Genomic DNA, 55431 nt, shown 5'->3' on the forward strand with positions numbered 1-55431 from the left:
ACCCAAATTTGCAGCAGCAGCAGCGGCTTCAGAACCAGCATGTCCAGCACCAACAACAATTACATCGTACTCGTTTAAAAACATAATAGTAAAATTAAAATCTAAAAATGTTCCACGTGAAACGAAAACAAAAGGTTTCACGTGGAACACTTAAAAAATATATTTAAATTTTGTTTCAAATAAAACAAAACAAACTCAACCGGCTACTGTTCCACGTGAAACAGTTTAATTTTTTCATCTTCTTTTTGACGCATTACTAATTCATCTTCTTCTGACTTGTCTTTATAACCACAATAATGAAGAATACCATGAACCATCACACGTTTTAATTCTTCTCCAAAAGGAACGTTAAAATCTAAAGCGTTATCTCGAACACGTTCAATAGAAATAAATATGTCTCCATTCAATTCATTTCCTAGACTATAATCAAAACTTATAATGTCTGTCAAAGTATCATGATCTAAATACTCAACATTGATATTATGCAAGTACTCATCATCACAAAAAATATAAGTAATCTCACCTTCTTTTTTGTTTTCGGAGACAATCACTCTTGACAACCATTTAGAATAAGCTGACTCATTATCTAAAATAAAATCCGTTTCAAAATTAAAATCAATCATTCTTATTAAAATATTCTTGAACCTTTTGGTTAAAATTGGAACGCAAAGGTAGTGATTGTCTGTTTAATATTTCTATACTATTTATATATTGAAGTAAGTTAGCCGGCAACTGTTTAGTTGGATTTGAAAAAGACTTAAGATTAGTCTCAGATTGACGTTTTGAATCTTGTCCTTGCTGTTGTAATGCAGTTTCAAGTTTTAATAATTCATGGTTTAAATTGAGGACTCTTTGCAGTACTTCATTCTTAAAACCTTTATTTAAGAGTTGTTTTTCAACTTGTTTCATTTGTTCTAAAGCAGCATTTCCTTTGCTATTCATCCCTACTCTATTCAACTCATTCTGCAATGCATCTCGTAATTGTTGCTGCTCTTTATAAATCTCCATAATGGCTTTAGCATCTCCTTCACCATTAGTACCATCGTCATCTTGACTTTCATTCTTACTACTTTTTTGACCAGAAGAACCATCACTAGAACTCTTTCCTTCACCCTTCATTTGTTGTCTCATTTTTTCACCTATGCCTTTTTGTTTTGAAATAATATCTGGTAATTGCATGCCTTTACCCTGCCCAGGTTTTGGGTTACCACCACTCTTACCCGATAAATCCATCTGCATATTATGTAAAGCCTCGCTTAAAAAATCAGCCAATTTGTTAGCAGAAGCCACACTGAATTGCTGATGAGAAACACCTCTTGAAACAATACCATTACCTAATTTATCAATGGCATTATCAACATTGTACTGAACATTACCTAACTCTTTAGTAACTTCTTCAGCAATTTTAGGATTGCGGAGAGACATAGCAAACAAAGAATCATCAATATGTTTAAATTGTAGTTTTAAATTTTGTTGTATTTTTAAATTCTTGTTGTATGACGAGGAACCTACTTTTGTGGATGTAAAAGATTTCATAAGGTCTTCTTGTGAATTGGAAAAAGACAATAAATTATCAAGTACTTGACGTAACATTTTAATGTCTTCTTGTAATTGTTCTTGTTCACCAGTAGCCATTGCATCTTTCAATTGAGTACTCATTTTCTTCATATTTTGAGCTGCATTCTTTTGAGAGTTTTGCGCTTTAGAAGTACTATTTTTATTCAATTGTTCTTTAGCAATCTCTAAATCTTGTTTGATGTTTTGTTCTAATTCTTTAGTGTTTGGAATATCCATAGGAGATTTGAGACTCCTATTTTCATTTAAAACATCTTTTAATTGTTGTTCTAAAGCATTAAAATCTTTATTGATTTTATCTTGACGATCAGCATTATTATCTTTATCTGTAGCTAATTTATTCTGTTCGTTAGATAACTTATCAAGTTTGTCAGCAATTTGGTTCGCCTTTTTATCAACATAATAACGCTTCGTAAGTTCAACCAATTGCTCTAATGTCTTGACTTGATTTTTGTTGAATTGTTTAAATTGTTGCAACTTTTCCTGAAGTTCCTCATTATTCAATTTGTCATTTAACTCCTTAAGATCCTCCAACAATTGCTTGTTTTTATCAATAGATTCGGTAACTTTATCTAATCTTTTTTCTAATGTTTCACTAATTTTATCTTTATCATTAGCATTTTCTTTGTTTAAATTTTCTTTGATTTTTTCTGAAAAAGATTTCATTAATTGATCTTGTTGCTCTTGTTTTTTAATAAAATCAGTTACCATTTGTTGGTCCTTAAACTCGAGATCTTTCTTCTCTTTAGAAACTTTATTTAACTTTTCTAGTTCAGAAAACTGTTTAGCTTGTTTTTGCAAAGCCTTTTCTAAACTATTTAAATTGGAATTTTGTTGTTCGATAATAGCATCCTCCTTCTCTGATTGAGTACTAACGCGATTACTAAAAATTATGGAACGGGATCTTTTAAATTGATGAATAGCATCATTATCAAAGACCTCAAAGTAGAAATCGTAAGGAATACCTTCTTTAACAGCTAAATTACCAGGGAAAGAAAATACAAATTGATCGAAAACACCAGCATTCGTATTTAATGTTCCACGTTTGGCAGTAGTAGGTTTTCCTTTTTCATAGTAAACTATTTGGAGTTTTGAAAAACCATAATCATCCGCAATTTTTCCTAAAAAGAAACTTTTATCAACCTTAAGACTATCAGGAGCTTGTACAACATCTATAGAAGGATATTGATCCTTAATAATAGCTAATTGGTACTGTAGTTTTTCGAAATTTTTAAGATTTTTATTAGATGTAATAACTTGATAATCTGTATTTTGATTAATTTTTTTTGATAAAACAAAAGCATTATCAACAGTAAGAAACTGTGTAGTAACTTGACCTGAATTATAAAGTATAGATTCTGTTGAAGAACCAACAATTTTCCAACGAACAACAGTCCCTTCAGGAATAACAGCATTTCCAGTACCCTTAATTACTTCGGTTTTCCTTTTTAAATAACTTGGAAAACTAAGTTGCATTTGAAAACTAGAAATTGATGGAACATTAATTACATTCAACTCATAATCTTGTGAAACGACAGAATTGGCCTCTAGATGAAAGACAACAGATTCAGATGGTGATGCAATTTTATATTGAAATACACCAGAACCAATATTTTCCATAAAATAACTTTCATCACCAATGAAAACAAGTATGTTTTCAGGTAATACAGTTCCTACAGCTTTAACTTTTAAAACAAAATCTGTATTCTGCTGTACAACTAAGCTAGGGTTTTCTATTACCAAACTAAATGGTGCTGGTTTTACAAAAGATGCCTTATAATGAATAACACGATTTAAACTTTGAGAAATGATGCTACTATTTCCAGAAATAAAAAAAAGTAAAAGAAAAAATAGTGGAATTAATGCAATGGGCAAATACCGCTTATTTTCACCAAAATTAATTGCTCTTCCAAAAGGAATGGGTGCTAAATTTTGAGATTTTTGTTCAATGGATGCGTACAAAAGTTCTGAATTAGCATCTGAATTTTGCGATAATTGAAGAAAATTAAGCAATTTATCACTCACTTCTGGAAAATGACTACCAATAATCTTGGATGCTACAAGGTAAGAAATACCTTCTTTCAACTTAAAAAGTTTAAAGATTGGAAAAGCAATAAAACGGGTCAGTAAATAAAATTCAACAAGAATAAAAGTCCAAAACAAAAAAGTTCTAGCCGCTGGTTGCAACCATAAAAAATACTCAATAAAAAGAGTAAATAAGAAATACAAGAGACCAAAACCAATGAATAATAACGTTCCACGTAATAGCTCATTAGTATAAAATTTCTTTACAAACGCTTCTAATTTCTGATATATGATTGTCGATGTATTCACAATGAATAAAATTGATGATATAACCCATAAAAGTACAATTTTATATGATTTATAAAATTAAAAAAAGAATGAAAAGCTTGGTTAGCAACACCAGTAAAACCATAAAGGAGACTAAAATCGTATATTTGCAAAAAAATATTGAGAAAATGTCAAAACCAGTACGCGTGCGGTTTGCACCAAGTCCAACAGGACCATTACATATAGGTGGGGTAAGAACAGCCCTTTTTAACTACTTATTTGCAAAAAAAAATAAGGGAACTTTCTATTTGAGAATAGAAGATACAGATCAAACACGTTTTGTTGAAGGTGCGGAAGAATATATAATGGAAGCACTTGAATGGTTAGGAATTGCGCCAGAAGAAACCGTTGGAAAAAATGAAAAATTTGGACCCTACAGACAAAGCGAAAGAAAAGAACTATACAAACAATATGCTGATCAATTAATTGCAACAGGTAATGCCTATTATGCATTTGATACTGCAGAAGCATTAGATACGATAAGAAAACAGTACGAAGCTGAAGGTAAAACATTTATATACAATCATACTATTCGTGAAAAACTAGATACCTCTCTAGTACTATCAAAAGAAGAAACAGCAAAAAGAATAGCTAACAAAGAAGATTTCGTTATACGTTTTAAAACGCCTATAAATGAAACATTACATCTAAAAGATAGTATTCGCGGGGATGTAAAATTTGAAACTAGCTTATTAGACGATAAAGTACTTTTTAAAAGTGATGGAATGCCAACGTATCATTTAGCAAACATTGTAGATGATCATTTAATGGAAACGTCACACGTAATTAGAGGTGAAGAATGGTTACCATCAATGCCGTTACACGTAATGCTGTATCGTGCCTTTGGTTGGGATGCTCCAGAATTTGCTCATTTGCCTTTAATCCTAAAACCAATTGGAAATGGTAAATTATCTAAAAGAGATGGTGATAAAATGGGATTTCCAGTGTTTCCATTAGAATGGAAAACGGAAGAAGGTATCTCATCAGGATACAGAGAAAAAGGATTTTTCCCAGAAGCTGTTGTAAACTTTTTGGCTTTGTTAGGATGGAATGATGGAACCGAAAAAGAACTATTTAGTTTAGAGGAATTAGCTCAAACATTTGATTTAAAAAGAGTACATAAAGCTGGTGCAAAATTTGATCCTGAGAAAAACAAATGGTTCAATCACCAATATTTGATACAAAAATCTGATGAAGAATTAGCCAAACAATTCCAACTAATTGTTGCTGAAAATACAGGAAAAATTGAAGCAATAGCAATCGATAAATTGACTAAAATTGTTTCTTTAATCAAAGAAAGAGCTCATTTTGTAAATGAATTTTGGGATTTAAGTGTTTTCTTTTTTGAAGCCCCTACCCAATATGACGAAAAAGCAGCTAAAAATTGGAAAGAAGAAACACCAGGATTAATGCTTGAATTAATAAAAATCTTGGAAAATATTACAGATTTCACATCCAATTCAATCGAAACAATTGTAAAAAGTTGGATGACTGAAAATGAAATTGGAATGGGGAAAATTATGCAACCTTTCCGATTATGTTTAGTTGGTGCATTAAAAGGTCCTCACCTATTTGATATAGTAGAACTCATTGGAAAAGAGGAAACAATAAAAAGAATACAAAAAGCCATAACAACTTTGTAAAAGATAGCTCTCCAAATGGAGAGCTATTTTTTTTGTAACATTAAAAGTATTCTTACGTATAAACAGTAACTAATCTTAAAAAAAGAATTATGAATCCTATTTTAATTGTGTTACTAGTCTTCGGATTATTAATTTTATTGTCTTCCTTCTTTACTGTAAAACAACAAACAGCAGTAGTTATTGAACGTTTTGGAAAATTTACAAGCATTAGAAACTCTGGTTTACAACTCAAAATTCCAATTATAGACAGAGTTGCGGGAAGAGTAAATCTTAGAATTCAACAACTTGATGTACTTATTGAAACCAAAACAAAGGATAACGTTTTTATCAAAATGAAAGTTTCGGTACAGTTCAAAGTAATTCAAGATAAGGTCTATGAAGCATTTTATAAACTAGAATTTCCACACGATCAAATTACAGCTTATGTGTTTGATGTAGTTCGTGCAGAAGTACCAAAATTAATATTAGACGATGTTTTCGTAAGAAAAGATGATATTGCCATAGCAGTAAAAAGAGAATTGAACGAAGCTATGACTACTTACGGATACGATATTATCAACACTTTAGTTACTGATATTGATCCTGATATTCAGGTAAAAAATGCAATGAACAGAATTAATGCTGCCGATAGAGAAAAAACAGCAGCAGAATTTGAATCAGAAGCACAAAGAATACGAATTGTAGCAAAAGCAAAAGCAGAAGCAGAAAGCAAGAAATTGCAAGGACAAGGTATAGCAGATCAAAGAAGAGAAATTGCTCGTGGACTTGTAGAAAGTGTCGAGGTTTTAAACAATGTTGGTATTAATTCTCAAGAAGCATCGGCCTTAATTGTTGTTACACAACACTATGATACCTTACAAGCCATTGGTGCAGATGCTAATTCTAACTTAATATTATTACCAAACTCTCCACAAGCCGGAAGTGATATGTTGAATAATATGATTGCCTCCTTCTCTGCTTCGAGTCAAGTAGGACAAATGATGAAAAAAACGGAACGCGTTAAACCAAAAGAAGTTGCAAAACCGCAAGCACCTGAAGAAAATCAAGAAACAAATTCAGAAGAAGTATAATCAAAAAAAAGAGGCTTAATTGCCTCTTTTTCTATTAATAAACCAACCAATAATGTAAGGAAGGGCTGTTTGTATGATTTGTACGTAATTATTTGAAATAGTTGATTTAAAAGAACCTAAATAACTATTGATAATATTTTGAGGTTCAAAACTTTCTTTAGTCTTTTGAATACTAAGAAGTAATTTTTGATAATGAATTTCTTTTTCCAATTTCAAAATTTCTAAATCACGATCAATCTCTGCATAAGATGCATATTTTTTTGGCTCCATAATTTAATCGTTAAAAAAGATTTCTGAAAACTTCTCTAAAATTGGTCCTTCAACAATTTTATCTTTAATCATAAAGATTCCAAAAGTAAGTAAAAGATAAAAAGAACCTACAGCTAAAAAACCTAAAGCATTACTATCTAAATAAGTACCAATTGCTAAAGCGGCTGCAATAGAACAAAACAGCAAAACCATAGAGAAACAAAGTAGTAATAAAGAAAACTTCAAAATCATGGTAGTAGACTTCATAGTTACTTTGAAACCCCAAAGTTTATAGTAAGCTGCATTGCTTTCTATATAAGCCTGAAATTGTTCCTGAATATCTTCCGTTTTTTCTTTTAGATCGTCTAAAGCCATACTATAAATTATTTTTGAAATTTAGCATTCTTTACTTTTAAAGCCGCCAATTTTTCTTCTAGTAAGGTAATTAAGTCTTCCGTTTTATGACTTGCATTAGAAACAAAATTTTCGAAATTTTCATCGAAATTATCTTTTGTTAAAAAAGCCTTTTCAATCAGTTTTTCAGAAACCTCAGAAAATTTTTCATTTAAATTATCTTTAGCTTCATCAACTCCTTCACGAATTTTTCTTCGTGTATTAATTCCTTTGTCGGGAGCAAATAAAATTCCAATGCCTGCTCCAATAGCAGCTCCTGTTAAAAGTGCTAAAATGGTATTTCCAGTGTTACTTGCCATGATACTTAAAAATTAGCGTTATTAATTATAAAGATACTACTTTATTAACAAAACAAAGTTAACAACACAAAAAACTATTAAAAAAGACCATTAAAACTAATATAAAGCCTTTATTTTGAAGAAAATTTAAAAGATATAAATTGAGTCGGAGAAACAAAAAAATTGTCTTAAAATCAATTTATGAAAGTCATTTTTAATAATTAAAAATAATAAAATTTTAATATATAATAGAAATTAATAATAATAAAAAAGCATCCCGATAAAGGATGCTTTTGATAAGAAAAATTGATGATAGAAAAAATTAAATCAAAGTTTGAAATTGATCCAAATGAATAGCATCATTTTTTATGTTTTCAATGACAAGCTCACGAACTAAAGTCGATTGACTTTTTAAGGACATGGTATATAATTTTTGTAAAGAATCAGAAGCAATATCTTTAGATGAAATTTTATTTGAATATTTGAGAATTAAATTTGAAAACAATAAAGCATTATTATCATTTTTAATATTCTTGCTGACTGTTTGCGTCAATAAACTATAATTGTCGATACTTTCGATATTACCAACAATTGAAGTTAATAAAGTTGAAGCTAGGTTTGCATCTTTTTCTTTAACGTATTTATTGATTTCTTTTTGCGTATTCATTAAAAGATTCGCTTCTTTCTTGTCTTTCTCTTCCCAAGCATCTTTCAAACCAACTGTTTTGTTAAATACTAATTTTGAAGCAGTTGTATCTTTATCCACAGCAAAATAACCTAATCTTTGAAATTGATAATGCGTACCAGAAACCGCTTCCTGTAAACTTGGTTCTACATAACCAGTTACAATTTGCAAGGATGATGGATTTACAAATTCTAAGAAACTTTTCTCTTTATAACTATCAGGTGCTTCATCTGTAAATAAGCGGTCATACAAACGAACTTCTGCTTCAATAGCGTGATTAATAGCAACCCAATGAAGCGTTCCAGCTACTTTACGTTTACTGGCTTCACTCCCACTTCCACTCAAAGAATCGGTGTCATAAGTGACGTGAATTTCTTTAATAGAACCGTCGGAATTCTTTACAACAGACTCACCCTTAATAATATAACCGTTTTTCAAACGTACTTCATTACCAATACTTAATCTAAAAAATTTGGCTGGAGCTACTTCAAGAAAATCTTCTTTTTCAATGTATAATTCGCGTGAGAAAGGCACTTTTCTAAAACCAGCAGTTTCATCTTCTTGATTATTTTCGGCGTCTAACCACTCTACTTTGTCTTCTGGATAATTGGTAATAACCAATTTTACAGGATCCAAAACAGCCATAACTCTAGGTGCTTTTTTATTCAAATCTTCACGTAAGCAGAAGTCTAACAAAGAGATATCAATGATATTTTCTCGCTTAGCAACACCAATAGTTTCACAAAATTTACGAATAGCGGCTGCTGTATACCCTCGTCTACGCAATCCTGAAATAGTAGGCATTCTTGGATCATCCCAACCATTAACAACTTTATCTTGAACCAATTGTAATAATTTTCGTTTGCTCATAACGGTATAATTCAAGTTCAAACGAGCAAATTCATATTGATGCGGTCTAACTTTATTGGTATCATAAATTTGATCCAAAAACCAGTCATACAATTCGCGATGCATTACAAATTCTAAAGTACAAATAGAGTGAGAAATTTGTTCCAAATAATCGCTTTCACCGTGAGCATAATCATACATTGGGTAAATATTCCACTCATTACCTGTACGATGATGATGGCGATGTAAAATTCTGTACATCAATGGATCACGCATCAACATATTTGAAGAAGCCATATCAATTTTGGCTCTCAAAACATGGCTTCCTTCTGGAAAATCACCATTTTTCATGCCTTCAAATAACTGAAGATTTTCTTCAATCGTACGATTTCTATAAGGTCCATCAACACCAGGTTGAGTAGGCGTTCCTTTTTGAGCAGCCATTTCTTCTGAAGTTTGGCTATCTACATAAGCTTTTCCTTTCTTTATCAAAAGAATAGCCCAATCATACAATTGCTGAAAATAATCCGAAGAATACAATTCTTCCGACCAATTAAAACCTAACCATTTTACATCTTCTTTGATAGCATCTACGTATTCTTGCTCTTCTTTTGCAGGATTCGTATCATCAAATCGAAGATTAACTGGGGCATTATATTTTAAACCTAAACCAAAATTTAGACAAATAGATTTGGCATGGCCAATGTGTAAATAACCATTAGGTTCGGGTGGAAAACGGAAGCGTAATTGCTCTTTAGGAAAACCATTAGCAATACTATCTTCAATGATTTGTTCTATAAAATGAAGTGATTTTTCTTCTGCAGCCATTATATTGAAATTTGAACGGCAAAGTTATCAAAATTGTTGAGGAATCTAAGTATAATAGGGTTCTTTATTTATTTATTCCATTAAAAAAACAAAAGAATTTGTACTTTTAACGCAAGAAAAAAATACTTTATTTCATCAAATAATGGGCAAAATTAAACTAAAAAATATACGCACCTTTTCTTATCACGGTTGTCTAATTGAAGAATCAAAAATAGGTTCGGATTACCGAGTTGATTTAGAAATTGAAACCGATTTAACACAATCTGCGCTATCAGACAAATTAAATGATACCGTAGATTATGTATTATTGAACCGAATTGTGGTGGAAGAAATGGCAATTAGAGCGGAATTATTAGAAAATGTAGCTCATAGAATCATTGTTCGCGCTATGAATGAAGCTCCAACTATCACAAAAATTGAGGTTGAAGTTTCAAAAATAAATCCTCCTATTGGTGGTGATGTAGAAGCGGTTACCATTATTATGAGTAAAACACGAGAATAATTAAAGAGTGTAAGAAAAAAGCATTCTCATTTAATTTGGAATTTGAAATTTGCATTTTGGAATTTTTATAGTACATTTGCAATCCGTTTAAATAATGGCGTCGTGGCCGAGCGGCTAGGCTGGGCTCTGCAAAAGCTCCTACTCCGGTTCGAATCCGGACGATGCCTCTGGAACCTTCAAGGAAACTTGGAGGTTTTTTTATGGATAATTTTTAAGAAAAATTAGATAAAGAAAGGTTCGAATCCGGACGATGCCTCTGGAACCTTCAAGGACACGAACAAAGTGAATTGGCGAAGCAAACTTGGAGGTTTTTTTTATGAATAATTTTTAAGAAAAATTAGTTAAAGAAAGGTTCGAATCCGGACGATGCCTCTGGAACCTTCAAGGACACGAACAAAGTGAATTGGCGAAGCAAACTTGGAGGTTTTTTTTATGGATAATTTTTAAGAAAAATTAAATAAAGAAAGGTTCGAATCCGAACGATGACTTTAATCCCTTCAAAGACACGAACAAAGTGAATTGGCGAAGCAAACTTGGAGGTTTTTTTTATGAATAATTTTTAAGAAAAATTAGATAAAGAAAGGTTCGAATCCGAACGATGACTTTAATCCCTTCAAGGACACGAACAAAGTGAATTGGCGAAGCAAACTTGGAGGTTTTTTTATGGATAATTTTTAAGAAAAATTAAATAAAGAAAGGTTCGAATCCGGAGAATCACACAAATCGTTATTTTAAAAAAGGTTAAGTTTAAACAAAAAAGCTTCTGAAATTCAGAAGCTTTTTATCTTTTTTTTGAATAGGAATGGCTCCTATTCTATCTTTTCTAAGGCATTTTTTACCATTTCTTTTTTACCTGGAAAAAGGCCTTGCACAATTAAAACGGTTCCAAAAATCATCAAAACTACAGCAATTCCTTTTTTAATTTTATGAATGTTTGTTGGGGTCATTTTGGATTTTAATTTTTTAGCTAAAACAATTTTAATACAATCGATTAACAGATAAGAAAGGATAACGGATGTAAAAAAAGTGAGCATCCTAGAGGTTTGCATGTCCATTTTGGGACCAACAGAAATGATAACAGCTAACCAAAAACCCAACACACCAATATTGATAATATTCAGAAAAAAACCTTTAATAAATAAACTTCCGTAGTTCTTCTTAACGATTTCATCTTGTAAAATTTCTTCTGGAGATTTCTCGGTATTTCGCAATTTTATAAAAGAAATTACACCATAAGCCAACATGACAATTCCACCAAAAATAAATAAAGAAGGTTCGTCTTTAAGGCTAGTGATTAAACGATAACTACCTAAATAAGCGATTAAAATAAACACTATATCTCCAAAAATAACACCTAAATCAAATACCATAGCAGCTCTAAATCCCTTACTAATACTAGTTTCTAGTAAAATAAAGAATACTGGACCAATCATAAAACTTAAAAAAATCCCCCAAGGAATTCCAGCTATAATATCATTTATCATTTAATAGTGAATAGTAATTAGTGAATAGTGAATTTGTAAAAGCCTAGTTTAAGTTACTTTTCAATTATAGTGCCACCAAGAAGGGTTTCTTGATTGATTTGTTTGGGTTTACCATAAATGTAAATAGAGCCTCCAGCCTTCACTTTGGCATCCACTAGGGTTGTAGCATGTATTTCGGCTTTTCCTCCCGCAGCAACGTTTATTGTAGTTTGAGAGCTGATTAAATCTTTGGCTTCCAAAACACCTCCAGAAGCAATTGTAATGGTTTGAATGTTGGTTTTGCCTGTCAAATCTAAAATTGCTCCTGAAACGGCTCTAATTGTAGCTTTTTCGGTATCAAAAGCTACTTTTATTTGTGCTCCTTCTTTAGCATTTACAGATAAAATTGTTTGCTTAAAAGGAATATCACAAGAAACAAAAGTACCTTCACTAGCATCGATACTTTCAATTTTCTTAAAATACAATTCCACTTTTATGGCATCACCAGCCAACAACTTTGGAAATGGCATGCGTAATTTTATTTCACCATTATTATTGATAACTTCTACTTCGCTAGCTCTATTTCCTGTAATAGTCACTTTGTTTTCTTCGGATGGTATTAGTTTAAGGGAAATTTTATCAAAAACTTTTACCTTATCAAAATCACCTAAATTCTTGGTGACTTGAGCTTGTAAATAACTGGTTAAAAACAAGGTAAGAACAACTACTAACTTCTTCATAATTTACTTTTTTATTTAATTATTTCTTCGGATAAAATTAAAATCCAATTGTTTCTTGACCAAATCTGCGTTCTTAACTTTTACATAAATTTCGTCTCCTAATTGCAATAAATCATGCGAAGTCGCTCCTACCAAAGCATATTGTTTCTCGTCAAAAGTATAATAATCTTCTTTAATGTCGCGAATTCTTACCATTCCTTCGCATTTATTTTCGATGATTTCTACATAAATTCCCCACTCGGTTACTCCTGAAATTACACCCAAAAATTCTTGATCTTCATGATTTTGCATGTATTTCACCTGCATGTATTTGATAGAATCACGTTCTGCATTGGTGGCTAAACCTTCCATAGTCGAAGAATGCAAACATTTGGTTTCATACGTTTCTTCATCTACCGATTTTCCTCCATCGAGGTAATATTGTAATAATCGATGTACCATTACATCTGGATACCTACGAATAGGTGAAGTAAAATGAGAATAATAATCGAAAGCCAATCCGTAATGCCCAATATTCTCTGTTGAATATTTGGCTTTACTCATCGAACGAATGGCTAGGGTATCAATCAAATTTTGTTCTTTTTTACCACTCACCTCCTCCATCAAGGCATTCAATGATTTGGAGATATCGCCTTTGTTTCTAAAATCAATTTTGTATCCAAATTTTGCAATCACATTTTGCATGGCAATGAGCTTATCTTCATTGGGCTCATCGTGAATTCTATAAACAAACGTTTTCTTTTGTTTTCCAATAAATTCCGCTACTTTTCTGTTGGCCAAAAGCATAAATTCTTCAATCAAATGATTGGCATCTTTGGCTATTTTAAAATAAACGCCTTCAGGTTCTCCTTCTTGATCTAAATTGAATTTTACTTCGACTTTATCAAAAGAAATAGCGCCTTCATTCATTCTATTTCTTCTTAAAATTTTGGCTAACTGATCCAATTTAAGCGTAGCTTCAACAATTTCATCGGCCACAACATAGCTACTTCCTGTGATTGAAGTTGCTATTGGAATGGTATTGTCTTTGGTTTCAATGATGTATTGTGCTTCTTCATACGCAAATCGTTGGTCTGAAAAAATAACCGTTCTTCCAAACCATTGATTAATAACTTTGGCTTTGGCATCCAATTCAAAAATAGCCGAAAACGTATATTTCTCTTCCTGAGGTCGTAAAGAACAAGCAAAATTGGATAAAACCTCAGGTAACATAGGTACTACCCTATCTACCAAATACACCGAAGTGGCTCGTTGATACGCTTCGTCATCAAGTATCGTTCCTTCTTCTAAATAATACGAAACATCGGCAATATGCACCCCAATTTCGAAATTACCATTGTCTAATTTTTTGAAAGACAAGGCATCATCAAAATCTTTGGCATCTTTTGGATCGATGGTAAAAGTGAGCGTATCTCGCATATCGCGACGTTTGGCTATTTCACTTTCTTGAATCGTAGTATCTATTTTTTGGGCAAAAGTTTCAACTTCGATAGGAAATTCTGCTGGCAAACCGTACTCGGCCAAAATGGCGTGTATCTCGGTATCATGTTCTCCAGGTTTTCCTAAAACTTTGATTACTTTTCCAAAAGGACTATCGGCTCTTTTGGGCCAATCTTCTATATGAACTAGAACTACATCTCCTTGCTCTGCCTCTCCTATTTTATCCTTTGGAATAAAAATATCGGTATACATTTTTGGATTCGCAGTAGAAACAAAAGCAAAATTCTTTTGAATGTCAATGACACCCACAAAATCAGTTTTGGCTCTTTCGACTACTTCAATGACTTCGCCTTCAGGACGTTTACCTTTTCTTCGATTGTAGACATAGACTTTTACTTTGTCTTTATCTAAAGCTCTATTCAGATTATTGGTTGGAATAAATACGTCTTCTTCAAAATCAGGACAAATAAAATAAGCCGTCTTACGACCTGTCATATCAATGGTTCCTTCGTAATAATCTTGGCTTATGGCTTTAACAAGATACTTTCCTGGTTCAGTTTCAATTATTTTTTTGGCAGCAGCCAAAAGTTTCAAATCTTTGATAATTTGATTTCTACTTTGAGTATCATCTACTTCGAGCTTTGCTCCTATTTGTTTGTAATTAAACCCTTTATTAGGACTTTGAGCCAATATTTTTAAAATCTTATCACTAAAATCTTTCTCTTTCTTGATTGGCTTTCTTAATCTTTTACGCATATATCTTTTCTTATAAAGTCTAAAATTACAAAATAGTTAACGGTAAATCGTAAATGCACTTTAGATTTAAATAAAATATAACTTTGTATTCTATTTTTACCTTTATAAAAACAACCCTCATGGAAGATTTTAAAACTATAGCAGTCTTTACATATCCTCATGAAATAGTGGTTTTAAAACACATTTTAGAGCAAGAAAAAATTCCTTTTTTCTTTGAAAACGAAATCACACTCTCTGTAGCTCCTTTTTACACCAATGCGCTGGGCGGAATCAAACTCAAAGTACATCCCAACGATTTCGAATCGGTTCAAACCATTTTAGACCATCTCAATAACCATTTGAAAATTGTCTAACAGCTCCTACCCTACTTTTTCAAAATTCAAAATTGTCAACATTCATTAAAATAATAAAAAAGAAAATTTAAAAATTAAATATTTTTTAATGGTTATTATAGCGTGTTAATAATGGCAATAATTTTTTTAGAAAATGTTTAAATATGGAGTTTTATTTTTTTATTTCGAGTTATTAACACTGTTTTTAATACATAAAAGGTTTATTTTTAGTACTTTTTTATTTTTAATTAACAACGGTTGATAACCAAAATTGAATTCAAAATGTAAATAAGTAATTTTAAAAAACTTGTTAATAAACTATGAATCGCTATTGATAAATATTCTAAAAATTAGCCAAACTTTTTTTGTTTTATTCATTCCTATTTTGGATTACATTTTTTTTAAATACTACCTAAAAAAACTTCTAATTTTCTTTCCGAACTTATTAACATTTAGTGTTAATTTAAAGTTAACTGAATATCAAGTATTTACATTTTGCTATTAACACTGCAAAAAATTAACATTTTAATTAAAGTAAATGACTTGATTTTTAGTATTTTATAGAAATACTAAAATTGTTAAAATTGACTAAAACGCTCGTTTTATGTGAGTTAATCGTACTGTACTTTTTTTGTAATTTTTATTTAAATATGCGCTTACTTTAAACCGTTGCAAAAGTAAAATTTATCATCAAATCTCAATTAGATTGGTTAATTTTGCAAACTCACAACTTAATACATTGACAAATGAAAATTTCTATCGGAAACGATCACGCAGGCCCAGATTATAAAAAAGCAATTGTTCATTATTTAGAGTCTTTAGGACACGAAGTAACTAATTACGGAACAGATTCAGAGGATTCAGTAGATTACCCAGATTTTGGACATCCTGTTGCCAACGACGTAGAACAAGGTAAAGCTGATTATGGAATTGTGATTTGTGGAAGTGGAAATGGTATTGCAATGACTGTTAATAAACATGCTGGTGTAAGAGCTGGTCTTTGCTGGACCAAAGAAATTGCCTATTTGACTCGTTTACATAATGATGCTAATGTTCTTAGTATTCCAGCCCGTTTTACTTCTATTCAACAAGCTGTTGAAATTGTGGCAACCTTTTTAAAGACAGATTTTGAAGGCGGAAGACATCAGAATAGAGTGAATAAAATTGCTTGTCAATAAAAAAAAATTTCGAGGTGCTTCGCACGTTTTATTATAAAAAAACCGCTTAGTTTACTTTTATTAAGCGGTTTTTTAATGAGTTATTTTTTAAGTTTTTCAAAAAGTATTTTCAAAGAGCTATTATCTTGAACGACATGATTTTTAGAAGCAATCATCTTTTTGATAGATTGTATTCTGTCTTTTGTCACAGGATGTGTACTCAAAAATTCAGGCATATCGATACTATGTTCTTTTTCTAAGCGCTGAAATAAAGTAACCATTCCTTTTGGATTAACCTGGTTTTCTGACACGATAGCAAAACCTTCTTCATCAGCTTCTCTTTCAAATTCTCTAGAGAAAGAAAGCGATTGTAAAGTATTCACATTATCTCCTAAAATAGCCATTACACCATTGACATCTCCTAAAACAGTCGAAATAAAAAGGTAACCAGATAGGTTTCTGCAAAGCATTTTCATAGAATGACGATTGTTTACATGAGCCACTTCATGACCAAGTAAGCCTACTAGTTCGTCATAACTTTTCATTTCTTTCAAAATACCTGTATAGACCACTATGGTACCATCGGGTAGGGCATAGGCATTCATGATTTCAGAATCGATGACTTTAAAATTCAATTTCTTTTTATTATTGAGTTGCAAACCTGAAGCAAAATCATTCAATAATTTAGTTTTTTGGATTTGACTGTCTCCAAAAAGCGAATTTTCGTCCACAAATGTTTCTCCCAACGCATCATCATAACTTTCAGGAATTAGCGCAACGGATTTTTCGGCTACCCAAGGTAACATGTATACATAAGAAAGGCCTATGATTGCCAATAAAAACAACGCTAAAAATACATGAAATTGAAGTGGTTTTTGTAAAAGCGTTTGATACCAGCTTAGTTGACCGGATGCTTTTCTGAATTGATTGATAGTTGCAATCGATGCGGCATCGGTTATTTTAATGGTTTGAATAGGATTTTCACCATGTTGTAAAAACAAGGCCGTGCTCCTGTGCTCAAACTCAATATCATTAATTAACCAAGTATAGGTTTCAGATACTATTGGGAAAGAGGCTTCATCTTCATTTTCAATACTTTTAGATTCAATTTGAAAGGAAATTTGTCCTTTATTGGAATCCAAAAATATATCGATTGTTTTAGGAACCGAAGACTGTCCGTCATAAAAAACGCTTTTTGAACTTGTATTCATTGTGTTAAATAATAAAATCTAAATCTAAGAAATCACTTACATCTTCCCCTGTCGCATCTTTAAAGTTTTCTTCAGTTTGCTTGAGACTATCCAAATCGATAGTACCTTCGATTTCTATATGATCAAAAATATATTTTAAGGTTCGAGTCACTACCCAGGCATAACCAAGGCCTAAAGTAAAAATCAAAATCAATAGGTTTGTTATACCTAATGTAAAGAAATCACTACCAGTTGCTGTAGAGGTCAATTGTAATTCTTTTTCGTCTTTGTGTAAACTTAAATTGGATATATAGTACTCAAATAAGTCTTTTTGCCACCAAAACATATATATTCCAAGTGTAAAAATAGTTAAGAAGTATCCTTTTATGTTTAGAATCAAATAATCAGTACCCTCTCCATTATAACTACATTCGGCATCACCAAAGCGAATATTTCCGATAAGATATCGTCTCATATTAATGGTCATCCATGAACTATAAATGCCAAAAGTTACCAAAGTTAAAAGGATCCATTTGAAGAAATTTAATGTAAATTCTTTGCGTTCTCCTCTATAACCAAATCGAATGCCTCTCCAAGAAGTTCGAGACATTCTATAACGATACGATCCATGAATTGCTATTGGCAGAATTGCCAAAATGCCTAAGTAAAAAACAATTAATCCTACAAAAGGTTCTTCTAAATACATTAATAAATATAACATTCCATAAAGAGTTCCAAAAATCAGTAAGGCTTTGATAAAACCTTTGAACATTTCTTTTCCGGTGCCGTGGAAGGTGAAAGGATCTCCATTTAAATGGGTTTCTCCATAGAGATAATTGAGTTGTTTGGCCTTGGCCCAAGGGTAATAAAAACCTAATGTAAGTAATGTAAATAGCCAATTGACCATAATAACACTAAAAAAATCACTGCCCTTTCCGGTATATGATAAATGGTACTTTTGTGGTCTGTTAGTTGTTTCTTCCATAAATGATTGGTTAGTTTTCTTGTTAATAATTTTAATTTGCTAAATATATCATTTTTTATAACAAATCCTAGTATCAATTTTTCTTATTGAATTATCAAACATTAAAATGTTAAGAAGCGTGACAAAAACTTTTTAAAGTAATACCTTTGCGGTTAATTTAGACAAAATCAATATAACAATGATACAAGTTTCTGAAGCAGCAAGTAAAAAAATTATCGAGATGATGAAAGACGATGGTTTTGATGCTACCCAAGATTACGTTAGAGTAGGCGTAAAATCAGGTGGTTGTTCAGGATTATCTTATGATTTAACTTTCGATAAAACTATAGGGGAAAACGATAAAGTTTTTGAAGATAATAATGTAAAAATAGCCGTTGAAAAAAAATCATTCCTTTATCTGGCAGGCACTATTTTAGAATTTTCTGGTGGATTAAACGGAAAAGGATTTGTATTCAATAATCCTAATGCACAAAGAACTTGTGGATGTGGAGAATCTTTTTCTCTATAAAAAAATAACTATGAGTAAATATACAGAGGACGATTTAAAAATCGAATTAGAAAATAAAGAATACGAGTACGGATTTTACACCAATTTGGATTCTGAAACCTTTCCAATTGGGTTAAATGAAGACATTGTTCGCGCCATTTCTAAAAAGAAAGAGGAACCGGAGTGGATGACGAATTGGCGTATCGAAGCGTTTCGTGCTTGGCAAGAAATGATTGAACCAGAATGGGCGAATGTACAGTATGAAAAACCGGATTTTCAAGCCATTTCCTATTATTCAGCACCAAAAGCAGTAGATCCAAACAAGACATTGGATGATGTGGATCCTGAGCTTTTAGAAATGTATAAAAAATTAGGCATTTCTGTAGATGAGCAAAAAATGATGAACAATGTGGCTATGGATATCGTAGTAGATTCAGTATCAGTTGCTACAACTTTTAAGAAAACATTAGGTGAAAAAGGAATTATCTTTTGTTCCATTTCTGAAGCTATTAAAGAACATCCAGAATTAGTTCGTAAATATTTAGGAACAGTTGTACCACAAAAAGATAATTTTTATGCTGCTTTAAACTCGGCAGTTTTCTCAGATGGTTCTTTTTGTTATATCCCAAAAGGAGTGCATTGTCCGATGGAATTGTCTACGTATTTCCGAATCAACCAAGCTGGAACGGGTCAGTTTGAACGCACCTTGGTCATTGCTGATGAAGGAAGTTATGTTTCTTATTTAGAAGGTTGTACGGCTCCAAGTCGTGACGAGAATCAATTGCACGCTGCTGTGGTAGAATTGATCGCTTTGGATAATGCCGAAATTAAATATTCAACCGTACAAAACTGGTTCCCTGGAAACAAAGAAGGTAAAGGTGGGGTATACAATTTTGTAACCAAAAGAGGATTGTGCGAAACCAATGCAAAAATTTCTTGGACTCAAGTAGAAACAGGATCAGCTGTAACTTGGAAATATCCTTCTTGTGTATTAAAAGGTGATAATTCAGTAGGAGAATTTTATTCTATTGCAGTAACGAATAATTTCCAACAAGCCGATACGGGAACTAAGATGATTCATTTGGGAAAAAACACCAAGTCGACTATTATTTCTAAAGGTATTTCGGCAGGAAAATCACAAAACAGCTATAGAGGTTTAGTACAAATTAGCCCAAGAGCTGAAAATGCTCGTAACTTTTCGCAATGCGATTCTTTATTAATGGGTAATAATTGCGGTGCTCATACTTTTCCATACATCGAAAGTAAAAATCCAACAGCAAAAATTGAACATGAGGCAACTACCAGTAAAATTGGAGAAGATCAGGTGTTTTATTGTAACCAACGTGGAATCCCAACCGAAAAAGCCATAGCGCTAATCGTAAACGGATTTAGCAAAGACGTTTTGAATAAATTACCGATGGAGTTTGCTGTTGAAGCCCAAAAATTATTGGAAATTTCGTTAGAAGGATCAGTAGGTTAAAATATATATAGTATTAAAAAACACATTCGAAAAATGTTATCAATAAAAAATTTACACGCCTCGATAGGCGACAAAGAAATATTAAAAGGAATCAACCTTGAGGTAAAAGCTGGCGAAGTACATGCCATTATGGGACCTAACGGTGCTGGAAAAAGTACCCTTTCGGCCATTATTGCTGGAAACGAAAACTATGAAGTAACCGAGGGTGAAATTATCTTAGACAACGAAGATATTGCAGAATTAGGTCCAGAAGAGAGAGCACACAAAGGAGTATTTCTATCTTTTCAGTATCCAGTGGAGATTCCAGGAGTTTCTGTAACCAATTTTATGCGTACGGCTATCAACGAAACGCGTAAAGCCAATGGTAAAGAAGAAATGCCAGCCAACGAAATGTTGAAAGTCATTCGCGAAAAATCTGAATTGTTAGAAATTGACCGTAAGTTTTTATCTCGTTCACTTAACGAAGGTTTCTCAGGTGGTGAGAAAAAACGTAACGAGATTTTTCAAATGGCAATGTTAGAGCCAAAATTGGCCATCCTAGACGAAACAGATTCTGGTTTGGATATCGATGCTCTTCGAATTGTAGCGAATGGCGTAAACAAGCTAAAAAGCGACAAAAACGCAATTGTTGTGATTACGCACTACCAACGTTTATTGGATTATATCGTTCCAGACTTTGTACACGTTTTATACAATGGTAAAATTGTAAAATCGGGTACCAAAGAATTGGCCTATGAGCTAGAAGAAAAAGGATACGATTGGATCAAACAAGAACAAGAAGCGTAAAAATTTGTTTGAAGTTTAAAGCTTAATGCGATCCTAAGATCACTTTAAACTTTTAAACCTTAAACTTTAAACAATAAGAAATATGTTAAGAGAAAAATTAGTATCGTCCTTTATGGCTTTTGAAGAAAAGATTGATGTCCAAACGGATCTTCATGATATTCGTACTGCTGCGATAAAGAACTTTGAAAATAAAGGTTTTCCAACCAAAAAAGAGGAAGCTTGGAAGTATACTTCCTTGAATGCTATTCTAAAAAATGATTTCAGCGTTTTTCCAAACACCGAAAATACGATTGAATATAGAGATGTAAAAAAATATTTTTTACACGAAATAGATAGCTATAAAGTGGTTTTTGTAGACGGAGTTTTTAGCTCGAATTTGTCCTCAACTACCCATGACGGAATTGATGTTTGTTTGATGTCATCGGCATTAAACAAGCCTAAATATAAAATGGTTATTGATACCTATTTTAATCAAATTGCAAGTAAAGACGAGTCATTGACTTCTTTAAATACAGCATTTGCTAATGAAGGTGCTTACATCAATATTCCAAAAAGTAAAGTAACAGACAAGCCTATCGAAATCATGTATTTTTCTACGGGTTCTGAAAAAGCGTTGTTGGTTCAGCCACGTAATTTAGTGATTGTAGGCGAGAATTCGCATGTGCAAATCATTGAAAGACATCAATGTTTGAATGATAATGCGGTATTAACCAATTCAGTTACCGAAATTTTTGCTGCAAAACGCGCTATTGTTGATTACTATAAAATTCAAAATGATGCTGCCGAAGCGAACCTAATTGATAATACCTACGTTTCTCAAAAACAAGAAAGTCATGTCTCTGTACAAACTTTTTCATTTGGAGGAAACTTAACCAGAAACAATTTAAACTTTTATCATTTTGGCGAACGTCTTACCAGTACGCTAAACGGAATTACGATAATAGGAGAGAAGCAACACGTTGATCACTATACCTTAGTTCACCATGCAGCTCCAAACTGTGAAAGTTTTCAAGATTACAAGGGAATATTTTCAGATAGAGCCACAGGTGTTTTTAACGGGAAAGTTTACGTAGAAAAAGAAGCTCAGAAAACCAATGCTTTCCAAAAGAGTAACAATATTTTGTTGAGTGACAAAGCGACTATAAATGCTAAACCACAGTTAGAAATTTTTGCTGACGATGTAAAATGTTCTCACGGTTGTACGGTTGGTCAATTGGATGAAACGGCTTTGTTTTATATGCAACAACGTGGAATTCCAAAGAAAGAAGCCAAAGCATTATTGATGTACGCTTTCTCAAATGCAGTAATCGAAAACATCAAAATCCCAGAACTTAAAAAACGAATTACCGCTATTATAGCCAATAAATTAGGCGTGAAATTAGGGTTTGATTTGTAAATCTAAATCTTAAGAAATATTTCTTTTAAATCTCTCAAAAAGGACAAAGTTTAACCTTAAACTTTGTCCTTTTTTTCATTCTTGAAGAATAGGTTTTCTTTTAAAAATTATTTTTTTGTAATATTATGAACTTAAACCATTAATAATAAATATTTTATAAAAAAGTAATCGATGATTCCACAAGCAACCACAATTGACGAAGTGATACAATTGCTTCAAGAAATTATTCAACAATCCATAACAGAAAAATCGACCAAAGGGTATTTTGCGGTACTTTATCTCAAAGTCACACAAAAAGTAAAAGAAGGAATTCAAAACGGAACCTTCGAAAACGGACCGAGAATGGAAAAATTGGATGTAATTTTTGCCAATCGATACATTAAAGCGTATTATCAATACCAAACACAGCAGCCAACTTCAAAATCTTGGGAAGCTGCTTTTGTAGAGGCAGGGAATTATTGGATTATTGTATTGCAGCATTTATTACTCGGAATGAACGCACATATCAACCTTGATTTAGGAATTGCAGCGGCTCAAGTAAGCCCAAAAGACGAAATCCATAGTTTGCAAAATGATTTCAATACAATCAATACTATTTTATCTTCTTTGGTTGACGATGTCGAGAAGGATTTGACCGAAGTTTGGCCAATTTTAAAGTGGATTCTAGAAAAAACAAAATCCATTGACACCTTTCTTATTGATTTCAGTATGCAAAAAGCCCGTGAAGGCGCATGGAAATATGCTCTTGAATTAGCTCCTCTTGAAGGAAATAAGGCAGAGGAATCTATTACAATTAGAGATGTAAAAGTAGCTCAAAAAGCAAAATTGATAACTAATTTGGGCGGAATCCCTGTTTTTTTATTCAAAATTATGCGCCTGTTTGAGGTTGGAACCGTAGATCAAAAAATTAAAGATTTAAAGAACTGATGGCTATAAAATCTCTTCAAAAACCACAACCCCGACAATTAGAAAATTGTCGGGGTTGTGGTTAAATAGGGTAGGTGTTACTTCTTAAAACTTCCAATCACTCCTTTTAGCAATTCATTTACATCATATTTTCCTTCGTCGCTTAATCCCATTCTAACAATAACCAAATCCAAGGACGGGATAATAAATACTTTTTGTCCTTGATAGCCATTGCAAGAGTACATATCTCGTGGTGCAGCTGGGAAATGACCGCCAGCATTTAGCCAAAAGTGCGCTCCATAATCACCTTTAGATCCGTTGGTAGGTGTCGCTACATACTTAGCCCAACTTTCATCAAAAACTTGGTCGCCATTCCAGTTGCCTTTATGCAAATACAATAATCCAAACTTGGCCCAATCTCTTGCGGTAGCCCATCCATAGGACGATCCAACATAATTCCCAACCATATCGGTTTCGATTAGCATAGAATGCATTCCAATTCTATCAATCAATTGTGTGTACCAAAAATCCAAATACTCTTGATGGGTTTTGAACTGCTTACGTAAGATATAAGATAATAAATTACTAGTTCCCGAGGAGTAATTCCAATGCGTATTGGGAGCAAAAGCTGCTGGTTTTTCGAGCTGTACGCGTCCCATATCTTCGGCGAGAAATAGCATTTTGGTAGCATCGCATATTTTATCATAGGCTTCTTCCCATTCCAATCCAGAATTCATATGCAACAAATCGTTGGTCGTGATTTTTTTTCGTTCATCCTTTTGCCATTCGGGAATTGGAGCGGGTTTGTTGATGTCGTATTTTCCTTGTTTTTTAAGTATTCCAAAAAGAGTAGCAGTGATACTTTTAGTCATAGACCATCCCAAAATTTTACTGTTTTTGGTAAATCCAGTATCGTATTTTTCGGCAATAATATGGTCTTTATAAATTACTAAAACCGCTCTTGATCTTTTTTTCTTTTGTCCTTTTGGATCGAAAGCGTTGTTTACTGCCACGGTTAGTTTTTCATAATTCACATTAGCAAAAACAGTGTCTTTGGGTTCCTCATTTCCATAGGGAAAGGGCAAATTGTTTTTTGTAACCTTGCGTTTTGGTACCAAATAGGGTTTTGAAATATCGAAATCATCATTGATTAAGGTGGCCCCTAAACCTTCTCGATACATCGCTTTTCTAGTTTTTAATCCGTAAACAGATGAAGTAGCGGTTTTGGCGTTGTCATCGATTTCATTTTTGGCAAGATCAATGAGGTTAATATCATTATCTCCTTTTTCGATCATCTCTTGTGAACGATGGTCAATAAAATGCCCGGAAGCCATACTTTTGGCCGAAAAACCAGAGATTAAATCGAGTTGGGGATAAGTGGTATATCCAATATACCCAAGAACAAGCAAAAGAAGGATTCCGATACTTTTTAGTATTTTCTTCATACAATGTTATTTTTAAGCAATGTAGCAAAAAGTAGGAAACCTTGGTGTTTGGTTTTATTTTTTTCTTTTCTTGCTCAAACTAAGAATGGATTTTCAATAAATGTTGCCTATTTGGGTATCGAGTTTTATTAACAACTGTTTGCTAATAATTAGCTACAGTTTCACTACTTTTGTATTTAGAAAAATTCTAAATTAAGTCATGTTAGACCTTCAAAAAATAAGAGCCGATTTTCCGATACTTTCTCAAAAAGTAAATGGAAAACCTTTGGTGTATTTCGATAACGGAGCGACTTCGCAAAAGCCTCAAGTGGTGATTGATGCGATTGCAAAGTATTACCAAGAAATCAACGCCAACATTCATCGTGGCGTACATACCTTGAGCCAATTAGCGACAGATGCTTACGAAGTGTCTAGAGTGAAAATGCAACACCATATCAATGCCAAGCACGCGCACGAAGTATTGTTTACTTCAGGGACAACTCATGGTGTGAATTTAGTTGCGAATGGGTTTGCCTCTCTATTAAAATCAGGCGATGAGGTATTGGTGTCTGCTTTAGAGCATCATAGCAATATCGTGCCTTGGCAAATGCTTTGCGAACGTACAGGCGCTACGCTAAAAGTCATTCCGATGAACGAAAAAGGAGAGTTGATCTTGTCTGCATTTGATGAACTACTATCCGAAAAAACCAAAATCGTTACGGTAAATCATATCTCTAACGCTTTAGGAACAATTAATCCCATAAAATATATCATTGATAAAGCGCACGAATTTGGAGCAGTAGTTTTTATTGATGGAGCCCAAGCGGTACCCCATTTGAAACCCGATGTACAAGCGTTGGATTGTGATTTTTATGCTTTTTCAGGACATAAAATGTGTGGGCCAACAGGTACAGGAATTTTGTATGGAAAAGAAGCTTGGTTGAATAAATTGCCACCCTATCAAGGTGGAGGTGAAATGATCAAAGAGGTAACTTTTGAAAAAACCACTTATGCCGATTTGCCACATAAATTCGAAGCGGGAACGCCTAATATTGCTGGAGGAATTGTACTTGGAACCGCGGTAGATTATTTGAATGAAATAGGTTTCGAAAACATTCAAGCGCAAGAATTAGCCCTTTTAGAATACGGAACCCAACGTTTATCCGAAATAGAAGGCTTGCGTATTTATGGTACATCAGAAAATAAAACTTCGGTAATTTCATTTAATATTGATGGAATTCATCCGTATGATATTGGAACCATTATCGATAAATTAGGAATAGCCGTTCGAACAGGACACCATTGTGCCCAACCCATCATGAATTTCTTTGAAATTCCGGGAACGATTCGAGCGTCTTTTTCGTTTTATAACACCAAAGAAGAAATCGATAGCTTAGTTGAGGCTGTAAAAAAAGCCAAAATGATGCTGTCATAAACACCTAAAAATGATGAAGTGGATTAGTCAATTGATTTTTATTTTTGTTATCATGAGTAGTTGTAAAAGTCAAAAAATCAATGACTTTAGTACTTCATCCATCACGTATACTGCGCAATCTAGAGGAGTATATTTGAGTGTTTGGATGGAAAATCAAAAGGTTTGGGTCATCAAAGGTAGGAATGAAAAGCCCTATGAAGTTGTGCTGACAGCACAAGAAATGAAGGAGCTAGAAAGTACCTTTTCGGTATTGAGTTTAGAACAAATACCTTCCTTAAAAGCACCAACGGCAAAGCGATTGTATGATGGAGCAGCCATTGCCAACTTAACGATTATTGCAAGTGGAAAACCTTACACATCGAAAGGCTTTGACCACGGATTTCCTCCAAAAGACATAGAAAAAATAGTAACTTTATTAGTTTCATATAGCGAAAAATAAGCATGAGTATCAAAGAAATACAAGACGAAATTGTAGATGAATTTTCAATGTTCGACGACTGGATGCAGCGTTACGAATACATTATTGAGTTAGGAAAAAATTTACCTTTAATCGAGGAAGCTGCCAAAACCGATGATAATTTGATCAAAGGATGCCAGTCGAAAGTTTGGTTACAAGGCCAGCAAAAAGAGGATAAAATTGTATTCACTGCTGATAGTGATGCAATTTTGACCAAAGGGATAATCGCCATTTTAATACGCGCTTTCTCGAACCAAAAACCTGCTGATATCTTGAATGCCGATATGGATTTTATTGATGAAATTGGACTCAAAGAACATTTATCACCAACAAGAGCTAATGGTTTGGTGTCGATGATTAAAAACATCAAAATGTATGCTTTGGCGTTTGATGCTAAGAAATAATTAAAAACATATAAGCCATTAAAGTTTTTTTCCAAAATGAAAATAACAAGAACTTTTTTAAAAGAATTGGTGTATCAGGTAAATGGAGCAGCGATAGAAGTTCATAAAAGTTTAGGACCAGGCCTACTAGAAAACATTTATCATCAATGTATTAAAAAGGAATTAGAATTACGTAAAATAAATTATTCTTCTGAACTTCAAATTCCCTTAACATACAAAGGGTTTGAATTGGAATCAAAACTGAGATGTGATTTGTTTATTGAGAATTCCTTGGTAGTTGAATTGAAATCGGTAGTAGAAATTAATCCAATTTTTGATGCTCAACTACTTACCTATATGAATTTATTGAAGGCTCCAATGGGTTTGTTAATTAATTTTGGCGTTAAGAATATATACTATGAGGGACAAAAAACAATGGTAAATGAATATTATAGAGGACTTGATGATTAAATTAGTTCAGATTTAATTAGATAATATTTAAGTTTATTAAATGAACTTATATTCAGACTTTAGAAAATAAAAAAACTCATATGACTCATATGTTTTAATAAATTAAATAAAATGACAGAAGAAATAAACACTGAAGTATTAGGAGAAGCGATTGTAAATAAATTAAAAACGATTTACGATCCAGAGATTCCTGTAGACATTTACGAATTGGGATTGATTTATGATGTGATGGTCAATACCGATTATGAAGTAAAAATATTGATGACTTTAACTTCTCCAAATTGCCCAGTGGCCGAGAGTTTACCTAGAGAAGTGGCTGAAAAAATCAAATCGATTGAGCACGTAAAAGATGCCGATGTTGAAATCACTTTCGACCCACCTTGGAGCAAGGATTTAATGAGCGAAGAGGCCAAATTAGAATTGGGAATGCTTTAATTAAAAAGTGATCAGTGTTCAGTTTTATTGTATGCAGTTACCACTGACCACTAAAGACCGACCACTGATTACTAATTAAAAAGAAAGTGTTCAGTCTTTAGTAAACAGATGTAACTGACCACTAAGAACTGACCACTGACTACTAATTAAAAAACATGGACGAAATAGTAAATAAAGTAGCCAATAGTGCACTAAAAGTCTTCGATTTAGAAGATTATTATCCTAGCGGAATTCGAACACAAATCGATGTTTCGCAATGGTTGTTGGATGGTTTTGTATTAAAAGAAAAAGATTTTCGTGAGACTTTAAAATGCCATAATTGGTCGCAATACCAAGACCATTATGTCGCAGTGCATTGTAGTACCGATGCCATTATTCCGGCATGGGCACTTATTTTAGTGACCACATATCTCATTCCTTTTACCAAAAAAGTGGTGTTGGGTACCATCGAAGAATTGAATACCGCTTTGTACCAAGACATCCTCAATCAACTCGATTATTCTGAATATAAAGACCATCCTTTGATTATTAAAGGCTGTTCCAAAAAGCCCGTTCCAGAGAGTGCTTACATAGCCGCCATTCAAAAATTGCAACCTTTGGCCAAAAGCATTATGTATGGCGAGGCTTGTTCCGCAGTTCCTTTATTTAAAAAGAGTAAAGTTTAATGTTTTGAGTGTAGTAATCCATTTGCCTTAAAATACAATAAACGCCTTTTTGATAATTTTCAAAAAGGCGTTTTGTTTATTCTTTTTCTTCTTTCTCAATAGCATCCTTATAATCGGGATACAAGAATTTGTTGTAAGGGAAGCGCGTGATGTGAATTTGTCGCACGGCTTCGTAAACTCGTTCTCTAAATTCCTCGAAGTTTTCCTTGTGGGTAGCCGAGATGAACAAGGCATTTTCGTGACCCACACGACTCATCCAAGTTTGTTTCCACTCGTCGAGGGTAAAGTGACGCGGTGTTTTTTCGGTCATTAAATCGTCTTCGTCTATCGTTAAATGTTGGTAAGCATCAATTTTGTTGAACACCATTAGCGTAGGTTTGTCATTGGCTTTGATGTCTAATAAGGTTTGATTTACAGAGGCGATGTGGTCTTCAAAATCAGGGTGCGAGATATCAACAATGTGCAATAACAAATCGGCTTCGCGTACTTCGTCTAGCGTACTTTTGAACGAATCGACCAATTGTGTTGGTAATTTTCGGATGAATCCAACGGTGTCTGAAAGCAAGAAAGGCAAGTTTTTGATGACCACTTTTCGAACGGTAGTGTCTAGGGTGGCAAACAATTTATTTTCTACAAAAACATCGCTTTTACCCACCGCATTCATCAAGGTTGATTTACCAACATTGGTATATCCTACCAGCGCGACACGAACCATAGCGCCTCGATTGCTGCGCTGAATGCCCATTTGTTTGTCGATGGTTTTGATTTTGTCTTTTAGCAACGAGATACGATCACGAACAATACGTCGATCGGTTTCGATCTCGGTTTCTCCTGGACCACGCATCCCGATTCCACCTTTTTGTCGTTCTAAGTGTGTCCATAAACCCGAAAGACGTGGCAACAAATAGATGCATTGTGCCAATTCTACCTGCGTTCTGGCATAAGAAGTTTCGGCGCGTTGCGCAAAAATATCCAAGATTAAATTGGTACGGTCAAGGATTTTGCAGTCGATAATTTTAGAGATATTCTTTTGTTGTGAAGGCGTTAACTCGTCGTCAAAAATCAAGGTCGAAATGTCATTTTCTTTTACAAAAAGATGAATTTCGTCTATTTTACCTGTACCCAAAAACGTTTTGGGATTGGGTTTGTCCATTTTTTGCCAAAAGCGTTTTACTACTTGCCCACCAGCAGTAAAGGTCAAAAACTCTAATTCGTCAAGGTATTCACTCAGTTTCTCTTCACTTTGATTTTGAGTAACAATACCGACGATAGCCGTTTTTTCGAAATTTATTTTTTCTTTTTCTAACATAGCATCAAATAAGTCGCAAATTTAATCATTTGCTTTTAAGAAGGGGGCCACGAATGCACGAATTATTTCTTTAGGTATGTTTATGCAAAAAGAAAAGGGCCGCAGATTCGCAAATTTTATTTTATTGGATTCAAAAAAAAGGTAAGTCACGAATTATTTTTTAGGGATGGCTTAAAAATGAAACGGGCCGCAGATTCGCAAATTATTTGTATTAGATTCTAAAAAAAGGTAATCGACGATTGCTCGAATTCTATTTGTTGGATTTAAAAATAAAATACGAATTAATGCTTTAAAAATTCGAGAATTCGTGGCTTATATTGCAAAAAAATCACTCGTAAGTATAGGTTTTTACGGTTTTAATCATTCCGCTGTCTTCGATTAGGGAATAAGAGGCAGGATAATTTTGGGCATTGTATTTGAACGTTCCTGCTCGAACAATTGTGTTGGCAGTTGAGGTAAATTTTAGTTCGTTGTTTGGACTTATAAACGTGAATTCAAATTCCTCTTCTTGGAAGGAGACCAAAGGAACAATCACTTGGTAATTGGGACCAAAAATGTTTTTTACCATCAACAAATTAGCCGATTCTTTGTCATCATAACCAAAATACTTGATGGTTTTGTCGCCCAAAAGTCCGGTTTGTTTGGTTTGATTTTCTTTGTCGTAATAGAATTCGGTTTTGTGAATGATTTGTTTGTTTCGGTCACGAACGGAGCGGCGTACAACTTTTCCGTTTTCGACTACAAAATCGACTTCTTCCACAAAAAGTTGTTGGGTGGTACTTTTTTTGGTGACTTGCTTAATTCGAGAACCGTCATAGGTGTACGTTACGGTTTTGGTTATAAATTTACCGTCTTCGTCATATTTTTTGGTAAACAAAATCAAGCGGTCTTCAGCGTCATAACCGTAGCTAATTACTTCTTTCCAGTTGCTTCCGTTGCGGTCTTTTACAGTGTGATCGAGTAATCCTTTTTTGTTGTAAAAGAAACTTTGGGTCACATCCGAGGTTTTGATGGTGGTTAATTTTCCGTTGTCAAAAGCATAGGTTTTGTGAATCGCTTCACCACTTTTTAGGTTTCTAAAATTGGTCTTGACTACGGCAATTTGTTTTAATTGCAACGATTTGTCTAGGTTTTGACTTTGCAAGCCATACGAAAAAGCCATCAGAGCGAAGGCCGCGAAATAGGTTTTCATTTTTGTTTAGTATTGATTTGGGACCGCCAAAATACAAAAATGATTGTTAGTATACACGATTTAGAAAGTCATTTCTTTGTGGGTAAAAAAGAGTGCTATTCTAGACTTTCAGCAGCCTTTCTAATTCGTGCCGAAATATCAAACAAAGCATTTCGTAACATTTCTTTTTCTTCATCGGTAAATTCGCCGTGACCGCCGTTACCATCTCTACCATTGAGTTTGTTGTACATCCAAGAACTCGATTTACCAAAATAGGTTTTAGCAATATCTGCCCAAGATATATCCAAAATTATATCATCTAATTGCTGTCTTGCTGTTTTTTTGTCTGCTACTTTCATACGGTTATATTTTATGAAACTTAATTTTCAAATTAGCCGTCTAATAAATTGTAAAACAACTCTACTATTAAAACTCTTAACGTTTTAGAAGGATTATGTTTGGCATTTTTATAATTTCTAATACCGATTATGTATTCAATATAGTCCAATTAAAATTAGACTATTTTCATACTATATCGGCATTATACCTGAACTCTTTTGTATTAAAATGTATTTTTTAATTGGTATAATTTGCTCAATCAATTCCTTTTCTTGGTCGGTTAATTCCATTTTATTGGTTTGATTTTACTTTGTAAATGTACTGCGAATATTCGCAGTAAACAAAATTATTTATATTCTCCTAAGTTTGCTATTGGGTGATTTTATTATTCTTTACTTATCCCCAAAAATTTGTACATCATCCACCATAAAAGCACCATCTAATGCGGCATTTTTGCCCGAGCCAGTATAGCGAAAGGCAATGTTGACTTTGCCTTTGAACGCACTTAAATCTATGGCACCCGAGCCTATGAATTGGTACCAAGGAGTAGCCTGTTTGGGCACTATGGCTTGTAAGGGAGTCCATGTGGCGGAAGCTATGTTTACGCCATCAAAATTGGTGGAGATAAAAACGTCTAGGGTATTCAAAGGCGAATCGACATCGAGATGGTGTTGGGCGGAGCGGAAGGTCAAGATTTCATTGGTATAGGTATCAAGGTCAATTTTAGGCGAAATTAACCAAGCTACATTCGAAACTACTTTGGTTCCCGAAATCGCAAACTCGGCGTACCCATTGCCATTGTAAACCGTGCCTTTCCACACAGGAGTTCCTTTTTGGGCTAAGTTCGTCCAACCGGGTAAACTCAGATTGGTTTTATCGACTACTTTTTCAAAATCTTCTTTGAAGAAGGGTGTGATGCTAGCGCCTGTCAAGTTCACATCTTTTTCGGAACGGGCGATTAGTTGGTAGTCGGTGCCAAATTTGGTCAAAATGCCTTTGACTTTTCCGCTTCCTTTTGGGACTGTTTTGGTGGCGAAATTGGCAAAACTAGAGGTTCTAAAAATAACCTGATTCCCCAATTGGTCCATCAAATTCCAATTGGTGCCTCCACCAATATCTTCGCTTTCTTCATAGTATTTTCGCCCAACAGCATCTGATGTAAATTGTACGTTTTGCAATTCGACTAAAGTGTTCAAGTTGGCGTCATTCAATAATTCGGGAATGGTTAGGGCTTTGGTCAATTGCTTTTCCTCGATAATTGTGCAGGAGGGAAACAGTACTTTTTTATAATCGTTTTGAGAAAGTCTGCCCACGCCACCTTCGTTATAGGAATTGACATAAATTGACCCAATTCTGAGTCCGCCGAAATTGATGTCGGTATATTGATTTTTGAGTTGAAGATAGACTTTATTCCCCAATCGAAAATCGATGTACAAATTAGTAGCATCGATAGGCACACTAAAACCAATGGCTGGCGAGGTAGGCGTGGCCAAGGTTTGAAAACTAATGGTTTTGAAAAAATTCCCGCCTTCGTCACTTGAAACCACATAGGCTTCGATGATATCTTCAAAAGGATATTGCGCTACAATTGCATTAGCGTTGGCTTTCACCTGAGCCGCGGTTTGGTTGACTTTTAAATCGGGTTGGGTGCATTCTAATTTTGGAATGTCAAAATCTTCTTGAGCACAATTCGTCAAGAAGAAGGAAAAGACAAAGAGGAAGGATAGAGAAGAAATATAGCGCTTCATATTTTTGCATTTTAATGAGGTTGATTATAAATTCAGATATAAGGAGACAAAATAATTGCGGCCATAGCCTTGGAAATATTTGTTACCAAAGTTGGGTGTCCCGCTTGAGACATCTTGGTTGCGTTGTCGAAAATTGGCGTTTCGGGCTTGTTCGTAACCACCTGTTTGGTAATGGGTGTCCAATAGATTAGTAACACTCATAAACAATCCAAGAGTTTTCCCTTTGATTCTCCACGTTTTTCCACCTGTGAGATTGAGCAGAAGGACAGGGTCTAATTTTTCTTGGCGCAGTAATTCCTTGGCTCGTGCTTCGGTGGCTTCAGGAAAAGGAAAACCGTTGGCTGGATTTTTGAAAAAAATAGCTGTTCTAGCAATGGGGGAAACGGAGATATAAGATTCGGTAATGTAATTTACATTGGTACCAATCCACCAATAATGAGGATTGCGATATTCTAATCCCACACTATAGGCCTGTTGAGGTAAGCCAGCTTGATGGTAATTTTTGAGGATGGCTTTTCCAAAATCAAAAACAGGATTTGAGTTGTCTAGTGATGCTTGGGCATCATTCGTTATGGTAACGTTGGGGTTGCTGGCATAAGTGTAGCGTCCGTAAGCGGCAGCTAAAGTTGTTTTGAGTGTGGCACTAATGGGATATTCAATACTTAGTTCTGCGCCATAATTTTGCTTGTCGAGGTGGGTAAGCGTTTGCCCCACAAAAGCATCGGTATTGGTGTAACCCGCTCCGTCGTCGAAAATACCTTCGGCGTAGAAAAAAGAATTCTCGGTGGTGTTTTTTAGGTAAGAATAATAGGCAGTCGCTCTTACTTTTAGGATTGGCGTTCGATACAAATAGCTTGCTTCGATGCTGCTATGGGTTTCATTGGTAAGACCGTTCACAAGGCTATTGTTCAAACGGGCATTGGGAAAACTGTTTTGAATGGTAGGGGCTCTACTTAGGTGCGCGGCGTGAAATAAAACAGCTTGTTTTCCAGAAATAGAATAGGTTATTCCTGTCTTGAAACCAAAATTCTCGAAGTTGATTGTGTTGCTTTTGCCCAAAGAATTGTTCTCATAGAGTCCGTTTTTGTACAAACCTTCACGCTGATAGTTGGTCATTGAAAATTCTTGTCCAAGGTAAAAATGCAGCTTTCGGAATCGGAATTGAAACTGCGTAAAGGCTTGAATTACTTGTGCTCTTATGAAATAGTTATAGCCATAGGTATCGCCTTCAACTACTTGTCGGTTGGGATGATTCAAATCGGATTGGGCTTGATTGCCGTTATAAAACGCATCGATGTCTTCAAAATAGCTGCCGCCCAAAAGGTCAATTACTTTTTGATAGTATTGTGTTTTTGAGCTTTTGAAATTCGCGCCAGCCGTTAAGGCAACAGCTTCTGAAAGTTGAGAATTCAAAAGCGTATTCGCTGCAAGGACGGTTTCGTCGGCTCGGTCTTCATAGAGGATGTAGTTGCTTTTGGAAGGTTCGTAGCCAATGATGGTTCCATTCGAGTTTAAAATCGGTTGTTGATTGGCTTGGTAAAGTGCCGACCAATTGATTTGTGGATTTTCTAAAAAGGCCAATCGACTTTTTTCGGCATTCTCTTCATCGGGAATGAAGGCTCCTGAAAATTCGCCATTGTCTTTTTCGTACAACGAACTGTAATAGCTTGGCATTTTGCGATAATAGGTCGGGTCGGGATTGTTGGCATTTTGAAAATCGATAGCGCTATTACTGATGTTCCCCCACTGATAAAGCACTCCGGATTGTAAGTTTGTTTTGTGGTTGATTTTGAAATAATGGTTGAGAAGGAGCAGCGGTTCTTCTACAGTTTTGATTCTAGCGTTTCGTTGTTTGCCGTTTTGAAAACCCCAATAGGAATTGTATCGCGAACCCATTAGGGTAAAAACTTCGGCGGTATTGGGTGCGGTTTTGGCTCTTGAGTTGGGCGTATAGATACCCGTAAAGTTGAGCGAATGTTGTTCACCGAATTGTTTTTCGACGCTGATGAAAGCCGAGTTGCCGTCAAAATGCGTACCTTCGAAATACGGATTTTCGCCGATTCGTTTCCCAGCCGAAACTACGAATGCCCAGCCTTTTTTGTTTACTCCAGAAGCATAGTTTGCCATCGCTCGCCAGTTGTAGGTGGTATTGGTTCCAGCAAAAGAAATTCGGGAACCCGATCGATAACTAGAAGCTCTGGTGCTGATTTGCTGTGCGCCTAAAAGTCCGCCGAAACTGTACTCGAAAGCGGCAGTGCCAATGACGATTTCTTGATTGCGCAGCACATCGTTGATGCCGCCCCAATCGCCCCATTGCGGACGACCATCGTATACTTTGTTTAATGTCAGTCCATTTATGAGTAAAGTGGCATTTTCGGCATCGAGTCCTCGAATCCTAAAACGGGTTTGTCCCCATTGAAAAGCGGCGGCTTGCTGAAACACATCTCGAGAGGCTTGTAATAACGGTGCAGTACTTTCCGAACCATTAAAATCATCATTCAATTGCTCTTCGGATAGGGCGATGGTGGCGCTTTGTATTTCGGCCATTGGATCTGTGGAGAGTGGAATAGTCCCTAAATCGGTGATGGTTTTGGGCGCTACGGTAACGGCTAGTAATTGGTCTTTGTAGCCTTGACTGTGAAGCAGTACATAATAGGCGTTGGGCGGTAACTGGTCGAAAAGCACGGTACCAGAAGCGGAGGTAAGTTGTAAAAAGCTAGTGTTTTGGATACTAACTACCACTGAGGGCAGTGCTTTTTGGGATTGGGCTTCGATTACTTTGAGGGTAAAACCAGCAGTGTTTTGTGCATAATTTTTTGGAATGAATAATAGGCAACCAAGAACAGATAACTTTTTTATCATAGGCGTTTATTTAAAAAAGCAACTGCTTTATTGGAGGTTTTTGTGATTGAAACCTCCAACAAAACAGCTGAGTGGAGTGTAACACTCCCATTCATTAATAAAACGTTTTTGGAAATTTGAGTTTTAGGCTCAAATGCATTACTGCTATAAAGTGGTATTTAGCAAATGAAATTTATGTAAAATACTGACCAACAAGGTGTCAGTTGCATAAAAGTAATAAAAAAACTATTAAGTTTTACATTAGAAAAAACTTTTTTTAATTTACTTGACTATCCGTTTCTTGTATCAATACTAAAAAGGAACGCGGATGACGCAGATTTAAACGGATTTTTCAAATATAAATCAGTGAAATTCCGTACCATCCTTATTCCTTTGCTGGCAAACATTGCGGACAGATTCTGCTAGACCTGACAGGTTTCAAAAACCAGTCAAGTCTAGAAAAAAAGATATAGCGGACAGGACGACTCGTCTGGAAAAGCAGGATCGTGTGCTCCTTTAATATTAATCAGCAATTTTTATTTTAGACACCATAAAGGCGATTATAAACCCGAAAACACCTATGAAAGCGAAAGAAAATTGGAGTCCGAAAGCTTCAGCAATATGACCAATCAAAGGGGGGCCTATTAAAAAACCAAGAAAACTGACACTAGAAACAGTAGTTAGCGCTTCGCTGGTGGGAATGGTAGGATGTTTTCCTGCTAGGCTCAACATAGTGGGTATGATGGTAGAAACTCCTAATCCCACAACCATAAATGCTAAGGTTGCTGGTATAAGATAGGGAAAAATTACCGCAGTGAGAAGTCCAATGGAAATCATGCAACCACTAATTTGCATGACTTTCTTCCGTCCCCATTTTTGGGTCAGGCGATCGCCAAAAAAGCGCCCAGTTGCCATCATAATCATAAAGGAAGTATAGCCTAATACACTTAAGGAGCCTTTGACATGAATACTATCTTTGAAATATATACCGCTCCAATCGAACATAACACCTTCGCTGGCCATGCTACAAAATCCGATGATTCCTAGCCAGAATAAAGTTGTATCCATTTTGAAAAATGCTTTTTTCTTAGTTGGCGCTTGGCTTTCTTTGGCATTGATTAAAAAGGTGTAATTGGTTGCCACCAGAATAAGCACGACAATTCCAATACTAACAAAATGAGTATAGGTTGCAATAGTAAGTCCTAATAGCACCAATCCGATTAAGGCTCCTGTAAATCCAGCAATACTCCACATTCCATGAAAAGAGAGCATAATGTTGCGTTTGAATAAGCCTTCCGTATAAACGCCTTGAGTGTTGACGGAGATATTGGTTAAATTGGCGGTTACTCCCATGAGATATAAGCCTAAAGCTAATTGCCAAGCCGTTTGTGCCAAGCCTAAATTAGTCATACAAAAAGTATAAAGTAGTAGCGCTACTGGCAGTGTTTTGTTGCTCCCAAAACGGGTCACAAATTTGGCCGAGAAAAGCATCATTGATAATTGACCCAGTGGAAGGGCAAATAAAATGGTGCCTAATTCACCTTCGGTTAGGTTCAAATCGGATTTGATGGTGGGTATGCGACTCGCCCAAGTTGAGAACGTTAGTCCCATTCCAAAATAAAACAATGCTACCGCCCAACGAATACGATTAAGGTAGGATTGTTTTACTTCGCTATACGCTTTTTTGTATTTTCCTTTTTTCTTGAGTCGCTCTAAAAAATTAAAATAAATCAAAATAATTGATTTTTAAGGTTTTACAATCAAATTTAGAAAAGGTTTTCAATTAAAATGTAAAAACCATCAAAAACTATCCAAAAGCATTTATAAATTAATTCTTCTTTGCTGTTGATGACTTTGAATCGCTGCTTCTATGATTTGCATTACCTGAACACCTTCTGTAGCGGAAACGGGGACTTTTTTTCCGTGGAGAATGGCTTGGTACATTCCTTCAAAAAAAGCATAGTAATTGCCTTGTTCTGTGGGCACGAATTCTTTGATTATTGTTCCGTTGCTTTCGGTGTGAAGCAGTCCTTTTAGGTGTTCGGGTTCGGTGCCCCAATCTGTGGTGTTGGGTTTTTTACCTAATTTTAATTCGTCTTCTTGCACATCACCACGAGCTTTCAAAAACGAACCTTTTTTGCCGTGAAGGGTATACGATGGATGTGGTTCGCGCACAAAAAAACCAGCTTTGAGTCGGACTCTTAAGTCGGGATAAAATAACGTAATATCGATCCAATCGTCTACTAAAGAGTGGGATCTAGTAATCCGAATGTCTGCGTTTACGGCTTCTGGAAAACCAAACAAGCACAAGGCTTGATCGATGATGTGAGGCCCTAAATCTTTCAGAATTCCTGCACCAGCATTTTGGGTTTCTTTGTGGACTTTTGGACTCAAATTAGGATTGTATCGGTCAAAATGAATCTCGGCTTCTACAATATCGCCAAGGATGTTGTCTTGCAGAACTTTTTGAACGGTTTTGAAGTCGCTGTCCCATCTTCGGTTTTGAAAAACGGCCAATTGCAGTCCTTTTTCATTGGCCAAAGCGGCTAGTTCTTGGGCTTCGGCAACAGTGGTGGTGAAGGCTTTTTCTACGATGGCGTGTTTTCCGGCGAGCAAGACTTGTTTGGCGTATTCAAAATGCGTTCCCACAGGCGTATTCACAATTACCAAATCGCAATCGTCTTGGAGTAAAGCTTCTAAAGTGGCGTAGCTTTTTACTTCAGGGAAATCCGTTTGTATGAGCTTTTTGCTTCGTTCCCAAGCTCCCGTTATTTCAAAACCAGGATGTAAATCAAGAAAAGGAGCGTGAAATACTTTGCCTGACATTCCGTAGGAGAGTAGTGCCGTTTTAATTTTTTGCATAGTGAAGATGGATTGAAAGATTGAAAAAAATACTTCCTTTGGCAAATTTACATAGAATTATGGGGCGAGTCTCTTTTTGTCTTGATTTTGGGCAAATTTTGACAGTCGGTTTTAGAATTTGCTTTCATGAAATTTGAAAATCCAAGTAAAGCCTCTTAATTTTTTATTGGTATAAAATTCAATTAAAAACATGTTCTTTAGTGCAATTTCCTTTCAGGCACTTAAAATGTATACCGCAAATTCACAAATTATTGGATGCTTTTAAGTCTGTAATTTGCGAATTTGCGGTTTTTTTTATGTTTCAAAGGTGCAGTCTTAAGTCTATCAACCAAAACTATTGACTATAAATCCATAGAGGTTTATTTCAAGGAGCGGATCAAATTAACAAACTTTTAAAACCGTATGTAGTATATTGCGCCATCAAATTAAAATAGAAACGCTACTTTTGTGCGTTATTTAAGAACTAAAAGTAAACAATGGAAATCGTTATCAAGTTTGCTCAATTTTTATTGAGTTTGTCCTTATTAATTATTCTACACGAATTGGGACATTTTATTCCTGCCAAAGCATTTAAAACGAGAGTAGAAAAATTCTACTTGTTTTTTGACCTTAAGTTTTCATTACTCAAAAAGAAAATTGGCGAAACCGAATACGGTATTGGTTGGTTGCCTCTTGGGGGGTATGTAAAAATCTCTGGGATGATTGACGAGAGTATGGATAAGGAACAAATGGCCTTGCCTCCACAGCCTTGGGAATTCCGCTCCAAACCCGCTTGGCAACGTTTGATTATTATGTTGGGTGGTGTTACAGTAAACTTCATTTTGGCTTTCATTATCTATATAGGAATGGCTTTTGCTTATGGTGATGCTTTTGTGGCTATGGCCGATATGAAAGACGGATTATTGATAGAAAATCCGGTGATGAACAAAATCGGTTTCCAAACGGGAGATAAAATCCTTGCAGTTGATGGCGAAAAAATCGAAAAATACGACAACGAAATCAATATGAAATTGATTATGGGGAAACAAGTCCAAATCGAAAGAAATGGCGCTACTCAAACCATACAAATGCCTGTTGATTTAGTGGACCAATTGTCAAAATTAGAAAAAGGACCTTTAGTGAATATCCGTATGCCGTTTGCCGTTACCGCTATTCCTGAAGAGTCCCTAAATAAACAATTACAGCCCAAAGACGTAATGGTTTCCTTGAATGGACAACCTGCCAAATATTACGACCAAGTAACCGCTATCTTAAAAGCCAACAAAGGCAAAACCCTTCCAGCCGTTGTCATTCGAAACGAAAAAGAAGTGCCTGTACAAGTAATCGTGAACCAAGAGGCGAAATTGGGCATACAAGTGGGCGCTTTGGGATTAGAATCGTTAGAGAAATTAGGTTACTATAAAATCAGCAAACAAGAATACGGTTTCTTCGAATCGATTCCTGTGGGAATTGAAAGAGGGAAAGACCAATTGTTAGGCTACGGCAAACAATTGAAAATGATTTTCAATCCAGAAACCAAGGCGTACAAACAAGTGGGTGGATTTGCGGCTATTTTTAATATTTTCCCTAGTTCTTGGAGCTGGGAAGTATTCTGGAACATCACTGCTTTGTTGTCAATTATGTTGGGGGTAATGAATTTATTGCCAATTCCAGCCTTAGATGGTGGACACGTCATGTTTTTATTGTACGAAATCATTAGCGGCAAAAAACCAAGTGACAAATTCCTAGAGAATGCTCAAATGGTTGGTTTTGTTTTACTTATCTCGTTGCTTTTATTTGCTAATGGAAACGACATTTACAAAGCGATTGTAGGCAGGTAAAAAAAATCAAAAAAAATTTATTTTTTGTTTGCAAAACTTGAAATTAGGTGTATCTTTGCAACCGCTTTGACAAACAAACAATGTCAGTCAGAGCCACCAAAAACGTTCCTACTACGCATTATAATACACAGTTTCCTCCTTAGCTCAGTTGGTTAGAGCATCTGACTGTTAATCAGAGGGTCCTTGGTTCGAGCCCAAGAGGGGGAGCTTTATTAGAAAAAGTCTTTACATTTTTGTAAGGACTTTTTTTTTGAATAAATTTTTCGGACTTGGTTCGAGTCCGCCGCGGCGGAGGAGCTTTATTAGAAAAAGTCTTTACATTTTTGTAAGGACTTTTTTTTTGAATAAATTTTTCGGACTTGGTTCGAGTCCGCCGCGGCGGAGGAGCTTTAATAGAAAAAGTCTTTACATTTTTGTAAGGACTTTTTTTTTGAATAAATTTTTCGGACTTGGTTCGAGTCCGCCGCGGATGAGGAGCTTAAAAGCCTGACAGCAATGTCGGGCTTTTTTTCTGGAATACACTTTTGGGTTTAGCGTAGGTAAAATAGTTGGTAACAAATTATAGAACAAATACTTCTTTTTTGTGCCAAATTAAATTTTCGGGAGAAGGATAATTTTTTTTGTTTTCTGGTAATATAATTCTACGTCCCGCAAATTGTGATATTGAGAAGGGTGTTTCATTTTCTCTAATCACTGGTGAAATTCTAACGATGTAATCTTCGTTGATAGTTAGTAATCCTCTATCGTAGGCTCTATGTAAATTTGGTGAAAGTGCAATGCCATTTGAAACCGTATCATCATTAGAAATACTAAAGGGTATAATGTGACAAGCATCAATCATTTGAGCGTTTGTATTTGATTCTATTCTCATTCCAGAAATACAGCATTGGTTTAGATAAATCTTAGGAACTTCCCGTTTAAAGATGCTTCCTCTTATAAATCGTTCTTCCTCAATTTCATGTTCCGTTAAATCTTCTGCAATATGATTCATCAAGGTTTGGTATTCTTCTTTGGTGTCGTTTAGAATTTGGTTTTTGATAGTTGTTTCTATGTCGTATTGAACGATTGTCCCAAATTGAAAATTAACCCCTGTTTCTGGGAAATAGTAATTTAACAACATATTTTCCATTTCAACTCTAGTAGTTGGATTTAAAAACAATTCAAATAAATCCTTATCTATTTCTGCAAAAGCTATTCGGTTTTTAAGCTTGCCAAGACTGCTGATTTTTTCTTTATGGTCAATCACTCCATTGATATAAACCAATCTCCAAAAAGGTTCTGAATTCAGATGAAAAAAAGGTAGTGAAAAGTTTGGGGTGTGATTAGTGGTTACTAATGTATTCCAGTTGTTTTTGAATGCAATTACTAGTTCACCAGTAATATAAATTCTATTGGATTGTATTTCGCCTTTTTGGATTAATTGTAGAATTGACAATAACAAAATAGGTTTATGAGGTGCTTTCCCTAGTATTTTGTTTGATGCTCGATTAAGAGATTGAAACTGTTTTGTGTACTTCAGGATAAGCTCTTTAGAAACCATATAAATCAAAGTTTTAGTAAAGCTAGTAATTTTATTATTATAAAAGTTTAAGTAGAAAGATAATGCTATTTAGGATTAAAAGATTTAATAAAATAAATTCAAGTACAAGTAAATGCTGTAAAGAATTTATAAGATTACTGTTTTTTGATAGTGGTACACAACAAAAAAAGCCAACAACCTTTCTTATCATTCTTTATTTTTTGAAACAAAACCCATTGAAAAGTAACCTTAAACACAAGAGAAAGCGAATAAAACCCCTGTATTTTTGTGTTTTTAGTAAAAAATAAGTTAAATTTACTTCAAACATTTAAAATTTAAGACTATGTTACAAGTTTTTCTCTATGGCTTTATGGCAACCTCTTCCTTGATATTGGGAGGTCTTTTTGTTTCTTGGTTTAAAATAGGTAAAAAAGCATTAGGGCTCATTATGGGTTTTGGTGCCGGTGCTTTAATTTCAGCCGTGTCTTATGAACTTACTTATGATTCGGTTAAGCTTGGTATTGGGACTTGGTACCCTTTACTAGGGTTTTTTACCGGTGCTTATGTGTATTATGGAAGTGATTATTTATTAGACAAATTCATGGATGCTCGAAATAGATCTAAGGGAACAACGAATTCCTTTGGGTTGTTAATCCCCATGCTTTTGGCCATAGTGCTTGATGGAGTTCCTGAATCTATAGTTTTAGGATTAGGAATGTCAGAAGGCGAGGGGCTGAGTTGGGCAATGTTGGCCGCTATTTTTATTTCCAATCTACCCGAATCTATTGCTGCTTCTACTGGAATGAAAGAATCAGGTACTAAGGCCTCAACTATTTTCTTAGTATGGTTGGGTATGGCTATTTTATTTTCATTGATTACCATTTTTGGAAGCACTTTTTTTGCCGATACTTCCAAAGAACATTTGTCATTCATCCAAGCCTTTGCTGCTGGAGCGATCTTGACCATGTTGGCCAATTCTATGATGCCCGAATCGTTTAAAGAGGGAGGAAAACAAACAGGGATAGCAACCGTTACAGGTTTCGCTATTTCGGTTATGATTATTGTTTTAGAAATGAAAAGTAACTAATCGAAGTTTTTTGGGTACCAAATTTCAATTAAGACGATGTACTTTAGTGCATTTTCTTTTTAGGTTCTAAAAATGTTTCCCGCAAATTCACAAATTATAGGTTACTTTTAAGTCTGTAATTTGCGAATTTGCGGTTTTTTTATTTGTTCAAAAACAGTTGTTGCTATTTTCAGGGTACAACAAAAGTGACCGTCTCCTATTCGGTTGCGGACGCCTTTCTTGTTGTAGATAAATAAGGAACCATCATTCTTTAGGTTGATGTAAATGATGAATAATTTCAGCAATCAACCCCGTCCATCCGGTTTGATGGTTGGCGCCCAATCCTTTTCCGGTATCGCCGTCAAAATATTCAAAAAACAGATGATTTTGATTGAAATTGGGATCTTTTTGAAATTTTTCATAAGGGCCATACATCGGAATGTGTTGGTCTTTGTTGGGTAAAAATAAAGCAAGCAAACGATCGGCAACTCCTTCAGCGGCCTCTTTAATATTCATCATCACTCCCGAATTGGTTGGAAACTCTACTTTATAATCGTTTCCATAATAGTTGCAGAATTTCTCGAGTGAATCCAAAATCAAATAGTTCATTGGGAACCAAATCGGGCCACGCCAATTCGAATTTCCTCCAAACATATCGCCTGTGGCCTCCGCTGGAGTATAATCAACTTGTACAGTTCCGCCATCAAAAACAAAACGATACGGATGTTCTTTGTGATATTTAGACAAAGAACGCACTCCATAATCCGATAAAAATTCCGATTCATCGAACATACGTTTCATAATCATCTTCATGCGGTGTCCACGAAGAATAGACAATAACTTGCTCTCTCCTTTTCCGGGATTGTACCAACTTGACACTAAGGCAGCCAAATCTGGTCGGTTTGAAATAACCCATTCTACCCTACGTTTGAAATCGGGTAATTGATCTAATAATTCTGGGGTTAAAACTTCAACAGCAAAAAGCGGAATCAATCCCACCATCGAACGCACTTTAAGCAATTCGGCTTCGCCATTTTCCTTATGCAACATATCATAATAAAACTGATCGTCTTCGTCCCAAAGATTCAATTTGTCTCCACCAATGGCTTGCATAGCACCAGCAATATGCAAAAAGTGTTCAAAAAACTTAGAAGCCATATCTTGATACACCGGATTTTCAATCGCAATTTCGCAAGCAATTCGCAACATATTCAGGCTATACATTGCCATCCAACCCGTTCCATCGGCTTGTTCTAAATGACCACCCGTTGGTAAAGCTGCCGAACGGTCGAAAACACCAATATTATCCATTCCAAGGAATCCGCCTCCAAAAATATTGTTTCCACCTTCGTCTTTCAGGTTCACCCACCAAGTGAAATTGAGTAATAATTTATGGAAAATGCGTTCCAAGAAAACACGGTCGCCTTTACCACCATTCATTTCTTTGTCAATTTCATATACTTTCCAGGTTGCCCAAGCGTGTACCGGAGGATTCACATCCGAAAACGACCACTCATAGGCAGGAATTTGCCCGTTGGGATGCATATAATATTCTCTCAAAATAACCGATAATTGACGTTTGGCAAAATCGGGATCCAATCGTGCCAAAGGCAAAGTATGAAAGGCCAAATCCCAAGCGGCAAACCAAGGATATTCCCATTTATCGGGCATGGACAAAATATTGGAAGTGTACAAATGTTTCCAAGAACTATTTCTTCCATTACTTCTATTCGCATCGGGTTTAGGCATCGAAGGATCGCCTTTGATCCATTCATACACATTGTAATAATACCATTGTTTGGTCCACAACATTCCAGCATAAGCTTGACGTTGTACCGATTTCAAATGTTGCTCTTTGATGTTTTTTTGCAAACTATCATAAAACAAATCGGCTTCCTTAAGACGTTGCGCATAAATAGCATCAAAATCCTCAAAAGGTGCTCTTGGCGTTTGATTGGTAAAACGCAATCGGATCACTTTTTTCCCTTTCGCAGGAATGAGTTGTTCGTATTTAGCAGAAGCTTTAGTTCCTATTTTATTCGGATTTACTGCATCTTTTCTCTTATTTATGATATAATCGTTGATTCCGTCTTTGGTATACTTGGTTAAATTTTCCGAATGGTATAAGCGCTGAAAATTGGTTTCGTTTTCACAAAAAAGCAGTTCATCAGCATTTTCTGCATACAAAGTATAATGACCAACCAAACGATGATTGACTTCGATTACTGACTTTCCGTTGCCTACCAAAGAAGGCTTGTGCTTGTAATTATCATAGCCCCAGCACCAAGTATTTCGGAACCAAATAGTAGGTAAAACCGTAATGGGAGCCGCCACATCCGATTGATTTTCGATAGTAATTTGAATCAAAATATCTTGCTGATCGGCTTTGGCATATTCAATGCTAATATCAAAATACGCGTCTTTATCAAAAATGCCCGTATCCAAAAGTTCATACTCAGGTTGCTGACGATTGCGCTTTTTAGATTCTTTGACTAATTTTTCATATGGAAATGCCGCCTGTGGATACTTGTAAAGCATTTTTTGGTAAGAATGCGTTGGCGTAGCATCTTGGTAATAATAAATTTCTTTGACATCTTCTCCGTGGTTGGACTCGTTTCCTGTAAGACCAAAAAAACGTTCCTTAAGAATTTTGTCGTGATGGTTCCAAAATGCCAAAGCAAAACAAATGTGTTGTTTATTGTCTGAAATGCCTCCTATTCCTTCTTCACCCCATCGATACGCTTTGGAACGCGCCATATCGTGAGTAATGCTATTCCAAGCATCTCCATTGGCAGAATAGTCTTCTCTAACGGTTCCCCATTGTCTTTCGGTTAAATAGGGGCCCCATTTTTTCCAGCCTTTATTGTCTTTTCTTTCGAGTAATCGGGCTCTTTCTGCGTCTATCTCTGTCATAAGCTCATTCTTTTTTTTGTCGTTTGCAATTTATAGAAATACAGTCGAATAAAGGGGAAAAAATCCGTAAAAATCCAAATTCAATCCTATCCTATTGATTTTTTTTCGAAGTGTAAAATACTAAATCTCTAAATTCTGGTCTTTTGAAAAGGTTTTCTGAGAAAAAAACAAAGCCTTTTGAGTACTATACCCATAAAATTTTAACCAAAAATGATGGGAAAGCGGGCAAACTTTGCGACATTTGTGCTTCAGAAAAAAACAACAATGGCAAAAATATTAACCGGAATTCAAAGTACAGGAACTCCGCATCTAGGCAATTTATTAGGCGCAATTATTCCTGCAATAGCGTTATCGAATGATCCAAAAAATGAATCATTCCTTTTTATCGCCGATTTGCATTCGATTACACAAATCAAAAATGGTGAAACCTTAAGAAACAATACTTACAGTACCGCAGCAGCATGGCTTGCCTTTGGTATCGATGTCAATAAAGTCATTTTTTATCGCCAATCCGATGTACCTCAAACGGCAGAATTGTCATGGTATCTGAGCTGTTTTTTCCCTTTTCAACGTTTGACTTTGGCACATTCTTTCAAAGACAAATCCGATCGTTTAGAGGATGTCAATGCTGGATTGTTTTCGTATCCAATGTTAATGGCAGCCGATATTTTATTGTATGATGCCGAATTTGTACCCGTAGGAAAAGACCAGTTGCAACACCTCGAAATCACTCGTGATGTCGCTTCTCGTTTCAATCACCAAATGGGAGAAACCTTTGTACTACCCGAAGCCAAAATCCAAGAAGACAGTATGCTGATTCCTGGTACCAATGGCGGAAAAATGAGTAAATCAGCCAATAATGTGATCAACATTTTCTTGGATGACAAAGCGTTGCGCAAGCAAATTATGAGCATCGAAACCGATAGTACTCCGTTGGAAGATCCAAAAAATCCTGATACTTGTAACGCTTTTGCTATCTATAAATTATTAGCCAATGAAGAGCAAATTGCCAAGATGAGAGCCAATTATTTGGGAGGCAATTATGGTTATGGTCACGCCAAACAAGCCTTGTTTGAACTGATTATAGAAAAATTCAAAACCGAAAGAGAACGTTACAATTATTACATCAATAACCTGACCGAAGTAGACGCCTTATTGAAACAAGGTGCCGAAAAAGCTGCAACCATCGCCAATGGCGTTTTGGATCGCGTACGCTTAAAATTAGGTTTCGAGTCATTACAGTAAAAGTTACTACGAATAAATGATCAAAAGGAATATTCCGAAATGGGATATTCCTTTTTTGTTTCAAATACGTTTTGAAAGTAAGCCCAAACCATAAGCTGATTTCGTTACTTAACCTCTTTTCCATATAAAAAAACAAGCAACACATTTCAATAATTGGCTACAAATAAACTAGTGCTACACTTCTCAATAGACCTAATTAATGTAAATTGAGTCAACTAACTGACTGAATTTACATTAATTCCGTCAGTTAGTTGACTGAATTTACATTTTTTGAGTATATTTGTATCTAAATTTAAAAATTTGCAGGCTATGGATTTTTTAGAAAGAGGCATAGATGTATTGTTTGCTAAAAGAGTATTACCCAACAAAGTACTTATTTTATTGGGCGCAAGGCGTGTAGGTAAAACAGCGTTTATCAAAAATTATCTTTCACAGCTCCCAAAACAAGAATATTTACAATTGAACGGCGAAGATATTCAGGATGCAAATTTGTTAAAAGAGCGTTCCGTAAGCAATTATCGTCGACTTCTAGCAAACACGAAATTATTAGTTATTGACGAAGCGCAAAACATCCCCGACATTGGTTTGATTCTGAAATTAATTGTGGATTCTATTGAGGATATTAAAATCATTGCCACAGGATCATCGGTTTTTGATTTGTCTAATAAATTAGGAGAACCTTTGGTGGGAAGAAAAAATACGATTTACTTATTTCCACTGGCTCAGATGGAATTTTCCAACTATGAAAATTTCAAGGAAACCACTCAAAAACTGGAAGAACGATTGCTTTTTGGCTCCTATCCTGAACTTGAACAATACCCAGATTGGAACGACAAAATCAACTACTTGAAAGAAATACTCAATTCCTATTTATTGAAGGATATTTTGGTGTATGAAGGTATCAAACATTCTAACAAAATTTTAGAGGTTTTAAAACTGATTGCCTTTCAAGTAGGACAAGAAGTTTCACTGCAAGAATTAGCCAGACAATTAGGTATTTCTAAAAATACGGTAGAAAGTTATTTAGATTTACTTTCCAAGGTGTTTGTTATTTATAAAGTACCTGGTTTTAGCAGAAATTTGCGAAAGGAAATTACCAAATCCAATAGGTGGTATTTTTATGATAATGGAATTCGCAATGCTATTATTTCCAATTTTAATCGATTAGACAATCGCACCGATGTTGGTGCATTATGGGAAAATTATTTGGCTTCGGAACGTATAAAACACCAAAATTATACTCAAAAAGTAGTAACCAATTATTTTTGGCGTACGTATGACCAACAAGAATTAGATTGGTTGGAAGAAGAAAATGGCCAGCTACGAGGCTACGAATTCAAATGGAATGAAAATAGAAAAGCGAAAGTCCCCACGGCTTTTGCAAAAGCCTATCCTGAAGCTAGTTTTGAAGTAATCAATAAACAGAATTATTTAGATTTTATAGTCTGATGAAACAAAACAAATGGCCAAAATTTGCAATATCATTATCAACCAAAACTTCAAAAGATAACTAGTTTTACTTGTTTTATGTCTGAACAAAAGCATCGCTAATCCACTACCAACAGTTCCTCCGAAGAACACGAAGGTTAAAAGTGTAGTTTCGGAGATTCTTTGTTTATGACTTTTTGCTTGCTGTTTATCAACAACAGTCAACAGAAAACCGATGACGTTCAGAATCAAAAAATAATACAATAAAATATCCATTGCGATACATTTACGCTCCAAAGATATTATTTTAGCTGTCCGAAAAATTCAAAAAATGACCAACCTACAATTCATCGCCCAAAAGGTAGCTACCCCAGCCATAAATATTCAAAACACGGTGCAATTATTACAAGAAGATTGTACCATTCCGTTTATTTCGCGTTACCGAAAAGACAAAACAGGCAATCTAGACGAAACACAAATCGAACAAATTGCCAAACTCCAAAAAGAGTACGAGGCCATCTTGAAACGAAAAGAAGCCATCGTAAAATCCATCGAAGAGCAAAACGCTTTGACGCCTGAATTGGATAAAAAAATCCAACAAAGTTTTGACCTACAAGAGTTGGAGGATTTGTATTTGCCGTACAAAAAGAAAAAAAGAACCAAAGCCGATGTGGCTCGTGAAAACGGACTAGAGCCTTTGGCCAAAATTATAATGGCACAAAAAAATGACGATGTCGATTTCTTGGCTACGCAATACTTGAACGATGCTATTGTCAATGAAGAAGCGGCTTTACAAGGCGCCCGAGAGATTATTGCCGAATGGATCAACGAAAATATTTATGTTCGTAAACAACTGCGTCGTTTGTACGAACGCAAAGCGACCATCACCACCAAAGTAGTCAAAACAAAAAAAGACGAACAAGAAGCACAAAAATTCAACCAGTATTTCGATTGGTCTGAACCGTTGACCAAAGCGCCTTCGCACCGACTCTTAGCGATGCTACGTGCCGAAAATGAAGGGTTCATCAAATTCAAAGTCGAAGTTGATCTAGACGAAGCCTACGACCTAATCGACGAATTGGTGTTGAAAGGTCAAAGTCCAAGCACCTCACACGTACAATTGGCTATTGAGGATGCTTATAAAAGATTGCTGCAACCTGCCATTGCCAACGAAACCTTGCAAGAAGCCAAAGCCAAAGCCGATGCCAATTCCATTCAGGTTTTTGCGAATAATTTAGGGCAATTGTTATTGTCTCCTCCTTTGGGCGAAAAACGAATTTTAGCCATCGATCCCGGATTTCGTTCGGGTTGTAAAGTGGTTTGTTTGGATGAAAAAGGCGACTTGTTGTACAACGAAACCATCTATCCGCACGCCCCTCAAAATGAAGAAACTATGGCGATAAAAAAAATTCGCTCAATGGTTAATTCTTATAAAATTGACGCCATTTCTATAGGGAACGGAACCGCTTCGAGAGAAACCGAATTCTTCATCAAGAAAATCGCTTTCGATAAGCCTATACAAGTTTTTGTCGTATCAGAAGCGGGGGCTTCGGTCTATTCGGCTTCCAAAATTGCTCGTGAAGAATTCCCCAATTACGATGTCACTGTTCGTGGTTCGGTGTCCATCGGACGTCGTTTGTCGGATCCTTTGGCCGAATTGGTAAAAATCGACCCCAAAGCCATTGGTGTGGGACAATACCAACACGATGTGGACCAAACCAAACTCAAAGAAGAATTGGATGCAACGGTAATTCGTTGCGTGAATTCGGTGGGGATTAACATCAATACCGCCAGCAAACATTTGTTGAGTTATGTGAGTGGTATTGGAGAAAAACTAGCCGAAAATATTGTCACCTATCGCTCTGAAAATGGTCCATTTGAGGACAGAAAACAACTCAAAAAAGTACCGCGTTTGGGCGAAAAAGCCTTCCAACAAGGAGCCGCTTTCATTAGAATAAAAGAAGGGAAAAATCCGTTAGACAATTCAGCGGTGCATCCCGAAGCCTATCCAGTAGTGGAAAAAATGGCCAAAGATTTAAAAATTTCTGTAAACAACTTGATTGCCAACAAAGAAAAAATAGCGCTCATCAAACCCGAAAACTACGTGACGCCCGAAATTGGGATTTTGGGTATTAAAGACATCCTCAAAGAGCTCGAAAAACCAGGATTGGACCCAAGAAAATCGGCCAAAATCTTTGAATTCGACCCAAATGTCAAATCCATTAAAGATTTGAAAACCGGAATGATTTTGCCAGGCATTGTGAACAACATTACCAATTTTGGTTGCTTTGTCGACATCGGAATCAAAGAAAGTGGCTTGGTGCACATTTCCCAACTCAAAGCCGGTTTTGTGAGCGATGTCAACGAAGTGGTCAAACTCCACCAGCATGTGCAAGTAAAAGTAGTCGAAGTCGATGAAGACCGTAAACGCATTCAGTTGACGATGGTTATTTAATAAGGAAATCTCAATCCCGATAGCCATCGGGTGAAATTCCAAGAGGTCAACCTGAGCGCAGTCGCAGGGCAATTTTCAACAAGACTTCCTTATTGTAAAATGTACCAAAAATCAAAGCCCGACAAGAAAAGTTTGTCGGGCTTTGATTTTATAATTAGTATATAGAAAACTCAATTTTTATGTGGATTATAATGTAAGGATCCAATCACTAACGGTATTGAGTACGAGTGGGGATATCGTTTGTGTTAGGGAAGCATATTCCGACACGGTTCCCGTTTTGGCCTCTTGAAATAAGTGGTTAAGGCCAGGGAGTTCTCGGAAAACCCCTTTTTTATTTCCACTTTTCTCAAGGGAAGCTTGTATTCCAGCTAGATTTTCAGCTGATTTTACTTGAACATCTAAGGAGCCATTGAGTGCCAATACCGGAATTTTTAATTTGGACCAATAGGCATCAGGATTGAATTTTAAAAAATAGACATACCAAGGACTGGTAATAACTTGGGCTTGTTGTCTCGCAAAATCATCGATTTGAGCTACTGTTGCTCCTTGGTTTTGGGTTAATTTTTTATATTCTTGTTTGATATATTCTTGGAAATCAGATTTTAAATTTCGACCCGTATAGTTAATAATGTAAGCATAAATTCTTTCGTTAAAGGCAGATGTTGCTGCAATTTGGCCCGCAGTTGCTCCTTCGGCTTTCATTATGGATTGGCTTTGCAATAACATCATTCGGTCAATGGGTATACCAGGACCCGCTAATGAAATAACAAATTGTACTTTTTTATTTTTATTGGCTACGATTGGGGCAATAAGCCCACCTTCGCTATGCCCCATTAGACCAATATTTTTATACCCTTTGGATGAAAGAAAATCAACGGCAGCACTGATATCTGTTGCAAAATTTTCCGAAGTATCTTCAGGTTTTCCTTTACTTGAGCCTCCCACACCTCGATCATCGAGACGTAAAACACCTATGCCTTTTTGGGCAAAATCATGGGCAATCACAGCAAAAGGTTGATGTCCATAAAGTGATGAATTTCTATCTTGACTTCCAGAGCCTGTTATTAGTACCACTATTGGTGCATTTTTTTTGTTTTTGGGTAATGTCAACGTTCCTGCTAAAGTGTTTTTATCTTTTGGATTCACAAAAGTTACTTCTTCGATAGGATAGTCAAAAGGAGGTTGCGGTTCTTGAGGACGAATCAGCACTTTTTCACCTGCTTTTAGTTTGGTAAGCACCAAAGGAAAGGAAGCACCATTTTGGGAAAAAGTCCCTTCAATTGCCACACCGTTAAACAGACCGTCATATTTTAAATTAAATTCGGGTGCGTTTAACTGTAATTCGTTGTTAATGTACTTCGTTTCTTTTACTGGAATCCCCTTAGCGCCTTGCATCGGACTATCCAAACTAGTTTGGTACGAATCTCCGTTTTTTTGAATGTTAAAAATCAAAGGTAAAGACCTTCCTTGAATAGAAAGACTACCTTCCCAAGAGCCTTGAATGTCTTGAGCAAAAATGGATTGATAGCATAAAAAAAGAAAAAATAGTGCGCTTTTTGTTTTCATGATAGATAATCGTTTGTACAATCAATTACTTATTTAGGTAAGAATAGAATTTTAAAAGAAACGTGGGGTCACCATTTTGTTTTTGTTATTAAAAAATTCATAACGTAGGAAAATTTCGTGAGAACCAGAATTATAATTTTCTAAGTTAGTCGTTTCTAAATCGTATCCATACCCGACATACATACCGTCTGTAATTTGGAACCCTACTAGTCCAGTCCAAGCTGCGCTCCATCGATACGCCATACCAACTACTACTTTATCCATAAACATAAAATTGGCTGAAACATCTACTTGTAAGGGAGCACCTTCAACTATTTTTGTTAGAAAAGCAGGTTTGAATTTCAATTCATTGGATAAATCGAAGACATATCCCCCTATCAAATAATAATTAATTTTTTCTTTAAAAATGGCCACTTCATTATCATCATAGCGATTGGTTTGGATAAAATTAGGGATTGAAAATCCAAGATAAGCTTTATTTGAATGATAGTAAATACCGGCACCAACATTTGGAGTAAAAACATTTCTTAAGTTTTGAAATTGAGGGTCACCTTGATCCAAGATATTTAGTTTGCTTACATTTAAGTTAAATAGGTTTGCTGTTGCTTTTATACCAAAAGATAATTTAAACGTTTCTGAAGTAGGAATAGTGTAGGACAAATCAGCTGAAATGGTGTTTTCAGACGTTGGACCAATTTCATCATTTATAAATGAAATTCCCAACCCCAAATTACTATTATTCAATGGAGTATTCATAGAGAAAGCATTGGTTGTTGGGGCGCCATCTAAACCCACCCACTGAGTTCGATGTATTGCAAAAACACTCATAGCTCCTCTACTACCTGCATATGCTGGATTGATGTTGATAGTGTTGTACATATATTGAGTAAACTGAGCATCTTGTTGTCCATAACTAATTAAAGTTAGCAATATAAACAACGAATAGATAAATCTTGTTTTCATGGTAATCTGGTTTTTTTAAAATTTGAATTTTCTTTCTTTAATTATCTAGAAAGAAACAAGTAACCTGTTTTTTGATTGGTGTTACCACTAAGTGGTTTATTATATTTTATCACATAATAATAGGTTCCATTAGCTAAATAATCGTCTTTATTTACCGTTATAGGACCATTTGAAATACCTTTGAATACATTAGAAGTATTATTATACCCTTCGATTCTAAAAACAGGTTTTCCGTATCGATCAAAAATTTCTACACTATTATTAGGATAGTTTTCAATTTTCTCAATTATGAAAAGATCATTATATCCATCATTATTTGGAGAAATCGCATTATTTACAACTATGTCACATGAACTTGGACTATCATCAAAATCACAAGGATCTTTAATCACAATTTTTATTTGTGCTGTAGTGCAATTATTTGAATTTTTACTATCACAAATTGCATAACTAAGGGTGTAATTTCCGACTGGAGATCCTACTGGAATAATCACGTTACCTTGATTATCCACAACAATGTCATTTAATCCATCTGTGTTTGTAACGGTTATCACAATTTGAGCTATTGAAATAGGTGCATCATTAAGCAAATCATTGGATAATACATTTAAAGTAGCTCCTTTTGCAGAATTAATAGGAGTGTTACTAAAATCATCATCAATAGCTACAAGTTGAAAAGGATTAACTTTTACTAAAAGTGATTGGGAATTGCTACATCCAGATGCGTTTGTTACAGTGTACGTTATTATTACGTCACCATTATTTATTCCAGTTACTAATCCGGTTGAGGTTACAGTAGCTAAAGTAGGATTTGAAGAATTCCATACACCTCCAGCAGTTGTGTTGGATAATTGTGTTGTTGTCCCAACATTAATCGTTGCATTACCAATTATCGGATTAACATTAGGTTTTGGGTTAGCTACTACCGAAATGGTAGTACTACTGTTACTAGCGCAATTGTTAAGAGTGTTAATTACCGAATAAACTCCTGTAGTTGTAGCGGTATAAGTTGAAGCAGTTGCACCATCAATAGCCACACCATCTTTGTACCATTGGTTTCCTGAAAGTGCACTACTACTCAATACCACCGAACCTGGAGTACAGAAAGCCGTTGGGCCAGCAGCAGTGATTATGGGTTGGCTAGGTTTTGCAGTAACGCTGATTGATTTGGTAACACTGTTGCTACAGCCATTGGCATTGGTCACAGTATATGAAATAATTACTGTACCTGCATTTACTCCAGTGACTAACCCATTGCCATCTACAGTAGCAATACCCGTATTGTTGGATGTCCAAACTCCAGCAGCAGTAGCGTTAGATAATTGAAGGGTTGAGGCGGCACATAGCACGGAA

47 protein-coding genes and 2 tRNA genes (1 of these 49 running past the window's edge) are annotated in these 55431 nt (G+C 35.2%); 23 read left to right on the forward strand and 26 right to left on the reverse strand.

Annotation, left to right across the window (positions count from 1 at the left end; genetic code table 11):
• The 3 genes from mnmG to ACSVH5_RS13045 all read right to left on the reverse strand — a co-directional run.
• A protein-coding gene (gene mnmG / locus ACSVH5_RS13035) for a tRNA uridine-5-carboxymethylaminomethyl(34) synthesis enzyme MnmG (protein WP_438061848.1) crosses the window boundary here: on the reverse strand, window positions 1–84 show its 5' portion. Its footprint begins 1788 nt before the window's first position; only the first 84 of its 1872 coding nucleotides appear in the window; it begins with the start codon at window positions 82–84; its stop codon lies beyond the left edge, outside the window.
• A 119-nt stretch (window positions 85–203) separates the two neighbouring features.
• Window positions 204–623, reverse strand: coding sequence for an rRNA maturation RNase YbeY (ybeY, locus tag ACSVH5_RS13040; RefSeq protein ID WP_438061849.1), 420 nt, complete (start codon window positions 621–623; stop codon window positions 204–206).
• The gene (locus ACSVH5_RS13045; protein ID WP_438061850.1) at window positions 616–3909 is read right to left on the reverse strand and encodes a hypothetical protein; all 3294 of its coding nucleotides are present in this window, start codon (window positions 3907–3909) and stop codon (window positions 616–618) included. The genes ybeY and ACSVH5_RS13045 overlap by 8 nt, the downstream gene beginning before the upstream one ends.
• Window positions 3910–4055: 146 nt before the next feature.
• Between ACSVH5_RS13045 and gltX the strand changes: the two genes are divergently transcribed.
• Both gltX and ACSVH5_RS13055 read left to right on the forward strand, forming a co-directional pair.
• Window positions 4056–5570, forward strand: coding sequence for a glutamate--tRNA ligase (gene gltX / locus ACSVH5_RS13050; RefSeq protein ID WP_438061851.1), 1515 nt, complete (start codon window positions 4056–4058; stop codon window positions 5568–5570).
• Between the two features lie 89 nt (window positions 5571–5659).
• Window positions 5660–6640: an SPFH domain-containing protein gene (locus ACSVH5_RS13055; RefSeq protein ID WP_438061852.1), complete on the forward strand. Its 981-nt coding sequence runs from the start codon at window positions 5660–5662 to the stop codon at window positions 6638–6640.
• Between the two features lie 15 nt (window positions 6641–6655).
• On the opposite strand, the gene ACSVH5_RS13060 is transcribed toward ACSVH5_RS13055, so the two are convergent.
• The 4 genes from ACSVH5_RS13060 to ACSVH5_RS13075 form a co-directional block, all read right to left on the reverse strand.
• Window positions 6656–6910 (reverse strand): DUF6327 family protein, encoded by a 255-nt coding sequence (locus ACSVH5_RS13060; RefSeq protein ID WP_438061853.1) that lies wholly within the window; start codon window positions 6908–6910, stop codon window positions 6656–6658.
• Between the two features lie 3 nt (window positions 6911–6913).
• Entirely contained in the window at window positions 6914–7264 is a 351-nt protein-coding gene (locus ACSVH5_RS13065; RefSeq protein WP_438061854.1) for a competence protein, read from the reverse strand.
• Window positions 7265–7272: 8 nt separating this feature from the next.
• Window positions 7273–7602: a YtxH domain-containing protein gene (locus ACSVH5_RS13070; protein ID WP_438061855.1), complete on the reverse strand. Its 330-nt coding sequence runs from the start codon at window positions 7600–7602 to the stop codon at window positions 7273–7275.
• Window positions 7603–7903: 301 nt separating this feature from the next.
• Window positions 7904–9943 (reverse strand): glutamine--tRNA ligase/YqeY domain fusion protein, encoded by a 2040-nt coding sequence (locus ACSVH5_RS13075; protein WP_438061856.1) that lies wholly within the window; start codon window positions 9941–9943, stop codon window positions 7904–7906.
• Window positions 9944–10085: 142 nt separating this feature from the next.
• On the opposite strand from ACSVH5_RS13075, the gene folB reads away from it, so the two are divergent.
• Together folB and ACSVH5_RS13085 are read left to right on the forward strand one after the other, a co-directional pair.
• The gene (gene folB, locus ACSVH5_RS13080) at window positions 10086–10445 is read left to right on the forward strand and encodes a dihydroneopterin aldolase (RefSeq protein WP_315170553.1); all 360 of its coding nucleotides are present in this window, start codon (window positions 10086–10088) and stop codon (window positions 10443–10445) included.
• 96 nt (window positions 10446–10541) lie between these two features.
• A tRNA-Cys gene (locus ACSVH5_RS13085) sits at window positions 10542–10612 on the forward strand.
• A 642-nt stretch (window positions 10613–11254) separates the two neighbouring features.
• On the opposite strand, the gene ACSVH5_RS13090 is transcribed toward ACSVH5_RS13085, so the two are convergent.
• Genes ACSVH5_RS13090 through rnr form a run of 3 tightly spaced genes read right to left on the reverse strand, consistent with a single transcriptional unit; the run spans window position 11255 to window position 14844 of the window.
• A complete protein-coding gene (locus tag ACSVH5_RS13090) occupies window positions 11255–11929 on the reverse strand; it encodes a LysE family translocator (protein WP_438061857.1) in 675 nt (224 codons plus the stop codon).
• 53 nt (window positions 11930–11982) lie between these two features.
• Complete coding sequence (locus ACSVH5_RS13095) at window positions 11983–12648, reverse strand: head GIN domain-containing protein (protein ID WP_438061858.1); 666 nt, start codon at window positions 12646–12648, stop codon at window positions 11983–11985.
• Between the two features lie 15 nt (window positions 12649–12663).
• Window positions 12664–14844, reverse strand: a complete 2181-nt coding sequence (rnr, locus tag ACSVH5_RS13100) for a ribonuclease R (protein ID WP_438061859.1) — start codon at window positions 14842–14844, stop codon at window positions 12664–12666.
• A gap of 119 nt (window positions 14845–14963) precedes the next feature.
• Here rnr and ACSVH5_RS13105 point away from each other — a divergent pair, with 119 nt between their 5' ends.
• Both ACSVH5_RS13105 and rpiB read left to right on the forward strand, forming a co-directional pair.
• Window positions 14964–15197, forward strand: coding sequence for a DUF2007 domain-containing protein (locus tag ACSVH5_RS13105; RefSeq protein ID WP_438061860.1), 234 nt, complete (start codon window positions 14964–14966; stop codon window positions 15195–15197).
• A 725-nt stretch (window positions 15198–15922) separates the two neighbouring features.
• Window positions 15923–16354 (forward strand): ribose 5-phosphate isomerase B, encoded by a 432-nt coding sequence (gene rpiB, locus ACSVH5_RS13110; RefSeq protein WP_438061861.1) that lies wholly within the window; start codon window positions 15923–15925, stop codon window positions 16352–16354.
• An 80-nt stretch (window positions 16355–16434) separates the two neighbouring features.
• Here rpiB and ACSVH5_RS13115 read toward each other — a convergent pair whose 3' ends face one another.
• Together ACSVH5_RS13115 and ACSVH5_RS13120 are read right to left on the reverse strand one after the other, a co-directional pair.
• The gene (locus ACSVH5_RS13115; protein ID WP_438061862.1) at window positions 16435–17544 is read right to left on the reverse strand and encodes a M48 family metallopeptidase; all 1110 of its coding nucleotides are present in this window, start codon (window positions 17542–17544) and stop codon (window positions 16435–16437) included.
• A gap of 4 nt (window positions 17545–17548) precedes the next feature.
• Entirely contained in the window at window positions 17549–18508 is a 960-nt protein-coding gene (locus ACSVH5_RS13120) for a YjgN family protein (protein WP_438061863.1), read from the reverse strand.
• Window positions 18509–18686: 178 nt separating this feature from the next.
• Here ACSVH5_RS13120 and ACSVH5_RS13125 point away from each other — a divergent pair, with 178 nt between their 5' ends.
• The 5 genes from ACSVH5_RS13125 to ACSVH5_RS13145 all read left to right on the forward strand — a co-directional run bounded on the left by ACSVH5_RS13125 (window position 18687) and on the right by ACSVH5_RS13145 (window position 23584).
• Window positions 18687–19016, forward strand: coding sequence for a HesB/IscA family protein (locus ACSVH5_RS13125; protein WP_438061864.1), 330 nt, complete (start codon window positions 18687–18689; stop codon window positions 19014–19016).
• A gap of 10 nt (window positions 19017–19026) precedes the next feature.
• A complete protein-coding gene (sufB, locus tag ACSVH5_RS13130; protein ID WP_438061865.1) occupies window positions 19027–20475 on the forward strand; it encodes a Fe-S cluster assembly protein SufB in 1449 nt (482 codons plus the stop codon).
• A 33-nt stretch (window positions 20476–20508) separates the two neighbouring features.
• Window positions 20509–21261, forward strand: coding sequence for a Fe-S cluster assembly ATPase SufC (sufC, locus tag ACSVH5_RS13135; RefSeq protein ID WP_315141340.1), 753 nt, complete (start codon window positions 20509–20511; stop codon window positions 21259–21261).
• 82 nt (window positions 21262–21343) lie between these two features.
• The gene (gene sufD, locus ACSVH5_RS13140) at window positions 21344–22657 is read left to right on the forward strand and encodes a Fe-S cluster assembly protein SufD (protein ID WP_438061866.1); all 1314 of its coding nucleotides are present in this window, start codon (window positions 21344–21346) and stop codon (window positions 22655–22657) included.
• Between the two features lie 171 nt (window positions 22658–22828).
• Complete coding sequence (locus ACSVH5_RS13145; protein ID WP_438061867.1) at window positions 22829–23584, forward strand: DUF5995 family protein; 756 nt, start codon at window positions 22829–22831, stop codon at window positions 23582–23584.
• Between the two features lie 77 nt (window positions 23585–23661).
• Here ACSVH5_RS13145 and ACSVH5_RS13150 read toward each other — a convergent pair whose 3' ends face one another.
• The gene (locus ACSVH5_RS13150) at window positions 23662–25008 is read right to left on the reverse strand and encodes a serine hydrolase domain-containing protein (protein WP_438061868.1); all 1347 of its coding nucleotides are present in this window, start codon (window positions 25006–25008) and stop codon (window positions 23662–23664) included.
• A 199-nt stretch (window positions 25009–25207) separates the two neighbouring features.
• Here ACSVH5_RS13150 and ACSVH5_RS13155 point away from each other — a divergent pair, with 199 nt between their 5' ends.
• The 6 genes from ACSVH5_RS13155 to ACSVH5_RS13180 all read left to right on the forward strand — a co-directional run bounded on the left by ACSVH5_RS13155 (window position 25208) and on the right by ACSVH5_RS13180 (window position 28833).
• Window positions 25208–26422: an aminotransferase class V-fold PLP-dependent enzyme gene (locus ACSVH5_RS13155; protein ID WP_438061869.1), complete on the forward strand. Its 1215-nt coding sequence runs from the start codon at window positions 25208–25210 to the stop codon at window positions 26420–26422.
• A gap of 10 nt (window positions 26423–26432) precedes the next feature.
• Window positions 26433–26861 (forward strand): hypothetical protein, encoded by a 429-nt coding sequence (locus ACSVH5_RS13160; RefSeq protein WP_438061870.1) that lies wholly within the window; start codon window positions 26433–26435, stop codon window positions 26859–26861.
• Window positions 26862–26863: 2 nt separating this feature from the next.
• Window positions 26864–27283 carry a SufE family protein gene (locus ACSVH5_RS13165; protein ID WP_342692643.1) on the forward strand — a complete coding sequence of 140 codons (420 nt, stop codon included), beginning with the start codon at window positions 26864–26866 and terminating at the stop codon, window positions 27281–27283.
• A 36-nt stretch (window positions 27284–27319) separates the two neighbouring features.
• Window positions 27320–27733, forward strand: a complete 414-nt coding sequence (locus tag ACSVH5_RS13170; protein WP_438061871.1) for a GxxExxY protein — start codon at window positions 27320–27322, stop codon at window positions 27731–27733.
• A gap of 111 nt (window positions 27734–27844) precedes the next feature.
• Complete coding sequence (locus ACSVH5_RS13175) at window positions 27845–28168, forward strand: DUF59 domain-containing protein (RefSeq protein ID WP_438061872.1); 324 nt, start codon at window positions 27845–27847, stop codon at window positions 28166–28168.
• Window positions 28169–28323: 155 nt separating this feature from the next.
• Window positions 28324–28833 carry a DUF2480 family protein gene (locus tag ACSVH5_RS13180; protein ID WP_438061873.1) on the forward strand — a complete coding sequence of 170 codons (510 nt, stop codon included), beginning with the start codon at window positions 28324–28326 and terminating at the stop codon, window positions 28831–28833.
• A gap of 76 nt (window positions 28834–28909) precedes the next feature.
• On the opposite strand, the gene hflX is transcribed toward ACSVH5_RS13180, so the two are convergent.
• From hflX to ACSVH5_RS13215, 7 genes are all read right to left on the reverse strand, one after another.
• Complete coding sequence (gene hflX / locus ACSVH5_RS13185) at window positions 28910–30142, reverse strand: GTPase HflX (protein ID WP_342692640.1); 1233 nt, start codon at window positions 30140–30142, stop codon at window positions 28910–28912.
• 328 nt (window positions 30143–30470) lie between these two features.
• Complete coding sequence (locus tag ACSVH5_RS13190) at window positions 30471–31334, reverse strand: hypothetical protein (RefSeq protein ID WP_438061874.1); 864 nt, start codon at window positions 31332–31334, stop codon at window positions 30471–30473.
• A gap of 95 nt (window positions 31335–31429) precedes the next feature.
• The gene (locus ACSVH5_RS13195) at window positions 31430–31672 is read right to left on the reverse strand and encodes a DUF5053 domain-containing protein (protein WP_438061875.1); all 243 of its coding nucleotides are present in this window, start codon (window positions 31670–31672) and stop codon (window positions 31430–31432) included.
• A 372-nt stretch (window positions 31673–32044) separates the two neighbouring features.
• Window positions 32045–33400 carry a DUF5689 domain-containing protein gene (locus ACSVH5_RS13200; RefSeq protein ID WP_438061876.1) on the reverse strand — a complete coding sequence of 452 codons (1356 nt, stop codon included), beginning with the start codon at window positions 33398–33400 and terminating at the stop codon, window positions 32045–32047.
• Window positions 33401–33424: 24 nt separating this feature from the next.
• Window positions 33425–36262 (reverse strand): TonB-dependent receptor, encoded by a 2838-nt coding sequence (locus ACSVH5_RS13205; RefSeq protein ID WP_438061877.1) that lies wholly within the window; start codon window positions 36260–36262, stop codon window positions 33425–33427.
• A 501-nt stretch (window positions 36263–36763) separates the two neighbouring features.
• Window positions 36764–37975, reverse strand: coding sequence for an MFS transporter (locus ACSVH5_RS13210; protein ID WP_438061878.1), 1212 nt, complete (start codon window positions 37973–37975; stop codon window positions 36764–36766).
• An 87-nt stretch (window positions 37976–38062) separates the two neighbouring features.
• On the reverse strand, window positions 38063–39103 hold the full coding sequence (locus tag ACSVH5_RS13215; protein WP_438061879.1) for a Gfo/Idh/MocA family oxidoreductase: 1041 nt from the start codon (window positions 39101–39103) through the stop codon (window positions 38063–38065).
• A gap of 476 nt (window positions 39104–39579) precedes the next feature.
• Here ACSVH5_RS13215 and rseP point away from each other — a divergent pair, with 476 nt between their 5' ends.
• Entirely contained in the window at window positions 39580–40923 is a 1344-nt protein-coding gene (rseP, locus tag ACSVH5_RS13220; RefSeq protein ID WP_438061880.1) for an RIP metalloprotease RseP, read from the forward strand.
• A 133-nt stretch (window positions 40924–41056) separates the two neighbouring features.
• Window positions 41057–41130, forward strand: a tRNA-Asn gene (locus ACSVH5_RS13225).
• A gap of 352 nt (window positions 41131–41482) precedes the next feature.
• Here ACSVH5_RS13225 and ACSVH5_RS13230 read toward each other — a convergent pair.
• Window positions 41483–42463, reverse strand: a complete 981-nt coding sequence (locus tag ACSVH5_RS13230) for an HNH endonuclease (protein WP_438061881.1) — start codon at window positions 42461–42463, stop codon at window positions 41483–41485.
• Between the two features lie 322 nt (window positions 42464–42785).
• Between ACSVH5_RS13230 and ACSVH5_RS13235 the strand changes: the two genes are divergently transcribed.
• Window positions 42786–43529, forward strand: a complete 744-nt coding sequence (locus tag ACSVH5_RS13235; protein WP_438061882.1) for a ZIP family metal transporter — start codon at window positions 42786–42788, stop codon at window positions 43527–43529.
• A 243-nt stretch (window positions 43530–43772) separates the two neighbouring features.
• Here the strand turns inward: ACSVH5_RS13235 and ACSVH5_RS13240 are convergent, their stop codons facing one another.
• The gene (locus ACSVH5_RS13240) at window positions 43773–46421 is read right to left on the reverse strand and encodes an MGH1-like glycoside hydrolase domain-containing protein (protein WP_438061883.1); all 2649 of its coding nucleotides are present in this window, start codon (window positions 46419–46421) and stop codon (window positions 43773–43775) included.
• Window positions 46422–46685: 264 nt separating this feature from the next.
• On the opposite strand from ACSVH5_RS13240, the gene trpS reads away from it, so the two are divergent.
• Complete coding sequence (gene trpS, locus ACSVH5_RS13245; RefSeq protein WP_438061884.1) at window positions 46686–47666, forward strand: tryptophan--tRNA ligase; 981 nt, start codon at window positions 46686–46688, stop codon at window positions 47664–47666.
• A gap of 309 nt (window positions 47667–47975) precedes the next feature.
• Window positions 47976–49115 carry an ATP-binding protein gene (locus ACSVH5_RS13250; protein WP_438061885.1) on the forward strand — a complete coding sequence of 380 codons (1140 nt, stop codon included), beginning with the start codon at window positions 47976–47978 and terminating at the stop codon, window positions 49113–49115.
• On the opposite strand, the gene ACSVH5_RS13255 is transcribed toward ACSVH5_RS13250, so the two are convergent.
• Entirely contained in the window at window positions 49098–49391 is a 294-nt protein-coding gene (locus ACSVH5_RS13255; protein ID WP_438061886.1) for a DUF1294 domain-containing protein, read from the reverse strand. The genes ACSVH5_RS13250 and ACSVH5_RS13255 overlap by 18 nt on opposite strands.
• A gap of 34 nt (window positions 49392–49425) precedes the next feature.
• On the opposite strand from ACSVH5_RS13255, the gene ACSVH5_RS13260 reads away from it, so the two are divergent.
• Window positions 49426–51549, forward strand: coding sequence for a Tex family protein (locus ACSVH5_RS13260; RefSeq protein ID WP_438061887.1), 2124 nt, complete (start codon window positions 49426–49428; stop codon window positions 51547–51549).
• A gap of 186 nt (window positions 51550–51735) precedes the next feature.
• On the opposite strand, the gene ACSVH5_RS13265 is transcribed toward ACSVH5_RS13260, so the two are convergent.
• The 3 genes from ACSVH5_RS13265 to ACSVH5_RS13275 all read right to left on the reverse strand — a co-directional run.
• The gene (locus ACSVH5_RS13265; RefSeq protein WP_438061888.1) at window positions 51736–53115 is read right to left on the reverse strand and encodes an alpha/beta hydrolase family protein; all 1380 of its coding nucleotides are present in this window, start codon (window positions 53113–53115) and stop codon (window positions 51736–51738) included.
• A 51-nt stretch (window positions 53116–53166) separates the two neighbouring features.
• Window positions 53167–54078 carry a PorP/SprF family type IX secretion system membrane protein gene (locus ACSVH5_RS13270; protein ID WP_438061889.1) on the reverse strand — a complete coding sequence of 304 codons (912 nt, stop codon included), beginning with the start codon at window positions 54076–54078 and terminating at the stop codon, window positions 53167–53169.
• 41 nt (window positions 54079–54119) lie between these two features.
• Window positions 54120–55431, reverse strand: a 1312-nt coding sequence (locus ACSVH5_RS13275; RefSeq protein ID WP_438061890.1) for a gliding motility-associated C-terminal domain-containing protein, incomplete at its 5' end; no start/stop codon positions are given.

The organism is Flavobacterium sp. RSSA_27 (genome assembly GCF_051547125.1).
Classification (GTDB): domain Bacteria; phylum Bacteroidota; class Bacteroidia; order Flavobacteriales; family Flavobacteriaceae; genus Flavobacterium.

Coding starts and splice junctions, on each gene's coding strand:
- ACSVH5_RS13215 (WP_438061879.1), bottom strand. CDS start 39,103: ATGCAAAAAATTAAAACGGCACTACTCTCCTACGGAATGTCAGGCAAA.
- ACSVH5_RS13060 (WP_438061853.1), bottom strand. CDS start 6,910: ATGGAGCCAAAAAAATATGCATCTTATGCAGAGATTGATCGTGATTTA.
- ACSVH5_RS13190 (WP_438061874.1), bottom strand. CDS start 31,334: ATGAAAACCTATTTCGCGGCCTTCGCTCTGATGGCTTTTTCGTATGGC.
- sufD (WP_438061866.1), top strand. CDS start 21,344: ATGTTAAGAGAAAAATTAGTATCGTCCTTTATGGCTTTTGAAGAAAAG.
- ACSVH5_RS13065 (WP_438061854.1), bottom strand. CDS start 7,264: ATGGCTTTAGACGATCTAAAAGAAAAAACGGAAGATATTCAGGAACAA.
- ACSVH5_RS13265 (WP_438061888.1), bottom strand. CDS start 53,115: ATGAAAACAAAAAGCGCACTATTTTTTCTTTTTTTATGCTATCAATCC.
- rpiB (WP_438061861.1), top strand. CDS start 15,923: ATGAAAATTTCTATCGGAAACGATCACGCAGGCCCAGATTATAAAAAA.
- ACSVH5_RS13180 (WP_438061873.1), top strand. CDS start 28,324: ATGGACGAAATAGTAAATAAAGTAGCCAATAGTGCACTAAAAGTCTTC.
- ACSVH5_RS13155 (WP_438061869.1), top strand. CDS start 25,208: ATGTTAGACCTTCAAAAAATAAGAGCCGATTTTCCGATACTTTCTCAA.
- sufC (WP_315141340.1), top strand. CDS start 20,509: ATGTTATCAATAAAAAATTTACACGCCTCGATAGGCGACAAAGAAATA.
- ACSVH5_RS13235 (WP_438061882.1), top strand. CDS start 42,786: ATGTTACAAGTTTTTCTCTATGGCTTTATGGCAACCTCTTCCTTGATA.
- rseP (WP_438061880.1), top strand. CDS start 39,580: ATGGAAATCGTTATCAAGTTTGCTCAATTTTTATTGAGTTTGTCCTTA.
- ybeY (WP_438061849.1), bottom strand. CDS start 623: ATGATTGATTTTAATTTTGAAACGGATTTTATTTTAGATAATGAGTCA.
- ACSVH5_RS13250 (WP_438061885.1), top strand. CDS start 47,976: ATGGATTTTTTAGAAAGAGGCATAGATGTATTGTTTGCTAAAAGAGTA.
- ACSVH5_RS13270 (WP_438061889.1), bottom strand. CDS start 54,078: ATGAAAACAAGATTTATCTATTCGTTGTTTATATTGCTAACTTTAATT.
- ACSVH5_RS13090 (WP_438061857.1), bottom strand. CDS start 11,929: ATGATAAATGATATTATAGCTGGAATTCCTTGGGGGATTTTTTTAAGT.
- ACSVH5_RS13125 (WP_438061864.1), top strand. CDS start 18,687: ATGATACAAGTTTCTGAAGCAGCAAGTAAAAAAATTATCGAGATGATG.
- ACSVH5_RS13260 (WP_438061887.1), top strand. CDS start 49,426: ATGACCAACCTACAATTCATCGCCCAAAAGGTAGCTACCCCAGCCATA.
- ACSVH5_RS13195 (WP_438061875.1), bottom strand. CDS start 31,672: ATGAAAGTAGCAGACAAAAAAACAGCAAGACAGCAATTAGATGATATA.
- ACSVH5_RS13150 (WP_438061868.1), bottom strand. CDS start 25,008: ATGAAGAAAATACTAAAAAGTATCGGAATCCTTCTTTTGCTTGTTCTT.
- ACSVH5_RS13145 (WP_438061867.1), top strand. CDS start 22,829: ATGATTCCACAAGCAACCACAATTGACGAAGTGATACAATTGCTTCAA.
- ACSVH5_RS13175 (WP_438061872.1), top strand. CDS start 27,845: ATGACAGAAGAAATAAACACTGAAGTATTAGGAGAAGCGATTGTAAAT.
- ACSVH5_RS13205 (WP_438061877.1), bottom strand. CDS start 36,262: ATGATAAAAAAGTTATCTGTTCTTGGTTGCCTATTATTCATTCCAAAA.
- ACSVH5_RS13095 (WP_438061858.1), bottom strand. CDS start 12,648: ATGAAGAAGTTAGTAGTTGTTCTTACCTTGTTTTTAACCAGTTATTTA.
- trpS (WP_438061884.1), top strand. CDS start 46,686: ATGGCAAAAATATTAACCGGAATTCAAAGTACAGGAACTCCGCATCTA.
- sufB (WP_438061865.1), top strand. CDS start 19,027: ATGAGTAAATATACAGAGGACGATTTAAAAATCGAATTAGAAAATAAA.
- ACSVH5_RS13165 (WP_342692643.1), top strand. CDS start 26,864: ATGAGTATCAAAGAAATACAAGACGAAATTGTAGATGAATTTTCAATG.
- ACSVH5_RS13070 (WP_438061855.1), bottom strand. CDS start 7,602: ATGGCAAGTAACACTGGAAATACCATTTTAGCACTTTTAACAGGAGCT.
- ACSVH5_RS13105 (WP_438061860.1), top strand. CDS start 14,964: ATGGAAGATTTTAAAACTATAGCAGTCTTTACATATCCTCATGAAATA.
- gltX (WP_438061851.1), top strand. CDS start 4,056: ATGTCAAAACCAGTACGCGTGCGGTTTGCACCAAGTCCAACAGGACCA.
- hflX (WP_342692640.1), bottom strand. CDS start 30,142: ATGTTAGAAAAAGAAAAAATAAATTTCGAAAAAACGGCTATCGTCGGT.
- ACSVH5_RS13120 (WP_438061863.1), bottom strand. CDS start 18,508: ATGGAAGAAACAACTAACAGACCACAAAAGTACCATTTATCATATACC.
- ACSVH5_RS13115 (WP_438061862.1), bottom strand. CDS start 17,544: ATGAATACAAGTTCAAAAAGCGTTTTTTATGACGGACAGTCTTCGGTT.
- ACSVH5_RS13075 (WP_438061856.1), bottom strand. CDS start 9,943: ATGGCTGCAGAAGAAAAATCACTTCATTTTATAGAACAAATCATTGAA.
- ACSVH5_RS13170 (WP_438061871.1), top strand. CDS start 27,320: ATGAAAATAACAAGAACTTTTTTAAAAGAATTGGTGTATCAGGTAAAT.
- ACSVH5_RS13160 (WP_438061870.1), top strand. CDS start 26,433: ATGATGAAGTGGATTAGTCAATTGATTTTTATTTTTGTTATCATGAGT.
- ACSVH5_RS13240 (WP_438061883.1), bottom strand. CDS start 46,421: ATGACAGAGATAGACGCAGAAAGAGCCCGATTACTCGAAAGAAAAGAC.
- ACSVH5_RS13055 (WP_438061852.1), top strand. CDS start 5,660: ATGAATCCTATTTTAATTGTGTTACTAGTCTTCGGATTATTAATTTTA.
- ACSVH5_RS13200 (WP_438061876.1), bottom strand. CDS start 33,400: ATGAAGCGCTATATTTCTTCTCTATCCTTCCTCTTTGTCTTTTCCTTC.
- folB (WP_315170553.1), top strand. CDS start 10,086: ATGGGCAAAATTAAACTAAAAAATATACGCACCTTTTCTTATCACGGT.
- rnr (WP_438061859.1), bottom strand. CDS start 14,844: ATGCGTAAAAGATTAAGAAAGCCAATCAAGAAAGAGAAAGATTTTAGT.
- ACSVH5_RS13230 (WP_438061881.1), bottom strand. CDS start 42,463: ATGGTTTCTAAAGAGCTTATCCTGAAGTACACAAAACAGTTTCAATCT.